Here is a 55973-nt window from a genome sequence, read left to right as displayed (position 1 = left end):
TATATGCCCTTTTGAGTCCTTGGTCGATCGGAATCCTCGATACGAGGATAAGGGCGAACTTATCCTAACCTAACCAAGTAAGGTGGCTCAAACCTAAACGGCTTCCTCGCTGAGGGCATAATCTTCCGGCTCGCCCTTGGGCACCTCGGTGCCGTCCGCCATGGTGCGATCTTCCAATTCGCCATCCGGATCCACGATGGCGATATCGAAGCCGGCCTCGCGGATGCGCCGGAGGCCTTCCTTCAGCATGCGCCGGCCCATCCGGTTGGATCCGGTGATATGGGATAGTTCCAGTACCACCGTGCCCTCGCCGAATTCGCATTCGGTGAGCTGATGCAAGATGGTCTCCGCCGCGTTGAAGTTGATAAGGCCCTGCAGGAAGATCACCGTGAGGTCGTCCTCGGTTTCCATCCTGCGCACCGGGTGCACGCCGTAGCGCTCATCCGTGGACATCAAGTGCAGCCCCATATCCTTCGAAAGCAAGGTCAAGGCATCCACTCCGCGGACGGAATTGCCCTCCTTATTAAGCCGCGGCGAGAAGGTCGCGACCCCCAATTGGCCGGGCAGGGTGCCCAGCAGGCCACCCGAAACGCCGGACTTCGCTGGGATTCCGACCTCGGCCATCCATCGCCCAGCGCCGTCGTACATGCCCGCAGAGCTCATGACAGAAAGCGTCAGGCAGCAGACATCGGCATCCAGGATCTTCTCCCCCGTCACCGGCTGCGTGCCACCATTGGCCAGGGTGGCAGACATCACGGCGAGGTCGCGCACCGTGACCTTAATCGAGCACTGCTCCACATAGGTCGACACAGCATCGTGGGCCTCGTCCTGGATGATGTCGTAATTGCGCAGCATGTGCGCCAAAGACAGGTTCCTATCGGAGACCTGCAGCTCGGAATCGCGCACCTTTTCATCAATCTTCAACTCGCGGCCCGCCAGCCGCGAAAAGTAGCTGCGCAACTGTTCTACGCGCTCGGCCGGATCCGAATCCACGCCGTTAATCAGCTGCGTTACCGCAATCGCGCCCGCATTGATCATCGGGTTCACCGGCCGGTGGTCATAGCGGTTCAGCGAAAGTTCGTTGAAGGCCTCGCCAGATGGCTCCATACCAACGATCTCACGCACCGCATCCAAGCCGAGCTCCTGCAGCGCTAGAGCATACGCAAAGGGCTTCGACACGGACTGCAAGGTAAATTCCACCTCTGCATCGCCGGCTGAATACACGTGCCCCGTCGTGGTGCAGATGGCCACGCCGAGGTAGTCCGGTTCCGCCTTGGCGAGCTCGGGAATATAGTCCGCCACCGCGCCGCTGCGGTTTCCTCGCACCTGGGTCAAAATTTCCTGCAAATAAAAAGGAATTGGAGTTTTCATCGCGACCTAGCATACGAAAAAAGCCCCCACGGCGCGCGTGGGGGTAAGGCAGGGAAAATTAGTGGCGCTCAGACAGCAAGCGCTGCAATTCCTTCAGGTCGCTCTTGCGGCGGCGCGAGCGGAACACGGAATAGGCGATCAGCCCAGCAACGGCCGCGCCGACGCCACCGAGCACCAACTGCACGTTGCGGTCCTGCAACTTTTCGGTGGCGGCGTTCTTGGCGTCATCGACGAGGTTTTGCGGCTTGCTGCGATCCGCAATTTCATCCAGGGTGCTAGCCAGCTGACGCCGGGTGCGTTCGATATCGCGTTGAATATCTTCAATATTGCGTGCCACGGAATTCTCCTCTTAGCTTAAGTTTCGCTCTTAACGAGCTTATCTTACCGTGCAGGGCCTCCCCCGCGCAGGCCGGGGAGCACGTAAAGTGGGGTCCATGACTGAAACTCGTTTGAACGTAGGAGATACTGCCCCCGCTTTTGCGCTTGCCGATGCCACCGGCAACACCATTTCCCTTTCCGATTACGCAGGCCAGCGCGTGTTGGTGTACTTCTACCCGCGCGCCAATACGCCGGGCTGCACCAAGGAAGCCTGCGATTTTCGCGATTCCTTAGCAGAGCTCAATGACCTCAATATCGCGGTGGTAGGCATCTCCCCCGATAAGCCCGAGGCGCTGGCGAAGTTCCGCGATGACCACGATCTCAACTTCCCGCTGCTTTCTGATCCGGATAAGTCCGTCATGACCGCGTATGGCGCCTTCGGGGAGAAGAAGAACTACGGCAAGGTGGTCCAGGGCGTTATCCGTTCCACTTTCCTCGTGGAGCCGGATGGCACCATCGGCCAGACCCACTACAATGTGAAGGCCACTGGACACGTCGCGCGCGTGATGAAGGGCCTCGAGTAAGCCGGTGGAGGAGATCCTCGTCCCGCGGCGTCGGCCAGCGCAGGCGCGCAGCCGGGAGCGCTTTTCTCGCATTGTGCAGGCGGCGCGCGCCGTGCTTGTCGATGTCGGCTTCGAATCCTTCACCTTCGATGAAGTCGCCCACCGCGCCGAGGTTCCCATCGGCACGCTGTATCAGTTCTTTGCCAATAAATACGTGCTCATCTGCGAGCTCGACCGGCAAGATACTGCCACCAGCCTAGCCGAAATCGAGCGCTTTTCGCGCCTCGTTCCAGCCCCGCAGTGGCCGGATGTCTTGGATGAATTCATCGACCACCTCGCGCGGATGTGGCGCGAGGACCCTTCCCGGCGCGCTGTTTGGCACGCCATCCAATCCACCCCGGCGACGCGGGCCACGGCCGCCGATACCGAGCTGCAGCTCTTGGAGCCGCTCGCCGAGATCCTTCGCCCGCTGGCCACCGAGCACAGCGATGCGCAACGCATTGAGCTGGCGCGCTTCCTTATCCACACCGTAGTTTCGCTGCTCAATTACGCCATTTCGGGCGATCCAGACAAGTTTGATTCCGTGGTCATGGAGCTAAAGCGCATGCTGATTTCGTATCTCTTCGCGGTTGCCGCGGGATAAGTTTGTAGACGTTTATACAAGTTATCCACAGGCCGGCGCTGGGCGCGATTGGCGCCGCGGTAGCGCGCGCCTAGATTTGCAGGCATGAACGCACTGCAGGCCTATGCCACCCAGATTTCCTCGGCGATGGATATCCTCGCCGAGGCCCACGGCATGCCTGAAAGCGACCTCGTTGAGCTCGGCCTACCGGATGTCGAGGCCCGCGAGCTGCTTGCCCTAGCGGAGGTTTATTTCGGCACCACTTCCTTTAGCCGCAAGCAGCGCCTTGCCGCCGCGGGCGCGCGCCACCACGATTTGGTGACGCTGAAACTCATCGAGAAGTACGCCACCCGCGCGGCCACCAAGCGCGCCGCGTGGAACCTGCGCGTAGAGCTGTGCCGGCAACACGGACCAGCCTCCGAGATTGCCCGGCTTGCTAAAAAGCGCCTGCGCGAATGGCGCCCGCGCCGCCGGCCACCGCGCGAGGGCATACAACTCCTGCGCCGCCCGGAAGGCCCGTGGACGATGCGCATTACCGCGCCCTCGTCCTTCCTCGCGGATCTCGATTCCGCCCTCGACCCCGAAAACCCGCTCGCATCCTTCCGCGAACTCATCCGCGGCGAGGGCGCTGCCACGGTGCAGACCACGACGAACGTGATTATCCCGCTCAACGCGCTGGATCAAATACTGGAAGGCGATGGCGACGAGGTCACGCTTCGGCTCACCAACGGCTCGACCATTACCGGCGCGCAGCTCGTCGAACGCACCTTCAGCGAGCACGGGCTAGCCACGCTAATCCACCCGGTGAAGGGCCCGGTCAACCTATATCGGACCTCGCGCTTTGCCTCGGAAAAGCAGCGGCTGATGGCCGCCGCCGAAAACCCCACCTGCCCGTGGCCGCCGTGCAATCACCCGGCGGATAAGTCTCAGATCCACCACCTGCAGGCCTGGAAGCACGGCGGGATGACCAACGCAGACAACCTCACGGTGTGCTGCCCGTACCACAACGGGGTGAACCAAGACGATCCCAATGCCCCTCCCCTGCGCGGCCGCCTTGCCCGGGTAAACGGCAAGGTCCGCTGGGTCCGCTAGCGCTGCCTCACCGAGGTAGCGCTACTCGGCGTGCGCAAGCAACTGCGCGCACACATCACCGGGAAAGAGCTCTCTGGCCATCCGGGCGAAGTCTTCCCGGCCCAGCGCTCCGGCCCCCTCTGGCACTCTGCCCCACAACCGGCAGCCCGTGACCGCCGGCAGCTCGTCCACGTTCAGCCGCGTCGCCAGATCCGGCCTCGCGGGCAAACTGCCGCCGATAAGCCCCATCACGTTAATCCCGCGCCGCTGCGCCTCGCGGACGGTGAGCTCGGCGGCGTTGAGGCTGCCGAGGCCGAGGGAGGTGACGATGAGGAGGTTGGTAGCGACATCGGCAAGCGTGTAGTCGTCTGCCAAACGCACCAGCAGACCGCCGGCGCCTTCCACCAGCACCACACGGCCTGGTGCGTCCAACCCTGCGATCCAGTCCCGGAGTTCCTCTTTGCTCGGCGGCGTCATGCCCGCCCGGCGCGCCGAGAGGTTCGGTGCTAGCGGTTCGGGAAAGCGCGCCATCTCCGTGACCTCGACCCCGGCCAGGTCCCGCACCGTCGCCGCGTCGCCGCTCTTGTCCGGCTCGCCGGTCTGCAGGGGCTTGGCATAGACAACCTCGCGCCCGCTCTGGGCAAAGGCACTGGCGAGCGCCGCCGTGGCCACCGTTTTTCCCACGTCGGTATTGGTGCCAGTGACAAAGATAATCATCGCCTTCCTCCTGCTACTGCAGCGCGCACCCCGCGGCAAATCTGCGCGACCTCGTCCTCGGTGCTAATAAACGGTGGCATGGTGTAGATGAGGCGGCCGAACGGGCGCAGCCACACACCCTGGTCCACCGCCGCATCCGTGGCGCCTGCCATATCGACGTCGCTCTCCATCTCCACCACGCCGATAGCGCCCAGCACCCGCACGTCCGCCACGCCCGGCTCGTCCTCTAGCCCGGAAAGCCCGGCGCGCAGCTGCTTCTCGATGCCCGCAACCTGCCCCCGCCATCTGCCCTCTAGGATCATGGAGGTCGCCTCGGCAGATACCGCGCAGGCCAGCGGGTTAGCCATAAAGGTCGGTCCGTGCATAAGCGCGCGGGGGTGCATACCCTCGGCTACCCGGGCGGTGGCAAGCGTGGCGGCCATCGTCATGAAACCACCGGTCATCGCCTTGCCCACGCACATAATATCCGGCACGACTCCCGCAGCCTGAGTGGTAAAGAGATCTCCAGTACGCCCGAAGCCGGTGGCGATTTCATCTGCAATCAGCACGATCCCGTGGCGGTCGCACATATCGCGCGCCCCGCGAACCAATTCGTGGTCGTGGAAACGCATGCCGCCGGCGCCTTGGACGACGGGCTCAATAATCAGGGCCGCAACCTCGTCGGTAATGCAGCCTTCCAGCTCGCGCAAATAGGCTGCGCGGTCCTGCTCGCTTGCCCCACGCGTGGGCGGTGCAGGGGCAAATATCTGCTGAGCTAAGGTCCCGGTCCACATTGAGTGCATGCCGCCATCAGGATCACACACGCTCATCGCGGCGAAGGTATCCCCGTGGTATCCGGACCGCCAGGTCAGCATCTTTGTGCGCTCTGCGTGGCCGATCCCCTGCTGGTATTGCAGGGCCATCTTGATTGCTACCTCCACCGAAACCGATCCCGAGTCCGCATAAAAGACCTGCGCGAAGTCGTGGCGCGTGAGCTCCATGAGATTGACCGTCAGCCGCGCCGCCGGCTCGTGCGTGAGCCCGCCGAACATCACGTGGCTCATGCGGTCGATTTGTTCCTTGGCGGCAGCGGTGAGCCGCGGGTGACTGTGCCCATGGGCGGCGGCCCACCAGGAGGACATGGCGTCGATGAGCTGGGTGCCATCGGCAAGCGTGAGGTGGACTCCCGCGGCCGACTCCACGACGCGCGTGGGCGCGCCGGGCTCGGCGTAGGGGTGCCAGATGTGGTGGGCATCGATTGTCGCTATGTCGTTAGTAGAAATATCCACCAAATTAGATCTAGCACACACTTTCAGCCGCTATAGTGCTTTTCATGAAAGTTCTTGAACGGCGTTCAATTCGCCGCGTACCCGTGGTTTTGCCGGCGGTTGCGGGCATCGAGATGTGGGAGCGCTTCAGCTTTTATGGCATGCAAGCCATCCTCGCGTACTAACCTCCGGCGGGCTCGGTATGGAGCAAACGCAGGCCACCGCGCTCGTCGGCGCGTACGGCAGCCTGCTCTATCTTTTCACGTTTGTGGCTGGCTGGGTCAGCGACCGGCTCTTGGGCGCCGAGCGCACCCTGCTTACCGGCGCCGGGCTGTTGGTGTGCGGGCACTTTGCCCTCTCGCTCGTCCCCGGCACGGCGGGGCTCATCATCGGGCTTTTGCCGCTCGCTCTCGGCTCGGGGCTGCTCAAGACCGCCGCGATTACGATTCTGGGCGCCGCTTTTCCCGCCGAGGCCGGCGCGCGCGACGGGGCCTTCCAGATTTTCTACCTCGGCATCAATGTCGGCGCGCTCTTTGGCCCCATGCTCAATGGGTGGCTGGCGGAGGAATACGGCTACCACGCCGGATTCTTCGCCGCAGCGGTGCTCATGTGCTGCGGCTGCGCCACCTACGGCGCACTGCGGAAAAAGATAAACGTTCCGTCGCGCCCACCACACCCCACCCAGGCCCCGGGTAAGGCGGGGCTGATCGCGCTGGCGGCGCTCCTGGCCGGCGTGCTGCTCATTATCACCGTTTCTCCGGCAGCGCTGACCGTGCTGCTTCTTATCGCCACGGTGGCGTCCGCGGCCGGGCTTTTTGCCAGCATGCTGCGATACCCGCAGGTCACCGCGGATGAGCGGCGCCGCATCCTGGATTTCATTCCGCTCTTCGCCTGCTCGACAGCCTACTGGACCCTGCAACCACAAATCTACGGCGTGCTTGCGGTCTATTCGGATCAGCGCCTCAACCGAACCATCGGCGGGGTCGAGATCCCACCGGCTTGGACGCAATCACTCAACCCGCTATTTATCCTGCTGCTCTCGCTGCCGTTGGCGGCGGGCATGACGCGCTGGGCCAACTCGCGGCGCGCGCTCATGGGCTGCGGCATCATCTTCGCCGGTGCAGGCATGTTCCTCCTGCTGCCCTTTGTCGGCGGCGGGGAAAATTCCACGCCGTTCCTCGTGCTAGCGGGCACCATCTTTTTGATGTCTCTCGGCGAGCTCTTCATCGGCCCAGTGGGCATGGCCGCATCCGCCGCCCACGCGCCGCGGGCCTATGCCACCCGCTTTTCCGCGCTGTACTTCCTCACCATGGCCATCGGCACCTCGCTGGCCGGTTCGATGTCGCAGCTATACGATCCCACCTCGGCATCCGCCGAAACGACCTACCTTCTCATCATGGGCGGCGTCCCCGTCATCCTGGGGCTGGTGCTCCTCCTGCGGCGCAGGTAGGCTCCTATCGCCCGGCGGACTCGTCGAGCGCGCGGTCGGCCATCAGCACGTCGCGCATGCCGCTGAATAGGTCGCCCATGCCCTGCGGATTGGACGGCATGTAGAGCACGGAGGCTTGGCCGTTATTCGAGACATCGACCATCGCATCGAGGTACTGCGATACCAGCATGAGGACCTCGGGGGATTCCTGGACCCCGGCATCGCGCAGTAGCTCGTATTGCTGGGCGATGCCCTCTACAATCTCCTTGCGCTGCTCGGCAACGCCCCTACCCTGCAGCTTCTTTGCCTCCGCGGCACCCTCGGCTTCTTTGACCACGCGAATCTTTTCCGCCTCCGCCTGGGCGATGGCCGCCTCACGCTCGCGCTGCGCCGCGTTAATGGAGTTCATGGATTCACGCACGCGGGAATCCGGGCGGATATCGGTTACCAGCGTATTGACGAAGTTCCAGCCGTATTCGGCCATATTATCCCGCAGCGAGGCCGCCACGTTCTGCGCGATGGTGTCCTTGGAGGAAAAGGACTCATCCAAGCCCATATTCGCCACCGACGAGCGCACATTATCTTGCACATAGGCCACGATCTGCTGCTCGTGGTTGGACAGCATATAAAAGGCCTCGCGCTCGCGGCCCTCTACGACCTCGTACTGCACCGCGACCGGAATTTGGACGAAGACATTATCCTTCGTCTTGGTTTCTACCATCACGTCCAGCTGGCGTACCTGCAGCGAAATCTTATCGCGCACGCGGTCGATCCAGGGCATCTTGAAGTGCAAGCCCGCGTGGGCGACCGTCTGGAATTTACCCAACCGTTCCAAGATGGCCGCCTCGCGGGTACGCACGATGTAGTACCCATCGAATACGGTGCCGAGAATCAGCAAGATGATGACGCCGATGATGATTAAGCTCAACATTTCCTCTCCCTAACTACGTGTGTGAAATTAATTTTCGCACAGGCAGAAAGGGAGCGCTAGTGGTCATCGATAAGTGCAAAGAGCTTGCCCATCACCTCCGCGCCGTTCTCGCCGATGCCATTGTGCTGGTACTCATTCGTCACCCACGGCCGCAGATCACCCAAGTGCGCGGCGGTGGCCAAGGATTCTTCCAGGGGAACGAAGATATCGTCGAGGTAGATGGCGGCGGCGGTGGTGGGGGCATCGGCAAGCGCATAAGGCGCAGTAAATTCCCGCTCCGCCAAGCCGTGCGCGCCCTCCTTGAATGCTTGCAGCGCCGGGTCCTCGTCGAACTGCCACGGGAAAATATGCTCGCCGGTCAGCCAGGTACCGGACTCGGCAAACTCCGGGAACTCCTCCCGCACGCGGTGTGCCGACCACTGCGTCGCCGCCTGCCCGCCGCTGCCGGCATAAATGGACTCGTGGATCGCCGCATAAAGCGGGGCCTCCGCAAAGCTCACGCGCTCGCCGATACCCCACAGGAAATCATCCCGCAGCACCTTCTCTCCCCGCACGGTGCGGAAGGGCTCTTCCAGGAGGTAGGCCAGGCCGTCGAAGCCGGTGCCCCGCCCCAAATCGGTGCCGATGGTGCGAAAGCGCAGCGAGGACAGCCGCTCGCCGGTGTGCAGGCGCTCGTCGGAATTATCGAGGTGGTCGATGATTTCCTCGATGCGGCGCTGCACCCAGGGGAATTCGCGGTAGAAGCGCTCCTGGCGGGCCTTGAGCTTGCTAAAAGTCGCGCGGTAGAGGTGATCTGCGCCCTGCAGCGTGGGGATACCGCCGGTGAAAAACGCGTGCTTAACCGACTCTGGTGCTTGGGACAGGTACGCGGTGATGCAAAAGCCGCCGAAGGACTGGCCGAACAGGGACCAAGTCTCCAGCCCCAGGTGCTCGCGCAGGTGCTCGGCATCGCGCACGATATTGTCTTGGCGCAGCAAGGCCAGGTGTTCGGCGCTGCGCTCTTCTGCGGGGCTCAGCCTATCGATGCGGTGCGAACGCCCCGTGCCGCGCTGGTCGAGGAGGATGACGCGGTAGCGCTCGAGCGCCTTGCCGATAAGCCCCGTCGGCTTGACCGGCCGCGGCGCCGGAAATCCCGGGCCTCCCTGCAGGTACAGCAGCGCCGGCAGGTCCTCGCCTCCTGGCGGGATGATTTCACGGGCATAGAGATCAAAAGTCCCGCGCGGATTGTCATAATCCCACGGGACTTCCAGGGTGTGTTCAATAATATCGTGGCCGAAGCGGCGGTAGTGAGTCATGCCCACCCAGGTTAGTAGACCTCCAGGCCCTTTGCGCGGAAAACGTCGCGGACTTTTTCCACGTCCTCCGGTTTCGGCGGCTTGGTATCTGCCAAGTGGTAGGTCATATCGAGCCCCTCCCACTTGTCCTTGCCCATATTGTGGAAGGGCAAGACCTCGACGCGCTCCACATTGGACTTCCACCGCGCCACGATGGAGGCGACGTTTTCGACGTTCTCGGCCGAATCCGTCAGGCCCGGCACGACGACGAAGCGAATCCACACCGGCTTGCCTATCGCGTTGAGGCGGTCACCAAAATCGAGCGTGGGCTGCAGCTGGCGCCTCGTTACGCGCTGATAGGTTTCCTCATCGCCCGACTTCACGTCCAGCAGCACCAGGTCGATATTGTCTAGATCCTCATCGCGCAGGCGCGAGCCCAAGAACCCAGAGGTATCGATAGTGGTGTGGATGCCAGCGTCGTGGACTTCCTTGAGGACGCGGCGGGTAAAGGCAATCTGGAAGAGGGGCTCACCACCGGAGATGGTTAGGCCGCCACCGGAAGCTTGGAAGATGGGCTTATAGCGCTTGATGCGTTTGACCACATCGTCTACCCGCTCCAAGGTGCCGGTCTTCATCTCCATGGTGTCCGGGTTATGGCAATACTGGCAGCGCAGGGGGCAGCCGGACATGAACATGGTCATGCGGGTGCCCGGGCCGTCGACGGCGGTTACCAGCTCCCAAGAGTGCACGAGGGCGATATCGCCGGTGCGGCGCGCCTCCATGAGCTCGGGGCGGGTAATCTCATCGAGTTCGTGGTCGGTTCCCAGGCCCGCGGCAACACCGCGAACGCGCTCGCCGGATTCCGGCGACAGGGTGACCACACCAGTAATGCCATCAGCCATGATTATGAACCCTGGTGGAAGGTGCGGGAAATGACGTCAAGCTGCTGCTCCTTGGTGAGCTTGACGAAGTTGACCGCGTAGCCAGAGACGCGAACGGTGAGGTTCGGGTACTTCTCTGGGTGCTCGACGGCATCTTCCAGCGTGGACTTGTCCAGCACGTTGATGTTGGCGTGGTACAGGCCAGAGTTCATCTTGTGCTCGTCGCGGCTGGCCTTCATGTCTGAAAGGCGTTCTGCATAGGTTGGGGTTGCCATGATGGTTCTCCTTGTCGTGATTCTTATTGTTCCATGATGAAGCCGGCATCCAGCACGCCCACCAGGTTGGTGATGCGCTCTTCTGGGGTGCGGCCCAATCCGGACGGGGTGATGGTATTGGTCAGAGAGATGCCGTCCAGGGCATCCTTGTAGTCCAGCTTGCCCACCGACAGCATGGAGGCGACCATGCCGTGGTTATCCGCGCCGTTTTCGGGGTTAGCACCCGGAGAGAAGGGGGTGCCAGCCTTGTGGCCCGACGGGAAGGAGCCTGTTGCCTTGCCGTAGACAACGTTGGAGGTAATGGTCAGCACGGACTGGGTGGGGATGGCGTTGCGGTACATCGGGATGGCCTTAATCTTTTCCATCACGGTGTGCACGATGGTGGCGGCGATATCATCGGCGCGGTCATCGTCGTTGCCGTAGAACGGGAATTCGCCTTCGGTGATGTAATCCGTAATCAGGCCGGTCTCATCCCGGACCGGGGTGACCTTGGCGTACTTGATGGCGGATAGCGAATCGGCGACGATGGAAAGTCCCGCGATGCCGCAGCCCATGGAGCGGATGATATTGGAATCATGCAGCGCCATTTCCACGGCCTCGTAGGCGTACTTATCGTGCGAGTAGTGGATGATGTTTAGCGCCTCGACGTAGGTGCCAACCACCCAGTCCAGCATCTCCTCGTACTTTTGCCAGACCTCGTCGAAGTCCAACGGGCCATCGCCTTGAATCGGCTCGTAGCCTTCGACGATTTGCTTGCCGGAGACCTCATCCCGGCCGCCGTTCATAGCATAGAGCAGGGCCTTGGCGGCATTGACGCGGGCGCCGAAGAACTGCATCTGCTTGCCCACTTCCATCGGGGACACGCAGCAGGCAATCGCGGCGTCATCGCCCCACTCGTCGCGAATCTGGCGATCAGACTCGTACTGGATGGAGGAGGTTTCAATGGAGATGTGCGCGCAGAATTCCTTGTAGCCTGCGGGCAGCTCCGGATCCCAGAAAATGGTGATATTCGGCTCCGGTGATGGCCCCAGGTTGATCAGGGTCTGCAGGAGGCGGAAGGAGGTCTTGGTGACCATGTGGCGGCCGTCGCTGCCGAAGCCGGCATCGGACCAGGTAGCCCAGTACGGGTCGCCAGAGAAAATCTGGTCATAGTCGATGGTGCGCAGGAAGCGGACGATGCGCAGCTTCAGCACGAGGGCATCGATGATTTCCTGTGCCTGCTCCTCGGTGATGATGCCAGCGGCCAAGTCGCGTTCGAAGTAGCAGTCGAAGAACGCGGACAGGCGGCCGATGGACATGGCGGCGCCGTCCTGGGATTTGATAGAAGCGAGGTAGCCAAAGTAGGTCCACTGCACGGCCTCGTGGGCGGTGCGCGCCGGCTCGGAGATATCGAAGCCGTAGGACTCGGCCATCGCCTTGAGCTTCTTCAGGGCCTTGATCTGCTCGGAGTGCTCCTCGCGGTAGCGGGCCCAGTGCTCGGAAAAGCCGGCATCGGCAATGGCATCGCGGGCTTCAATCTTTTCCTGGATGAGAAAGTCCACGCCGTACAGCGCCACGCGGCGGTAGTCGCCGATGATGCGGCCGCGGCCATAGGCATCGGGCAGGCCGGTGATGATGTGTGATGAACGGGCGGCGCGAATGCGCGGGGTGTAGATATCGAAGACCGCATCATTGTGGGTCTTGCGGTAGCGGGTGAAGATCTTCTCCACCTCGGGGTCTACCTCTTTGCCCGCCTCGCCGATGGCCTGCTTCACCATGCGCCAGCCACCGAACGGCATCATCGCGCGCTTAAGCGGCGTATCGGTTTGTAGGCCGACGATGACGTCATCGTCTTCTGAGATGTAGCCGGCCGGGAAGGCATCGATATCGGTCGGGGTGTGCGTATCGACATCGTAAATGCGCTTTTCGCGCTCAACCGACAGGTAGTCCTTTTCCAGGGTGTCCCACACGCGCAGCGTCTTATCGGTGGGGCCAGCGAGGAAGCTGGAATCGCCGTCATAAGGCGTGTAGTTGCGCTGGATGAAATCGCGGACGTTGATGCCCTCGGTCCAAGGGCCGGGCGCAAAACCTTCCCACCCTTGATACTGCTGGGGCTTAGTTGCGGTAGTCATAATTCCCTTCTTCTGGGTCAAATTTCCCGGGGCACATGCCGCCTTTTCTTCCCGCAGCATCAAGCCCCGTCACCTCTCCATTGTCGGCCCGATTCGCGAAATTAACAACCATAAACATCGCCGTGAGCACCAGTTATAAACCGGTCATCATACTTTGCTGGTAGCCCGATTTATATAAACCTCCCGTACGTTTTTGTTCGGGGGCAATCTAGCCCCGATCGTGGCTTTGCTCACGTACACTTTGGCGCCGACCTGCGTGTACCTCTACTGTTAAGGCGGTCAGCTTCGCTTCCGTAACAAGGAGGACTTCGTGGCGTCCCAGCCCAAGCACCCCGTAGACATCGTTCCCCCCGCGCCGAAACTCGCCGCCCTTGGGCTGCAGCACGTCCTCGCGTTTTATGCCGGGGCGGTCATCGTCCCGCTGCTCATCGCCAGCTCGTTGAACCTGGACGCGGAAACTACCATCCACCTCATTAATGCCGACCTTTTAACCTGCGGCATTGCGACGATCATTCAGTCGGTGGGCATCGGCAAGCATATTGGCGTGCGCCTGCCCATCGTGCAGGGCGTGACCACGACGGCGGTATCGCCCATCATCGCGATTGGCTTGGGCGCCACCGACGGCGAGGGCGGGGTAGCATCGCTGCCCACGATTTACGGCGCCATCATCGTCGCGGGCCTTTTTACCTTCTTCGCCGCGCCAGTCTTTGGCAAGGTGCTGCGCTTCTTCCCGCCGGTGGTTACCGGTTCGGTACTGCTGGTGATGGGCACCTCGCTGCTGGCGGTATCGGCCAATGACTTTGTCAATTATGCCGAGGGCGTGCCGGCCACGCGCGATTTGCTCTATGGCTTTGGCACGCTGGCGGTCATCATTATGGTGCAGCGTTTTTCCTCCGGCTTCGTGGGCACGTTGGCGGTGCTCATCGGCTTGGTCCTGGGCACGGGCGTGGCGCTCGCGCTTGGCGATGCCTCCTTTAGCGAAGTCTCCTCCTCCCCCGCCCTCGGCATTACGACGCCGTTTTATTTCGGCATGCCGCAATTTGACCTCGTGGCGATCTTCTCGCTGATTATCGTCATGATCATCACGATGGTGGAAACGACCGGCGATGTGTTTGCCACCGGTGAAATCGTCAAAAAGCGCATCCGCCGCGATGACGTGGTGCGCGCCATCCGCGCCGATGGTGTCTCCACCCTGGTAGGCGGCGTGATGAATTCCTTCCCTTATACCTGCTTCGCGCAGAACGTCGGCTTGGTGCGCCTGACCAATGTGAAATCTCGCTGGGTGGCCGTGGCCGCCGCGGGGTTCATGATCGTGCTGGGCCTGTTGCCGAAGGCCGGCGCGGTGGTTGCCGCGATTCCGTCGCCGGTGCTCGGCGGCGCATCGCTCGCGCTTTTTGCCAACGTGGCGTGGGTGGGCCTGCAGACCATTGCAAAGTCGGATCTCAGCGATGGCCGCAACTCCGTCATCGTCACCTCCGCGCTGGGCCTGGCCATGCTGGTGACCTTCAAGCCGGAGGTTGCCACTGCCTTCCCTGAGTGGGCGCAGACCTTCGTTTCTTCTGGCATGTCCATCGGCGCGATTACCGCCATCCTGCTCAACTTGTTGTTCTTCCACACCGGCAGCGCGAGCGCACAGGTCTCGCGCGCCGATGGCAAGGGCGTGAGCCTCAACGAGCTGAACGAGGCCTCGCGCGAGGAGTTTACCGCCGCGCTGCGCCCGCTCTTTAATAATGAGACCTGGCCGCTGGATCTGGCCTGGCAGTCCCGGCCGTTTAGCGATGTCAACGAGCTGCGCGCCGCCATCCAGGTTGCCGTGCTGACCGCGGATGCTGAACGCCGCGATGCGCTCATCCACGACTACCCCGCGATGGACGAGCTGCTTTTGGCCTCTGCCGATGAGGCGGCGAATATTTCCGCCGACCGCGGCTCGCTGGGGCTCAGTGATCTCGATGACGTGCAAACCGAACGAATTACCGAGCTATCTGCCGCCTACCGCGAGCGCTTTGGCATGCCCTTTGTCGCATACCTCGATACCAATGACACGGTGGAGCGTGTGATCGACGCAGGCGTGCGGCGCCTCGCCAATTCCGATGCGCAGGAATACCGCATTGCGTTAAGTGAAATCGTCGAGATCGCCAATGACCGCTTCGATATCCTGCTTGCCGATGCCAACCCCGTCCGCTCCTCCTGGGACCGCAAGTTCACCGAGGTGGACTAGCTAGCGAAAGGAAAAATCCACCTCGGCCTCTGGGTCTACGCCGGAGATAATTCCGGTGTAGAACTGCTTGGCTTGGGATTGGAGGACATCGCGATTATCCGCGATGTCCTTTTTCTTTTTGTCCTCGTTGAGGATTTTGGTGATAGTTTCCGCCGTATTGATATCCGGGGTAATCCAGCTCAGCGCGCCATTATCTTCCACCGCAGTTTCGAAGTTCGCATCCGAATGTCCGATGAAAATAAATTCCGGGATCTGCACGCGGAAGTGGTGCGGGGATTCTTCTTCCACCTGGACCTGCGATCCCTCGATGCCCAGCTTCGCGCGGTAGGAGTACTTGATGTACTGGGTGCGCCCGCTGCCTGGGACTCGCCAATTCCACAGCTTGCTAGTAGCGGATTCCTCCGAGAGCCCCTGCATCCCCAGCGAGACGAGCACCACCTGTTCCTCCCGTTCTACGGCCTTGATGACCTTGGTATTGCTCGATTCCGTCTCCACGTCCACTGGATCTTTTGCCTGCCAGACCACCACCGCGGTGGCAGCCACGGCGGCAATAAGGATGACGGCGATAAGGGTGGAAAGCAGCTTTTTCATGATGACCATCATAGGGCAGCTCTGAAGTGGGGGTACACGAAAGCGCCGCCGGCCACGAGGGCCGACGGCGCCGATTGTGCGCCCGGTGAGACTTGAACTCACACGTCATAAGACACTAGAACCTAAATCTAGCGCGTCTGCCAATTCCGCCACGGGCGCGAGCAACGTTGAATAGTGTACACGGCGGGCTGATAAACAAGAAACCAGGGGCATTCCGTATTGCGGCGGCGGATAGGTAGGCTGGGTGGGGTGAGTATGCACGAGGATCAGAAGAAACGGCGCGTGAAGGTGCGGTGGTGGCACATCGCCCTCGTCATATTTTTCGTGGTGCTTTTCCTCTTCCTCGCCTATTGGCAGTGGACGCGCTTCCGCTCCGGCTCGGGCACCTTTCAAAACTTGGGCTACGCCTTCCAGTGGCCGCTGTTTGCCGTGTTCGTGGTCTATGCCTATCGCACCACGCTGCGCTATGAAAATGAGCGCCTCGCTGCGGAAAACGAAGCCCGCGAGATGGATTCGCTGCAGGCCCAAGAAAACGCCGACGCAGAATCTAGTTCGTCCGATGGTTCTGAGGTGAGGGGCTCGGCGGAGAAAACCGCCATCGATGAGGATTTCTTGCCGCAGCGCCCGCAGCTGAATGTGGAAGAGTTTAATGCGTTGAATCAGCCTCGGCGCCGCCGCGGTTCCCCCGCAGAGGACCGCGACGAAGGCCCGACAGATAAAAGGAGAAAGTAAATAATGACAAACCAGGTACACCCAGACCGCAAGGCACGCATCCGCGGCCCGTTGAAGTTCTTTTCCATCGCCGCCACGGTGACCGGTATCTTCCTCATCATCTTGGTCATCCGCATGTTTTTCCAGTACGTCGTGGGCGCGGAGATTCCGGAGTGGGCAACCTATATCGCGATCGTGCACGGCATCGCGTACATGACCTACCTGCTCTCCATCTTGATCCTGGGCCCGCGCGCGCTGTGGCCAGCCAGCAAGCTGATTACCACCGCGCTCGCCGGCGTGGTGCCCTTCCTATCCTTCTGGATGGAGCACAAGCGCCGCAAGGAAATCGAGGAGCAATTCCAGCTCAACGCATAATTAGCCGGCCAGCTCCGCAATGAACGGGGCCAGCTGGGCTAGGGCGCGGCCGCGGTGCGAGACAGCATTCTTTTCCGCAGGCGACATTTCTGCCGCAGAACGCGACTCGCCTTCTGGTTGAAAGAGTGGGTCATAGCCAAAACCATTAGCGCCGCGCGGCTCGCGCAAAAGCTTGCCCTCCCAGCGGCCCTCAGCCACGCGCTCTGTGCCTTCGGGGGTCACGAGGGCGCACACGGAGACGAAGGCAGCGGCGCGCCGATCATCCGGCACATCCGCCATCTGCGCCAAGACCAGGTCATTATTGGCCTGGTCGTTGCCGTGTTCGCCGGACCAGCGGGCCGAGAGCACGCCGGGCATGCCGTTGAGTTCCTCGATGGCCAGCCCGGAATCATCCGCGATAGTCACCAGGCCCGTGGCGGCGGCCCCGGCGCGGGCCTTGATGAGCGCGTTATCGGCAAAGGTGCGGCCGTCTTCGACGGGCTCTGGGTAGGGTTCGACCTCGGAAAGCAGGCGTAGCTCCACGCCCTCGATGCCGGCCTCGGACAGGATGCGATCGAGCTCGGCCAGCTTCTTCGGATTGCCGGAGGCGACGAGGATTACCATCCCAGCGCCGCTTTCTGCGCCGCGATGAGCTCGCTGCAGCCCTTCTGGGCCACATCCAGCATGCCATTGAGCTGCTCGCGGCCGAAGAGGCCGTGCTCGCCGGTGCCCTGGATTTCTACAAAGTCGCCGGATTCTTGCATCACCACGTTAAGGTCTACCTCGGCGCGGGAATCTTCCTCATAGGGCAAGTCCAAGCAGATTTCGCCGTCGATGATGCCCACGGAGACCGCGGCGATGGGATCGAGCAGTGGCTCGCCGGGGACAACGCCCTCGGCCTTGAGGTGTGCGATGGCATCGGCAAGCGCGACGTAGGCGCCCGTGATGGAGGCGGTGCGGGTGCCGCCATCGGCCTGCAGGACGTCGCAATCGAGCTGGATGGTGTTCTCGCCCAGCTCCTCCAAGTCCACAGCGGCGCGCAGGGAGCGGCCGACCAGGCGGGAGATCTCGTGGGTGCGGCCCTTGACCTTGCCGCGCATGGACTCGCGCGGCATGCGGTCGTGGGTGGCGGATGGCAGCATGGCGTATTCGGCGGTCAGCCAGCCCTCGCCGGAATCGCGCTTGAAACGCGGCACCCCGAGTTCGACGGAGGCGGTGCACATCACGCGGGTATTGCCAAATTCCACCAAGACGGATCCAGCCGGGTTGGTGGTGAAATTGCGGGTAATGCGGACGCTGCGCATTTGGTCGAGCGCGCGCCCATCGGCACGAGTAAATTCAGTCATGCCCTCCAGCGTAACTTAGAACTGCATGCCCGCAGTACCCAGCACGATCTCGCCGTCGAATTCTTCCCGCGCCGCCGCCACGGTGGCCTCAGCATCGCCCCAGGGCTGGATGTGAATCAACACCAGCGTGCGAACGCCCGCTTCCCGCGCCGCGCGCCCCGCTTCCGCGCCCGACATGTGCATGCCGGGTGCCATGCCCTCGGAGGAAGCACCCCAGGTGGCCTCGCAGAGGAAGAGATCGGCGCCCCGGGCGGCATCGACAAGCGCGAGCGTATAGGACGTATCGCCGGAATAGGTAATGGTCTTGCCGGTCTTGGTGTGCTCGATGCGCAGCGCATAGGCCTCTACCGGGTGATTGACGGGGAAGGGGGTGATAAAGACGTCATCGACAAGCTGGCGCTCCCCCGCCATCCACGGGCTAAACGCCAAGGTATCGGACATATCGTCGATCCCATTTACCTCGTCGGAGGACAGTCGTCCCAGGTGCGTCGGCGTGGCGGACGGGCCGAAGCAGAAGTTGCGGGAGGCCGCCGGGGCGGTGGGATGGAAGCGGCGCCACACCATGAGGGAGGGAAAATCCGCGCAGTGATCCGCGTGCAGATGACTAAAGGCCACGTGGGCATCGCACGGATCCTGCAGTTGAGCTAGCTGGCCCAGCGTGCCCGAGCCCATATCCAGGATGATGGACGGTGCATTGTCGAAGGACACGACATAGCCGGAGGCAGGATTGTCTGCGGTGGGTACGCTACCGGAGCAGCCTAGGATGGTCAGCTTCATGGAACCAATAGTTCCATGAATCCGGACCAAATGCTGGTACCGCGCGCAAAAGGGGGAGGATTAGCCGATCTGCGGGCCCAAAAAGCGCGTGGCCAGCTGGGCAAAAACCTCAGGATCGCCGGTGGATTCGAAGGAATGGACCGGCTGGTTGCCCTCGGGGGCGAGCATGTCAGTTTCCGTGAGCAGGCGCATGACGTCCTTGGTGGTTTCCTCTGAGGAGGTCACCAGGGACACGTTTTCACCCATGGCAAGCTGGATGATGCCGGTAAGCAGCGGGTAGTGCGTGCATCCCAGCACCAAGGTATCCACGCCCTGGGCCTGCAGGGGCGCAAGGTAGCCCTCGGCGACGCCGAGGATCTGGCGGCCCGCGGTAATCCCGCGCTCAACAAAGGGCACGAAGTCCGGGCAGGCGGCGGCTACCGCCTCGACATTGGGGTTAACCGCGAAAAGGTCCTGGTACGCGCCGGATTTGATGGTGCCCTCAGTGCCGATGACGCCGATCTTGCCATTGCGCGTGGTGGACATGGCGCGGCGCACGGCCGGGTGGATGACCTCCAGGATGGGGATATCATAGCGCTCGCGGGCATCGTGCAGGAAGGCCGCGGTGGCGGTATTGCAGGCGATGACCAGCATCTTGCAGCCGCGTTCTACCAGCTCATCGGCGATATCCTGGGAAAAGGCCCGCACCTGCGAGATGGGCCGCGGGCCGTAGGGGCCGTGGGCGGTATCGCCCTTATAGATAACGGATTCTTGCGGCAGCTGCTCCATTACCGCGCGGGCCACGGTCAGCCCGCCGACGCCCGAGTCAAAGATGCCGATGGGAGACGACGCGTTGGGCATTATTTCCTCCCTGCCTTTGCGGGGTTATCGGAAGTGATGAACATGCCGGCCGCTACACCGCCCAGGGCGCCGAAGAGGTGGCCTTGCCAGCTAATGCCCTCGGCAACGGGCAGCACGCCCCAAATCAGCCCGGAATAGGAAAAGCCCAGGATGATGCCCAAGATGATCTGCAGCAGGGAGCGATTGAAGACGCCGCGCACCACGAGGTAGGCCAGCCAGCCATAGACTAGCCCGGACGCGCCGATGTGCGAGGTTCCGGCTCCGCCCAAAAACCACGTGCCAAAGCCCGCTACCACGGTGGTGATCAAGGTGACCTCCCACCACACCCGGCGTCCGGACAAGCCGATGAGGAAGCAAAACAGGGCACCCGGCAACGAGTTGGACATCAAGTGCTCCAGGCTGCCGTGCAAGAGCGGCGCCGTGATGATGCCCCACAGGCCATCCACGTCGAGCGGGCGGATGCCGTAGTTAGACAGCCCGCCGCCGAAGACAACGGCGTTGATCAGGTGGACCGACCACTCCACCGCAAGGAACCCCAGGGCCAAAGATAGGCCGGTGCTGATGCGGCCACGGCCGCGGTTGTTCGTGCTGGTCGGCGCCGGCTGATTACGTGAAGTTCCACCCATAGTCATAATGGGCAATATCTTAGCCGAGCAAGTCGCGATACGCGCGAAGCCCCAGGCCAGGGCGTGCGGCGGTGACCGCGGTGACGATGGCCTCCTCCACCACGTCGGCCGCCGCAGCGCACAGCTGGACCATGTCCACCTCGGCGGGTTCCTGCGCCGTCGACAAGGCGAAAATGGTATCTCCGTCCAGCGGCGAATGCGCGGGGCGAACGGCGCGCGCAATCCCGTCGTGGGCTGTCATGGCGAGGCGTTGGGCTTGGGCGGTGGTGACGGGGGCATCGGTAAGCACGGCGCCAATCGTCGTATTCAGCTTCGCCGCGGGGTGCGGCAGCTCGCGGTAGGCCTCCACGTTGACCGGCGTGCGGCCCGGCGCGCCGTAGAGGCGACCTGTGTGCGGGTCGATGACCTCGCCCACGGGATTGGCCACCATCGCGGCGCTGACCTCGTAATTTCCCACCTTGCGGGTGGCCAGGCCGAAGCCGCCGCGCAGCTTGCCCGCCGTGGCGCCGACGCCCGCGCCGACAGTGCCCACCGTCTCGTCGTGTCCGGCCATCGCCGCCCGCAGCGCCGCCGCGCCGTCTTCCGGCCCGGGGCGAGAGGGGCCCGCCAGCAGATCGAAAATCACCGCTGCCGGCACAATGGGCACGCGCGGGCCGGGCTTGTCCTCGCCAAAGACGGGGAAACCCACCCCGTGCGCTTCCAATTCGCGCATGACGCCATCCGCGGCGGCCAAGCCGAAGGCGGACCCGCCCGCGAGCACGATGGTGTGGACGCGCTCAACGGTATTGTGCGGTTGCAAGAGATCGGTCTCGCGCGTGCCGGGCCCGCCGCCGCGCACATCCACGCTGGCTAGCGCGCCCTTCGGGCCGCAGTAGAGCACGGTGGCACCAGTGTCCTCGCCGGAAAAATGGCCAATGCTAATGCCGTCAATCATTAATCCATCAACACTTCCAGCAGGGAATCCTGGCAATAGGCCAGCCATTCCACCAAGGTATCGCGGTCCGTCATGAGGTTTTCGTCGGTCGCGTCCCCGGCCGCGACGTATAAGCGCAGGTCATTGAGGCCGGCCACGAAGGCTTGGGCTTCCTGCTCCGAAATGGAGACCTCTACCCCGCCGGTGGGGCCGAGCGCATTGCCGATGACCTGCAGGTTCTGCAGCTTCGCCCGTGCGATGTCATTTTCGTGCAGCGAGCGCAAAAGGGATGCATCGCCGTCGTATTCCTCATCGCCGGGCTTTTGGAAGTCCGGGAACAGCCGCGCCAGGGAAGGATCTTCTGGAGCCTCGGTATGGCCGGTGGGCATGTCCAGCATTTCCGCGAGCTCGTCTTTCGGCGCGGACTGGGCGCGGCCGATGATCGCCTCAGAGACGGTGGCGGTGAGGTTGCCGATGACCTCGCGCTCCATGGGCTCGAATACCGCCGTGATTTTGGGCCCGCGCATCAGCGATTTCTTCTTTTTCCACGGTTGCATCTATCTACCCTGCCTGTTGCATCGTCGCCCACAGACCCGCGATCTGGAGCTTTTTCACGTCCGCCTCAACCTTGTCCTTTTCGCCGCTGGACACGGCGGCCTTGCCTTCCGTGTGGACCTGCATCATCAGCTCGTTGGCCCGCTTTTTGTCGTAGCCCAAAACGGTTTGGAATACGTAGGACACGTAGCTCATCAAATTGACGGGATCGTCCCAGACGATGCACATCCACGGCAGGTTCTCGCTCGCGGCCACATCAACTTCGATTCCTTCATCCAAGTCGGGCGTGGCCATGGGAGAGCTCATACGGACTTCGGGGTGTTGCGGCTTCATGCCTTATAGCCTAATCATTTTTCGCTGGCATTTTGGGCATTGGGTCTCCCCGCAGCTCACCAGGGTGGTGGCCCGGGTATGCTGAAAGCTTCTTAACCTGTGAGTAGTATCAGGCTCATGAATAACATAGCACGCTCTATCGATCGCTCCACCGCTTTGCTCACGGATAAATACGAGCTCACCATGCTGCAGGCTGCGCTTCGCGATGGCACCGCCCACCGCAACGTGACCTGCGAGGTCTTTTCCCGCCGCCTGCCCAATGAGCGTCGCTACGGCGTCGTCGCCGGCACCGACCGCGTGTTGCGCGCGGTAGAGGACTTCCGCTTCTCCCCCGAGCAGCTGGAACAGATGGATTTCCTGGATGAAGATACCCGACAATACCTGCGCGACTGGCGCTTTTCCGGGCAGATCGACGGCTACCGCGAGGGCGAGCTGTATTTTCCCAACTCACCCATCTTGACCGTGCGCGGCACCTTTGGCGAGTGCGTGGTGCTCGAAACCATCGTGCTTTCTATCCTCAACGCCGATTCCGCCGTCGCCTCTGCCGCATCCCGCATGGTCACCGCCGCCGATGGCCGCCCCATTTTGGAGATGGGCAGCCGCCGCACCCACGAGTACGCGGCCGTAACCGCCGCCCGCGCTGCCTACCTCGCCGGGTTTACCGCCACCTCCAATCTGGAGGCCGGCTTCCGCTACGGCATCCCGGTATCTGGCACCGCCGCCCACGCCTGGACCTTGGCGCACACGAACCCGGATGGCACGAGCAATGAGGAGGCGGCCTTCCGCGCGCAAATCGATACCCTGGGCATCGATACCACCCTGCTGGTGGATACCTATGACATCACCAAGGGCGTCGACACCGCCGTCAAGGTCGGTGGCCCGGAGCTTGGCGGGGTGCGCATCGATTCCGGTGACTTGGGCGCGGTGACCCGGCGCGTGCGCAAGCAGCTCGATGAGCTGGGCAATCACAATACCAATATCGTTGTTTCCTCCGATTTGGACGAGTTCGCCATTGCGGGTCTGCGCGGCGATCCCGTCGATGTCTACGGCGTGGGTACCTCCGTGGTCACCGGCTCTGGTGCCCCAACCGCGGGCATGGTCTACAAGGTCGTCGAGGTTGACGGCGTGCCGGTGGCCAAGCGCTCGTCGTCCAAGCAATCGGTGGGCGGGGCAAAGCGCGCGCTGCGCACCTACCGGTCTTCCGGCGTGGCGGTAGAAGAGGTCGTCTACCCCTTTGCCGCGGAGGCGCCGGATACGGGCCAGCTCACCACCCGCGAATTGACCATTCCCTTGATGCGCGATGGGCACATCGTAGAGGACCTGCCCGATCTTGAGGCCTCTCGCACCTACTTGGACGAGGCCCGCAAGACCCTGCCGTGGGAGGGCCTGGCGCTTTCGCGCGACGATGCCGCCGTGCCCACGCGAATGGTGGGCTTTAAGGACTAGGTCGCTAGACTGTGTGGGGTGAGTGACCCCGCAGATGAGCCCCTAAACCACGACACGGAAACGCTGCTAGGCGCGGCGGTGGATGCGCTCGGCGGCTCCCGCCGCGAGGGCCAGGTTCGCATGGCTAACGCGGTATCCAAGGCCTTAGAATCCGAGCGCCACCTCGCCGTTCAGGCGGGCACGGGTACGGGTAAATCCTTGGCCTACCTGGTTCCGGCCATCCGGCATGCGATGAACTCGGGTTCCACCGTCGTCGTCTCCACCGCCACGCTGGCGCTGCAGCGCCAGTTGGTGGAGCGCGACCTCCCGCGGCTGACGGAGGCGCTAGCCGATGTCATGGAGCGCACCCCCACCTTCGCCATCATGAAGGGCCGCAATAATTACGTATGCCTGAATAAGATCGCGGCCACCCCGGATGACCCGGAGGCTCTTATCGATGAGTCCGATATCTCCTACCGCGGCAAGGCCGTGCGCCGCATCCACGACTGGGCGCAGGAGACCGAGACCGGCGACAGGGACGATTTAGACTTCGGCGTGCCGGATTTGGTGTGGCGGGCGGTATCGGTGACCTCGAATGAGTGCTTGGGCGCCGGGCGCTGCCCGCACGGTGCGGATTGCTTCGCCGAAGAGGCCCGCAGGGCGGCTGCCGATGTCGATATCATCGTCACCAACCACGCCATGCTCGCCATCGACGCCATCTCTGAGGCCAATATTCTGCCCGAACACGATGTGGCGATCATCGACGAGGCCCACGAGCTCGATGGACGCATTACCTCCGTGTCCACCGCGGAGATTACCTCCCGCGCCATTAAGATGGCGGCGAACCGGGCTAAGTCATTGGGCAATGCCGGAAACCTGGCGGAGTTGGCGGATGAATTCGATGATCTGCTGCGCGTGCAGGAGCCCGGCCGGTGGACGGATTTAGATGAGACGTCGCAGGCACATTTGCGCGCGCTTGCCGACGAGTTCCTGCGCGTTAAATCCCTCATCTCCCGCGCCCCAGAAGGCGAGGCCAACGATGACCCCGAAAAGAACGCCGAGCGCCAAAACTTAAGCAATCACCTCACGGACTTGGCCGAGGCGATCGGGCGGATCCTGGAAGTCTTTGCCACCGATGACCCCGCTGCGCAAGACGATGTCGTGTGGCTGGAGGGCACCGATACCCTTGCCGTCGCGCCGCTGTCTATCGCGCATATGCTGCGCGAGAACCTATTTGGGGAGCAAACGGTCGTACTCACCTCGGCCACGCTGGCCCTGGGCGGGCGATTCGACGCCATGGCGGCACAATGGGGCCTGCCGTCCGGCACGTATGACACGCTCGATGCAGGAACGCCCTTTGACCCGGCGAAATCCGGCATCTTATATACCGCCAAACACCTTCCGGCGCCGGGGCGCGATGGCCTGTCCACCGAAACCTTGGAGGAAATATACGAGCTCATCATGGCCGCCGGCGGGCGCACGCTGGGGTTATTCTCCTCGCGTAGGGCGGCAGAAGAAGCCGCGGAGGCCTTGGCGCCGCGGTTGCCGTTTGACCTCTATGTGCAGGGCGAAGATGCCATCGGCACGCTGGTGGACAAGTTCTCCACGAAGGAAAACTCCTGCCTGTTTGGCACGTTAACCCTCTGGCAGGGCGTGGACGTGCCGGGGCCATCGTGCTCGCTGGTCCTCATTGACCGCATCCCCTTCCCGCGGCCCGATAACCCACTGCTGCAGGCCCGATCCCAGGCAGCCGATGCCGCCGGGCGCTCCGGGTTTATGGAGGTCTCCGCCAATCACGCGGCACTCCTCATGGCACAGGGATCCGGGCGACTTTTGCGCCACGTAACGGACCGCGGGGTCGTCGCCGTGCTGGATAACCGGCTGGAATACAAGCGCTATGGCGCATTCCTCAAGGCGTCCATGCCGCGGTTCTGGCAAACCACGAACCCGGAGACGGTGCGCGGGGCGCTTAAGCGATTGGTCGCCGCAGCGCACACACGGTAGCCGAGTCCGGGGCGATCTCGGTAAACCCAGCGTCGATGATGACCACCGCGTCCTCCTGCGCGCATGCGGTGCGAAATACCTCCGCGTCCACCTCGCGGACGGAAAGCGGGAAACCTTCTGCTGCCCAGGCGGCGGCTTCCTCTTGGCTCATGGCGGCGGCGAGCATCATCGAGCCATGGCCCACTTGGGCGGCGGCCTTGCCCGCGGTCATGGCGAGGCTGCGGTCGACGTAGATAATGGGGGCATCGGCAAGCGGAGTGCCTGGCTCATCCATCGCGAGATCAGTATGGCCGATCTGCAGCTTGCTAATGAGCGGATCCACCTCTCCCACCGCCGAGGGCGCAAAAGCACGCGCGCGGTCATCGACGGTCACGCCAGGCAGTAGCTGCACATCGCGCCACGCCTTATTGCGCGCGCGGCGGGCGATCTTGCGGATGCGGTGGCCGTACCACTGCGCGAGCGCCGCGGCGAAGGCACCGTCCTCACCGGCGCGGTCATCCAGACAGGTGGCCACCACGGCGCGAGCGGCCGCGGCGAGCACCTCGCTGCGCTCCGGCGGATCCTGCTTGGGCAGGTGGAGCGCGATCTGCATCGCTTGCACGGTGGACGGATCCGCGGGGTCCTCGTGAGAATCCCGGGCGGTACAGGCGGCAACGAGGCGTTGGTGCGCTATCTCGAACTTAGACATTGGCAATTCCCAACATCGGCAGGACGGCGTCGAGGCGGCGCGGTGTGATGCAGGCATCGGCGGCCTCGCGCAGCGCCGGCTTCGCATCAAAAGCGACGCCCAGCCCGGCGGCGGTGACCATGGCGATGTCATTGGCGCCATCGCCCACCGCGACTGTGGACTCCATCCCGATTCCGGAATCCACGGCGAATTCGCGAAGAAAGTCTTCCTTGGCCTGGCGGTCGACCACCTTCCCAATAACTTTGCCGGTCAGCTTCCCATCGCGGATTTCCAGAGTATTGGCCCGCACGTAGTCGAGCTGGAGGTCTGTGGCCAAGCCCTCGAGTACCTGAATGAAGCCACCCGAGACCACCGCGGTGCGGTGGCCCAAACGGTGGAGGGTACCTATCGCTTCCTTCGCACCGGGCGTGAGCTCGATATCGCGGGCGACCTCTTCGATGATGGAGGCATCTAGGCCCTCCAGCACCGCGACGCGCTCGCGCAGGGACTCCTCGAAGTCCAATTCACCGCGCATGGCGCGCTCGGTCACCGCGGCCACCTCTGCTTCCTTGCCCGCGTGGGCGGCGAGCATCTCGATAACCTCGCCTTCAATCAGCGTCGAATCGCAGTCGAAGCACACCAAGCGCTTGCCCCGATTGCCCAAGCTCTCGAGGGAGATATCAATGCCGCGGTCCTCGGCCACCTCCCATAGCGCCTGCCGCGACGAGTCTGCGTCTTCGAGCGCCACCGTAAGTTCCACCGCAGAAAGGGAATCCAATGCTATCCGGCGCATGCGAAACGTCTCCCCTTTCACGGTCTCCTGCACCGCGCTAATGTCCTCGGCGGTAATCTCCGCGCCGATGAGTGCGACGGCATAGCTTGGCGCAACGGACACCTCGTGCCCGAAGGGCGCCATGGCCTCCCGCACTCGTTCTTCTAGGGCAGCGTTACCGCACTGCGCGGTGAGGGCGAGGTGATTGGAGGGGGTGGCGAGGTGGACATCGGCAAGCGGGGCAGAGAAATCAGCCAATGCGGTAAAGAAAGCGGCGGCCGCCCCAGGCTCGTCCGGTCCGAAGCTAGTAATGGTCGTGGTTTCAGCTTGAGTATTCACACCGGCCATTATCCCACACACGCCAAAGCCGCCTTCCCTACCTCTGAGAGGCTGGCGAAGGCGGCTGTAGTCAGGAGTTAAAGTGCGGGCTTAGTGCTTGCCCACGTGAGCTTCCTCGCGCATGCGCTCAACCATGTGCGGGTAGTGCAGCTCGAATGCCGGACGCTCGGAGCGGATGCGTGGCAGGGAGGTGAAGTTGTGGCCCGGAGGCGGGCAGGAGGTTGCCCACTCCAGAGAGTTGCCGTAGCCCCATGGGTCATCCACGGTAACGACCTCACCGTAGCGCCAAGACTTGAAGACGTTCCAGACCAGCGGGATAACGGAAGCGCCGAGGACGAAGGAGAAGATGGTGGAAATCTGGTTGAAGACCGTGAAGCCATCAGACTCAAGGTAGTCGGCGTAGCGACGCGGCATACCCATGTTGCCGACCCAGTGCTGAATCAGGAAGGTACCGTGGAAGCCGATGAAGGTCAGCCAGAAGTGAATCTTGCCCAAGCGCTCGTCCAGCATGCGGCCGGTCATCTTCGGGAACCAGAAGTACAGGCCACCGAATGCGGAGAACACAACCGTACCGAACAGGGTGTAGTGGAAGTGCGCAATCAGGAAGTAGGACTCAGCCAAGTGGAAGTCCAGCGCCGGAGCGGCGAGCATAACACCGGTCATACCGCCGAAGAGGAAGGTAGCCATGAAGCCCATGGCCCAAATCATCGGGGTATCCCAGGTGATGTGGCCCTTCCACATGGTGCCAACCCAGTTGAAGAACTTCACACCGGTAGGCACCGCAATCAGGAACGTCATGAACGAGAAGAACGGCAGCAGGATGGCGCCGGTGACGAACAGGTGGTGTGCCCACACGGCCATGGACAGCGAGCCGATGGCCAGGATGGCGAAGACCAAGCCGATGTAGCCGAAGACCGGCTTGCGGGAGAAGACCGGGACGATCTCGGAGACAACGCCGAAGAACGGCAGCGCGAGGACGTAGACCTCAGGGTGGCCGAAGAACCAGAATAGGTGCTGCCACAGGATGGCACCGCCGTTAGCGGAATCGTAGATGTGGCCGCCTAGCTTGCGGTCATACAGCACGCCCAGAGCGGCTGCGGTCAGCAGCGGGAAGATCATCAGCACGATGGCGGAGGCGGTGAAGATACCCCAGCAGAAGACCGGCATGCGGAACATGGTCATGCCCGGTGCGCGCAGGGTCAGGATGGTGGTGATCATGTTGATGGCGGAGGCAATGGTACCGACACCGGTAGCACCCACACCGACGATCCACATATCGGCGCCGATACCGGGGGTATGGACGCCATCGGCAAGCGGCATGTACATGGTCCAGCCGAAGTCAGCCGCACCACCAGGGGTGATAAAGCCCAGCAGCATGACGACACCGCCGAGCAGGGTAACCCAGAAACCAAAGGCGTTCAGACGCGGGAAGGCCACGTCCGGCGCGCCGATCTGGAGAGGCAGGATGTAGTTACCAAAGCCCCAGACAACTGGCGTTGCAAAAAGCAGCAGCATCACGGTGCCGTGCATGGTGAACAGCTGGTTGAACTGCTCATTGGACAGGAACTGCAGACCCGGGGTGAAAAGCTCCGCACGGATCAGCAATGCCATGAAGCCACCGAGGAAGAAGAAGCTGAAGGCCATGATCAAGTACATGATGCCCAGCTGCTTATGGTCGGTGGTGGTTAAAAATACCCAAGCCTTTGAACCGGTCTTTTCCCTACCGGTTGGCTCTGGACGTGTGGGAGCGACGTAATCGTCGACCCGTGGCGCCACAGCGGTCATAGAATCCTCCTGAATAACAAAGTGTCAGCGGACTGGGTCCACCTACACCTAGGTTTACCTCGATTATATTAGGACATTTTCCCCTGTTCTTGCCAGCTTCCCTTAAAGGTCTGCCAGCTTGGGGGTATTCCCTCAATAACCACAACCGTCACATAGCCCCTGCACGTGGGGCGGGCATCATTTAAGGCCTACGTTCTCTCGCCCAGGTTGTGGTGTCGCATGTCACAGCGTGCGCCAGATACGCAGGTCAAAAACCGAAAAACGCACCCCCGCTCGTTATCAACCTTTCGGTTGAGGTTAAAGCGAGGGTGCGCGGGAAGGTTAGAAGTCCCAGTCGTCATCCGTGGTGTCCTCGGCCTTGCCGATGACATAGGACGAACCCGAACCGGAGAAGAAGTCATGGTTCTCATCGGCATTGGGCGAAAGAGAAGACAAGATGGCCGGCGAGACGCGGGTCTCATCCGCCGGGAAGAGGCCTTCAAAGCCCAAGTTATTCAGGGCCTTATTAGCGTTGTAGCGCAGGAAGCGCTTGACGTCTTCGGTCCAGCCCAGCTCGTCGTAGAGATCCTCGGTGTAGTCGATCTCGTTGTCATAGAGCTCGAAGGCCAGATCGAAGGTGTAGTCCTTCAATTCCTCTTGGCGCTTTTCATCCAGCTTCTTGTATTCCTGCTGGAATTTATAGCCAATGTAGTAGCCGTGCACGGCCTCATCGCGGATGATCAGCCGGATGATATCGGCGGTATTGGTCAGCTTTGCGCGGGAGGAGAAGTACATCGGCAGATAGAAGCCGGAGTAGAAAAGGAAGGACTCCAGCAGCGTGGAGGCCACCTTCTTCTTCAGCGGATCATCACCGTTGTAGTAAGACAAGATGATCTTTGCCTTCTTCTGCAGGTTCTCGTTCTCCTCGGACCAGCGGAAGGCGTCATTGATCATCGGGGTGGAGGCCAAGGTCATAAAGATATTGGAATAGGACTTGGCGTGCACCGATTCCATGAAGGCAATATTGGTATACACCGCCTCCTCGTGCAGGGTCTGCGAATCCGGCAGCAGGGAGATCGCGCCCACCGTGCCCTGGATGGTATCCAGCAGCGTCAGGCCGGTAAAGACCCGCATGGTGGTTTCTTTTTCTTTTTCCGTCAGCGTCTTCCAGCTGGGGAGATCATTAGAGACCGGAACCTTTTCCGGGAGCCAGAAATTACCGGTCAACCGCTCCCAGACCTCTAGGTCCTTGTCATCTGGGATATTATTCCAGTTGATGGCCTTCACTGGCTGGTCGTGACTAGAAAGGTAGTCATCGTACTCATGCGACACGCGACGTCACTCCAATACTCGAAACTGATTGATTTTTGATGTCTAGTTTACCCAATTCGGCGCGCACGAAGCCCGCCGCATAGGGCATGATTTTCGCCACCGCTTATACTGAATCAACGCTGTATAACCATGGAGGAAGAAATGACAGGCACCACTCCCCTCTTGGGACCCGTGGTGGATCAACTGGGCGCGGATATCGTCAGCGGCGACATGGCGGAAGGCACGCGGTTTCGCCTTGGGGACATCGAGAAGCGCTTTGGCATCTCCCGCACCGTGGCGCGCGAGGCCATGCGCACCCTCGAGCATCTAGGGATGGTTTCCTCTGGGCGCCGGGTGGGCCTCAAGGTGCTGCCGCGCGGTAGCTGGGCGGTCTATGATCCCGCCGTTATTTCGTGGCGGCTGGGCCACGATAGAACGCGCGTGGAACAGGTCGCGCGCCTCAACGAGCTGCGCCTTGGCATCGAACCGGTGGCGGCGCAGCTTGCCGCGCGCAATGCCAGCCCACAGCAGCGCCGCGAATTGCTGCGGCTAGCAGGAAGGCTCAGCGAGCTCGAGACCACCCCTTCCCCACGGGTGGGCGAAGAACTCGAAACCGACCTGCAATTCCATACCCTCATCCTGGAGGCCTCCGGCAACGAGATGATTGCCGCGCTGGCGCCGGCCTTGCTGGCCATCTTGAAGGGTAAGTCCGTCTTTGGTTCCCGCAAGCGGGATCCGATTCGCGGCACGACGCAGCTACATATGGATTTAGCGCGGGAGATTGATGCCGGCGAGGCCGAAGCCGCCGAGCGCACCTCCCGCGCTATCCTGGACCGCGCCCGCGCTTAGAGCATGCAGGAAACGCAGCCCTCGATCTCGGTGCCTTCCAGGGCCATCTGGCGCACGCGGATGTAGTACAAGGTCTTAATGCCCTTGCGCCAAGCGTAAATCTGCGCCTTATTCACATCGCGGGTGGTGGCGGTGTCCTTGAAGAACAGCGTCAGCGATAGCCCCTGGTCCACGTACTTGGTGGCCTCAGCGTAGGTATCAACGATCTTCTCGTAGCCAATCTCGTAGGAGTCCTTGAAGTACTCCAAGTTGTCGTTATCCATATGCGCTGCCGGGTAGTACACGCGGCCGATCTTGCCCTCCTTGCGGATTTCAATCTTGGAGGCGATCGGGTGGATGGACGAGGTGGAATTGTTGATATAGGAAATCGAGCCCGTCGGCGGCACCGCCTGCAGGTTGCGGTTGTAGAGGCCGTGCTTGGCGACGTCCTCCTTCAGCTCCGCCCAGTCCTCTGCGGTGGGGGTGTAGATCGAGGAGGCATCGAAAAGAGCCTTGACCTTCTCCGTGCGCGGCTGGAACTCCGCCGGATCGTAGGAGTCAAAGAACTCGCCGCTGGCGTAGTCGGATTCGGGGAACTCGGTGAAGGTCGTGCCGCGCTCGCGGGCGATCTTATTGGAGGCGCGCAGGGCGGCGTACATGATGGCCGCGAAGTAGGCGTTGGTGAAGTCCAAGCCCTCCTCGGAGCCGTACTCGATGTGCTCGCGACCCAAGTAACCGTGCAGGTTCATCTGGCCCAAGCCGATAGCGTGCGAGTCATCGTTGCCCTTGCGCACGGACGGAACGGAATCGATGGAGGTCTTATCCGCCACCGAGGTCAGCCCGCGAATCGCGGTCTCCACCGTTTGGGAGAAGTCCGGCGAGTCCATGGTCATGGCGATATTCAGCGAACCCAGGTTGCAGGAAATATCGTTGCCCACCTGGTCATAAGAAAGATCCGCATTGAGCTCGGAAGCGGAGTTGACCTGCAAGATCTCCGAGCACAGGTTGGACATATTAATCCGGGAGGTCTTGACCGGGTTGGCGCGGTTTACCGTATCTTCATACATGATGTACGGGTAGCCGGACTCGAACTGCAACTCCGCCACGGTTTGGAAGAAGTGGCGCGCGTTGATCTTCTTCTTCCGGATGCGCGGGTCCTCGACCATATCTTCGTAGTGCTCGGTAACGGAGATATCGCCGAAGGCCTTGCCGTAGACGCGCTCGACGTCGTACGGCGAGAACAGGTACATATCGTCGTTCTTCTTGGCCAGCTCGAAGGTGATATCCGGGATCACTACGCCCAAGGACAGCGTCTTGATGCGGATCTTTTCATCCGCGTTCTCGCGCTTGGTGTCGAGGAAGTTCATGATGTCCGGGTGGTGGGCGTTGAGGTACACCGCGCCCGCGCCCTGGCGCGCACCGAGCTGGTTAGCGTAGGAGAACGCATCCTCCAGCATCTTCATCACCGGAATGACGCCGGAAGACTGGTTCTCGATGTGCTTAATCGGCGCGCCGGATTCGCGGATATTGGACAGCAGCAGGGCCACGCCGCCGCCGCGCTTGGACAGCTGCAGCGCGGAGTTGATGGAACGGCCGATGGATTCCATATTGTCTTCGATGCGGAGCAGGAAGCAGGAAACCAATTCGCCACGCTGCTGCTTGCCGGCATTTAGGAAGGTCGGCGTGGCGGGCTGGAAGCGGCCAGTCATGATTTCATCGACGAGGCGCTCTGCCAGCTCACCATCGCCATCACCAAGGAAAAGCGCCGTCATAGAGACGCGGTCCTCAAAGCGCTCCAAGTACCGGCGGCCGTCGAAGGTTTTCAGCGTATAGCTGGTGTAGTACTTATAGGCGCCAAGGAAGGACTTGAAGCGGAACTTATAAGAGTAGGCGCGCTTGAATAGGGACTTGATGAACTCGAAGTCATAAGCCTCAATGACCGCTGGGTCATAGTACTTATTGCGCACCAGGTAATCGATCTTTTCTTCCAGGTCGTGGAAGTAGACCGTGTTCTGATTAACGTGCTGCAAGAAGAACTGATTGGCGGCCTCGCGGTCCTTATCAAATTGAATCTTGCCGTCTCCGTCGTAGAGATTCAGCATGGCGTTGAGCGCGTGGTAATCCAGCTGCTCTTCCTGCGATACTGGCTCTGCTACGGTCTTTCCCAATTGCGTACTCACAGCTGACGCGGCCTTTCTTAAAATCAGGATTCTATTAGGTGTGTCGCACCGCGGCTAGGCGGCCTCATCCAGTCCCAGCTGGGAAGCATTAGCCAGCAGGCCTTCGCGACAAATTTTTATATCTTCATCGTTGCCGAGCAATTCGAAACGATATACATAGGGCACCTTACATTTGGCGCTGATGACGTCACCAGCCTTGCCAAAATCGGCGCCGAAGTTGCTATTTCCTCCGGCGATAACCGCCCGAATAAAACTGCGGTTGTGCTCATTATTAAGGAATCTAATTACCTGCACCGGTACGGGCCGGGAGTTTTGGTGGCTAATGGAGGCTCCCCCGCCGTAGGTGGGGCACACCAAGACGAAAGGCTCGTTGACCACTAGCGGCTCATCGGTGCGGCGCAAAGGGATTCGCGCGCTAGGAAAACCTAGCTTCTGCACGAACCGGTGCGTATTTTCCGTAGTAGAGGAAAAATACACGACCAACATGACGGCACCTCCCTCCTCGGCTACTTACGCAGAGGCGGCTAGCGCGGCAAGGTTCTTGATGCGGTCAGGGCGGAAGCCGGACCAGTGCTCGCCGTTGGCTTCCACGACGGGTGCCTGGACGTAGCCCAGAGCCATAATGTAGTCACGGGCTTCATCGTCCACGGTGACATCTACCACGTTGTAATCCAGACCCGCGCGATCAAGGGCCTTCTTGGTGGCGTTGCACTGAACGCAAGCGGGCTTGGTGTAGACGGTGATAGACATAATAACTCCCTAAAATCCTTTTGCGAGATAGCTTTTGCTCGTAGAAAGCGGAGGTTCTGACCCCTTTTCGGGCCACTTCCTGCACCGCTCTGAGCGACACCAACGACACTATACTTTGGGGGAATTGACCGCAACTGACACAACATATAGTAGTTACACCCATGATATTCCCAGGAGGACCAGGGGCGAGACCCCACATGTTGACCACCCCGGCACCCAACCGTGAAACTACACGCCTGACATTCCTGCGGGTTTACCTTCTGTTCACCTAAACATGTGGCAAAGTTCACATTCCGGCGTCGAATCCCAGCAACGAAAAAATCCGCCCCGCTCCGAACGCTCGGAGGAGGCGGACTTCCTTAAGTTTCAATTAGCCCTGACGAGCCTTGAAACGGGGATCCTTCTTGTTGATCACGAAGACCTTACCGTGGCGGCGAATAACCTGGGCGCCCGGCTTCTTCTTCAGCGACCGAAGGGACTTACGGACCTTCATCGGGCGCTCCTTTCGTTATGCGCAATCTACATGCGGTTGAGTAAATAAAGCACGGACTGGGAATCCCCAGCCATGACACGAGGAATAATTTTACCTCACGCGGCCATTAAGACCAAAACACTAGGGCTTAATGGGGTGCGGATTCCCGCGAGTAGCGGGATTTCATCTCCTCGCCTACCTCATCCAGGCTACGTCCCATGGTCTCTGGTACCAAAATGCGGGTGTAGCCGATGGCGATGAGCCCCAGCACGCCAAAGACGCCAAAGGCCACTGGGCCGGTGAGCCACTCCACCAGCGGCAGGAAGTACTGGGCCACGGCCCAGTTGGTGGCCCACAGCGAGAGCCCGGCGATGCCCATGCCCAAGCCGCGCACCTGCAGGGGCACGAGCTCCGAGATGAGCAACCAGGTCGTCGGCGAGACCGCTGCTTGTTGGAAGGCAATGAACGAGGCCATAAATACCAGCGAGACCATCGCCATCGTGGTGGAATCGGCGGCGTGCGAGTACGCCACGGACAAAATAAATAGCGAAATCACATTGCCGGTCAGGCCGATAAGCAGCAAGCGCTTGCGGCCGATGCGGTCGACCACCTTGAGGCCCACCCAGCAGGCAATAACGGATACCACGCCAATGACAATCGAGGTATAGACCGAGTTGGTGGTAGAGATTCCCACCTGGCTCATCATGGTGGGCGCAAAGTAGACGATGGCATTAACGCCGGTGATCTGCTGGGTCAGGCCCATCAGCATGGCGAGCAATACCGTCACCTGCATCCAGCGATTGGCCTTCAGCGCCTTCCACTCGGAGCCGCTGGAGCGGCGCGCCGTTTCCTGGGAGGTAAGCTCCGCCAGATCCATCCCGGCGCGGCCTGCGACCTCGCGGGCCCGCGCCATTTTGTTATGCGTGGCGAGCCAGACTGGGGTCTCTGGCAAGAAGAGCATGCCGACGGCGAGGGCGGCACCCGGTACGGCTGCAAGCCCCAGCATCCATTCCCAGCTTTCCGTGGGCGCGAGGGCCGAATTTACAAGGTAGGCCAAGAGCTGGCCCACCACGATCAGCAAGGTATTCAGGGAGACCATGCGCCCGCGGACCTTGGCCGGCACCATCTCTGAGATATACATGGGCGAGACAATGGATACCGCACCGACGGCAAAGCCCAAGAAGGTACGGGCCGTGGCCAGCATGGTCACCGATCCAGCCAGCGCGCACCAGATAGAGCCCAAAACGAAAATGATGCCGCCGGCAATCAGCGTAAAGCGGCGGCCAAAACGGTCCGCGATGCGGCCTGCGGTCAACGCGCCCACCGCGGCCCCCACCAGCAGCATGGAGGTCACCCAGCCCTCTTGGTGGGCGGTCATATTAAATTCCGGGGTGATATACAGCAAAGCACCGGACATCACGCCGGTGTCGTATCCAAATAATAAACCGCCAAGGGCGGCAATTCCTGCAACTACCTTGACATAACTTTCTTTATTCACAGCACGCAATTGTGTCAGGAGACTACGATGAACGTCATGTCACCCGATGCCGAAAACTTGCAACAATCCATCATAAAACAGCTGGATGTACGCCCCTTTATCGATCCAGAAGAGGAAATTGCCCGCCGCGTGGATTTCCTCGTGGAATACTTGGAAATGACCCATGCCAAAGGCTACGTGCTAGGCATTTCCGGCGGCCAGGATTCCACCTTGGCGGGAAAACTCACCCAGCTAGCAGTAGAGCGGGTAGAAGGCGCCGAATTCTGGGCCGTGCGCCTGCCCCACGGCACGCAGGCGGATGAGGATGATGCCCAAATCGCCCTCGACTTCATCCAGCCCGATCGCCGGCTCACCGTTGATATTCAACCGGCCACCGCGGCGCTAAGCCACGAGGTCGCCCGTGCGGTGGGCCAAGATTCCTTGAACGATTTCAACCGCGGCAATGCCAAGGCGCGCTTGCGCATGACCGCGCAATATGCCATCGCCGGCGAGGTGGGCGCGCTCGTTGTGGGCACGGATCACGCCGCCGAAAACGTCACCGCGTTCTACACCAAGTGGGGCGATGGCGCGGCAGACCTACTCCCCCTGGCCGGGCTGAATAAGCGCCAAGGCGCGGCATTGCTCAAGCACCTGGGCGCGCCAGAGTCCACCTGGTCCAAGGTCCCTACCGCGGATTTGGAAGACGATAAGCCGCAGCTTCCCGATGAAGAGGCGCTCGGCGTCACCTACGCCCACATCGATGACTACTTAGAGGGCAAGGCGGTTCCCGATGCCGCCCGCGAGCGCATCGAGACCCTGTGGCACCGCGGCATCCACAAGCGCCAGATGCCGCAAGGGCCAACCGCCTAGGCCAGCGCCTCCAGCGTGGCAAGAGCCGCGCGCTCCAGCGGCCGGTTATACGCCGAGCCGTGGGTCAGCGCGTGCACGGCCAGCGGGTGCAGTTGGTGCATGGGAATCCAGGTTTCAATATCTTTCGGCGCCCCATAGCCGCGGAAGATTTCTTCTATATAGGGCGCGCCGAATAGGGCCAGCATGCCCAAATCAGTGTGCGGGTGCCCGCCGTGGGCGGCGGGATCGATCATGATGCCACCCTGGGCATCGAAAAGCAGGTTGCCCGCCCACAGGTCACCGTGGATGCGCGCGGGCGCCACGTCCCAGCTACGGGCGGCAATGGCATCGCAGGCCCGCTTGACCAGGTCCCGCTGCGCGGTGCTGATTCCGGCCGGCTCCGCAAAGGGCAGCACGCGCTGCTGGGTATAAAATTCACCCCAGTCATCGGTGGGCGTGCACTCCTGTTCAATGGTGCCGATGAAGTTTTTGCCTTCCCATCCCTCCGGCGCGCTGCCAAAAGCCGCGGCCCCGGCGCGGTGCATGCGCGCGAGCTCCGCACCAAACTTCCGCGCGGCCTCTGGGGTGGGCGCTACCTCGTCAATGCGCTTGGTTACGATTTCCTTCCCGTCCGCGCGCACGACGGTGACTACCGCATCCGTGGCTTCCGCCAGCCACCGCAATCCGGCGGCTTCGGCGCCTGCTTGATCTTCATCGCGTACTCGCTTCGAGAAAGTCTGCATACCCGCCAGCATAACGATTTTCGCTACTCCATTTTTGCTTGTCCCAGAAAACCTTTAGGATCATCGTGGCCTTAATCATCCCCTATCAGTGTGGCTTCCGTCCCTGCGGAAGCCTTGAGGTACACCATGAAAAACTTCAGTAAACTTGCCGCGATTGCCGCTTGCACTGCCGCACTCGTGGGAGGTAGCACCGTCGCTACCGCGGCCGTGCCTGGCAATACGGTCCTGACTGGCGATAGCGTCGTCGCCAACCCTAATTTCCTTGATTACGCGCAAAACCGCGCCGGTATAAAAGCAAACACCAAGGTCGGTTGCATTACCGATAACTCCATCGCCAACGAAATGACGCGGGTATCCGGTGCGCATGTGGATCAATACCAGTGCGCCGGCGCATCCTTTGGCACCGGCGGCCAGCACATCGATGACACCCTGCGCACGGCCGCCCGCAACGGGGATCTCAACCCCGAGACTAGGAATGTTGTCATCCACGCCGGCGCAAATGACACTTACCCGCACAAGGACAATATCGCGGCTTCCGAGCACTTCCTGCGCACCGGCATGCGCAGCGCCATCGATGTCGCCCACCACTTTGCGCCGAATGCGAAGGTAACCATCGTGGGCTACCCGCGGGTATCCAATAACAACTCCGCGTGCCTGACCTCTGCCACCATCCCGATTCCGGCTAGCAGGGTTGCTTCTACCGAAGAGCGCCTGCAAAACACCCTGCGCGAGGTAGCTGAGCAGAACGGCGCTTCCTTCTTGGATGCCCACCCGATATCCACGGGCCACGATAACTGCTCTCCTGACCGCTGGTGGGTCAACCTAGTAGACCCGCTGCCACCGGCGCCAGGTAACCTGCCGCTGCACCTCAACGCCAACGGCACCCACGCGCTGGGCGAGCTCATCGGCCACTCGCTGAAGTAAGAAAAAGAGTCTCGAGAAGCTATCTAGCCTCTCGAGACTCTTAATTTGTGGAGCTAACGGGATTCGAACCCGTGACCCCCACACTGCCAGTGTGGTGCGCTACCAGCTGCGCCATAGCCCCATATACGAGGTGCAACCCTGTGGGCCGCAACTCGTATGAATATACATGGCAAGTATTTAACTCACCAAATCGCCTGCTACTTGGTGGCGATGTCTACCCAGTCATTCAAGGACTCGCCGGATTCACGGTCCGGAATATCCTTGCCATCCTGGACAATGCGCGGCGAGGAAACCGAGCCGGTTGCCTTATTCAGCTTATCGTAGTTGGCCTTGGCCACCTTATTGCCCTGCTTGATATCCACGTTCTTGATGGAATCAACCACGTCATCCTCGGCGCCGAGTTCCTTGGCTTGGTCAGCGATGTCCTCGATATCCCACTTAGTGGCGATGCTCTGCTGGTTCTTCATCATGTAGTCGCGCAAATTCCAGTAGGTCTTTACGTCGCCAGACTTAGCCAGCTCTGACATGGCTGCGACGGCCTTGGTGGAGTAACCGTCCTCGTTTTCGACATCCTCGCCGTCTAGGAAGTTCAGCGTGCGCACGTGGACAATCAGCTTGCCGTCCTCAATCGCCTGCTTCATGTCCTCATCGGTGTTTTCCGCCAGATCCGCGCAGTGGGGGCAGGAGAAGTCTTCGTACAGGTCTACCTCTGGAGTATCGTCATCGGCCGCATCGGACTTCAGGGTAATCGCGTTGTCCTTATAGTCCATGGACATGTTGACGTCTTGCACCTCGATTTCATTGGCCTGCTTACCATTCCACACGATGTAGCCAATGACCACAGCGATAATGACGAGGAGGACGCCGACGCCCCAGATGAAACCATTGCCAGACTTGGCATTCGGGTCACTTACTTTGCTCATTTAAACCTTGCCTGTTGATACTTTCGGACTCTTGCAACCTACTGTGCCCACCGCTACGGGTGGAGCGCAAATTTCGTGAACGGACGTTTGATGGTCCATGCGGTAAGGGCGAGGAAGGCGGCATCGCGAAGCAGCGTCAGCCCATAGTTCATGCCAGGCTCCGCAGTAGCGTCACCGGCGCCAAAGCACCCGCAATCGATATCCAGCCCACGCAGCCATGCCTGGAGGATGCCAACCATGAAAAGCACCATGATCACGGCCGCAACCTTGGAGGATTCACGGAGGAAAATCCCCAGCAGAAGCAGCATTCCGCCCACTAGCTCCAGCGGGCCAATGAGCTGGGCCAAATACCCAGACCATTCCGGCGTGAAAATCTCATAGGCCTTGATGGATTGCATGGTATCCAGCGGGTGCGCCATCTTTTCTACGCCAGCGATGATCCACACCGCGGCCATGCCAAAGCGGGCGATAAAGCTCACCAGATCAAACGTCTTATTCACGCCGATTAGTTTAGCGTTTAACCTCCCCTTTTCAGATACATTGCCCTGTGCTTTTCCTGAGACTTCGCCCACTATGATGTAGCCCATGCCGCACTCCCTCATCATCGGTTCCGGTGCCGCGCTCGGTGCCGGCGCCCGCTATCTCTTAACCATCGCTCTCGGCGACGGAATGCTCCCGCTCCTCATCCTTAATATCGTCGGCAGCGCGCTGATGGGATATACCCGCCCAGGGCCCTTCTGGGGCACCGGATTCTTGGGCGGTTTTACCAGTTTCGCCGGTTTTGCTTTCTTCACCGCGGACTCCCACTGGAGCATCGCCCTGGCCTATGTCGCGGCCACGCTCGTGGGCTGCACCGCCGCCTACCTCGCTGGGGATAAGCTGCGATGAACCTGCTCTTCGTCCTTATCGGCGGCTTTTTCGGCGGCGCGGCGCGCTACGGCTTTACCCGCCTGCTGCCCTCGCCGTATTGCACCTTCGCATCCAATATCCTGGGTTCCTTGGTCTTCGGCCTGGCGGTGGGCTTTGCGCAGCTTGCCGATGCCCCCTTCGCCCATCCCCTCTTCGCCCTCGGCCTCGCCGGTGGCCTATCCACCTGGTCCACCATGGCGAAAGAGCTAGGGGAAATGGTCAAGCAGCGGCACTGGTGGCCGCTGTGTAAGTACCTATTTTGGACCATCGGGATCGGCGTGGTCCTAGCCTGGCGCGGGGTGATGTGGGCCGAACTTATCTATCACGGAATCTAAGTACACAATTCCCAGCTCGCCCCAAGCTACAGTGACCCCTACGATTTCTCTGCGTGCACTTCTTCCTGTACTTGGATCCGGCGGCAAAGAAGTTCCAGCCCGAAGCGCACCCATGGTTCCTGTGCTACGACGACGAGCTGAAACTTCTTAATATCAGTCAAGGCCTAAATGCCTAAGCCTTAATCCGCAATCGCCTCCAGCGGCGGCGTCTTTGCCGCGCGTTGCGATGGCCATACTGCTGCGATGACGCCCACAACCGCGGATCCCAGCAGCATGATCACCAGCATGCCCCACGGAACCTCGGCATCCCCAAGGCCTTGGTCATTAAGAATCTCGATGAAGGACCAGCCCAAGCCGAGGCCGATGAGGATGCCCATGATCGCGCCAAAGAGCGAAATCTGCACCGACTCCAGCGTGATCATCCGGCGGATTTGGCGGCGCTGCGTACCCACCGCACGCAACATGCCAATCTCCTGGCGGCGCTCGATAACACCCAAGGTCAAGGTATTGACAATGCCCAGCACGGCAATGACCACGGCGAGTGCGAGAAGACCGTAGAGAATGGCCAGCATCTGGTCGATGAAGCCAGCGGCCTGACCCGCATATTCCTTACCGGTGTTGACCTGCACCACCACGAGATCCTTGACGGCATCCTCGAGGTTCTGGCGTAGCTCTTCCTTGTCGTAGCCTTCTTTACCTAATACGCCCACCATCTGCACAGAGAATTCTCCGTCAGCGGCGACTTCTTCTGCCACGTCCTGCGAAACCACCATATTTTGAATGGTCTCGATGGGCTCAAAGGTGCCGACCAGTTTGGCTTCCGCAGTCTTGCCCGGCTTGCTGCCGGTGACCTCGTAGGTCTCCCCTACCTTCCAGCCATTTTCTTTGGCGAAGTCTTCCGTGGCGGCAAAGCCGCCTTCAATATTGGCATCGCCTTCTACCATGTTCATCGCCAGCATCGAGGTGGGGTCAGCATCCACCGTCACGGTAAACAAACCGCCAGTGCCAAAGTCCAAGGAGGCCTGACCGTCCACGGCAACCGGTGCCGAGCCAACGGTAATGACCTTATCCACACCGTCTGCCTCTGCGGCACGCTCGCCGGTTTCCTTCGGCGTCGGGAAGCTTCCGGAGCTTGGACCGGACAAGATGTAGTCCGACGTAATAGTTTGGTCCACCGTATCCGAGATGGAGGCCTTCATTGTCTGGCCCAGCATGCCGATGCTCGTGACCAATGCCACGCCCAAGGTCAGGGCAAAGGCCGTGGCGGCAGTGCGGCGCGGGTTACGCCGCGAGTTGGTAGCGGCCAGTTTGCCGATGGACCCGAAAGGCGCCCCAATTGCCTTACCCAGCGTTGGCACCAGCGGCAAAGAGAGCGCCGGTCCTGCCAAGAAGAAGCCGATAATCACCCCGACGGCGCCGAGGCCGATAAGGATGGCGCGGACGTTGGTTTCGGCATCGCTAAGCACGCCCGCAAACGCCGCAATAATGCCGCCGATCATGAGGATCGCGCCGAAAATCGTGCGGACCTTCAGCGAAGAACCGGAGGCCGACTCCGTCGTGCGCATCGCTTCAACCGGCTCCACGGCACCCGCGCGCCGCGCCGGGGCCCATGCGGAGACCACAGTGACAATCGTGCCCAAAATGATCGGGACTACCACAGCGGAAACGCTCAGGCCCAGGCCACCGCCAATGTCCATACCGTTGGCGCCCATAACCGCCTTGATCACGGCGACCAATCCCACGCCGGCAACGACACCGACGATGGATCCCAGAACGCCCACGATGACGGATTCCACCACAACAGAATTGGTGATCTGGCGGCGCGACGCGCCCAAAGCACGCAAGAGCGCGAACTCCTTGATGCGCTGGGCCACGATCATGGAGAACGTATTGGCAATAATAAACGTGCCCACCAACAAGGCGATCAGACCAAAGGCAACGAGGAAGTAGTTCACGAACTTCAATGCCTCGGTCATTGCCTCACTGGTCTGCTCTGCAAGGCGCTCACCTGACTCGGCTTTGATGTCGAATTTGTCATTCAGGTCATCGACAAGCGCATTCGCATCCACACCATCGGCGGCAGAGACCTTCAGCTGGGAGGGATCACCAAAGCGTTCTAGGTAATCCGACTCGTCCATGCGCAGTTCGATGCTATCGCCCTGCTCCACCGGCGGCTCCACGATGCCCGTAACCTTAACCTCATCCTGGCTATCCGGATGAACCACCAAAAGCTTCTGACCAACGGAGATATCGTATTTCTCCGCTGCAGAAGAATTGATCGTTACCTCATCTTTGGCCTTTGGCTCATCGCCTTCCGTGAGTTCGCTCGCGCCACCGACGGTTTTATCCGCGGAATAGTACGGCACGAGGCTCGCAGTACCGCTTTGGGTTTGGAAGGCCTCCGAGTTTTCATCGGCTACAACCACAGTCTGCGAGTCAGCGACGTTGATGTTTTTAACGTCATCATCATCAAGCAGCTGCTTGCGCAGCCCTTCATCCAGCTTCTGGTCGCTGTCATCGTTCTCACTGACCACCGCGTCTACCCCGCGGAATTGGTTATCCACCGCAGAATCAAAAGTGGCCTTCAATGAGTTAGTGAACATGAAAGAGCCAGCAATAAAGGCGGTGCCCAAAACCACCGCCAGAATTGTCAGGCCAAGGCGCAATTTATGCGCCAAAATATTGCGCACGGATACCCTGCGCATTGCGTTTCCGCGTGCCATTTAACCCTCAATCTCTGCCATTACATTGTGAATGGCCTCCATCGTTGGATCCTGCAGTTCGTTAACGAGCTTGCCATCAGCAAGGAAAACAACGCGATCGGCGTACGATGCCGCCTTAGCATCGTGCGTCACAATGACCACAGTCTGGTTATCCTGGTCCACCGCAGTGCGCAGAATATCCAATACCTCGGCCGAAGAATTGGAGTCCAAGTTACCCGTAGGCTCATCGCCAAAAATAATCTCCGGCCGCGACACTAAGGCGCGAGCACAGGCCACACGCTGCTGCTGACCACCAGACAGCTCAGCCGGGCGGTGCTCCAAGCGCTCCGCCAGCCCCAGGCGACGCGTGACTTCTTCGAACCACTGCTTATCGACGTCCTTGCCCGCAATATCGGTCGGCAGCGTGATGTTTTCCGCAGCCGTCAAGGTGGGAACCAAGTTGAAGGATTGGAAGATGAATCCCAGGCGGTCTCGGCGCAGCGCCGTAATTTCCTTGTCATTGAGGTGGGACATATCGGTATCACCGATAAACGCCGAGCCAGAGGTAGCAGAGTCCAACCCTGCCATCGTGTGCATCAACGTGGACTTGCCCGAACCCGAAGGGCCCATAATGGCCGTGAATTGGTTCTTTCCAAACTCAATGGAAACGTGATCAAGGGCGATAACGGCCGTGTCATCGCTTCCGTATTGCTTAAACAATTCAACGGCGCGTGCCGCGGCATCAGTCATAAAGCGTGTTCTCCTTGTAAATGGGAAATTACCTTTCTACATAGTAACCCGCCTGGTCGCAGTGTCCCATCATCCCATGGGCTGATTCGGGGGCCAGTTCAATTTTTGGCGGGTGGGGCGTCCTTTTCGTTTGGAAGCCAAACCTGCAGTTCAGCGCCCGTTGACGGGTCGCTCTTCATTGCTGGTGGCTCGGGGGCGATCGGCACGGTCGCCATCCAACTTGCACGCCAACGCGGATGGCACGTTGCCGCATCCGCGTCGAAACCCAATCACGACTACATGCTTTCGCTCGGCGCGCACAAGGTAGTTGACTACGGCAACCCCCATTGGCGCGAGCAGATCCTGGAGTGGATGCCCAATGGCGTCGACGCTGTCTTGGCGGTGCAACCGGGCACCTCGGCGGAAAGTTTGCCCGTCGTGAAGGACGGTGGAACATTGGTGTCGATCTCCGGAGATGCACACATCTCCGAACGTGGCATACACATAACGGGGTCCCCTATCAAATGGACGTTCTCGATGATTTGGTGCAACTCATGGAGCAGATCGCCGCAGGGGAGATTCATTTGGAGCTTGAGCAGGTTTATCCGTTTGCAGATGCCCTGGCTGCCCTGGCGAAAGTACAGACCCGGAGGGCTCGAGGCAAACTCGTGCTCAGACGAGAGTAAAGCACATGGCCGAGGAACCATGCGGATTCAAGAAGGTGCTGCCTTGCCGAATTCTCAGCCGGTCCGGGTTATTTACAACTCTCTACCCCGTATTTAATTCATGGCTTGCGGGTAAGAGGCGGACGATGTTGAGCCGGAAGGGTTGGCATGTCAGACCGCCCAAGGCACGGGCACTGCTTGGGGCTCGGGACTACAGGGGGAGCATCTTGTACGGATGCTGATGACTTCTTCGAAGACGGGACTTGCTGCCACCGGCTACGGTTTGGCAGCGGCCACAGCGACCAGTTCGGCCGCGACTCCTGTCAATCGTCGAGGTCCTGACCAGACGGCCGTCAGGGGGCGGCTGATCCCTTGACCCTCAAAGGGAACGCGCAACAGGTCCCCGCTCTCGAGCTGGCTACGAAGGGCGAGTTCGCTCAGGACAGCAGGACCCGCCCCGGAAGCAACAGCAACGCGCACCGCGGCGTTGCTGGCAAGCACCTGCATCGGCTCGACAGTGACGGCCCCAGCCAACACCTCTTGCAGCGCCTCGCGGGTACCTGAGCCAGGCTCCCTGACAACCAAGGGGGTTTCCGCCAGCTCTTGCAAACCGATCCTGCTCGTACGGTTCGCCCATTCATGGTTGGGAGCGACAACTACCAGCAACTCATCCTCTTGGACGACCCGGGCATTCAACCGCATGGGAACGTTCGGGGTCTCAACGAAACCCAGTTGAAGAATGCCCCTTTGCACTTCTTGGAGAACCTGCGCCGAATTCAGCACCTGCACCTCGATGCGGACCGGCGGCAATCGACGTTTCAACTCTGTCAGCCAGACCGGTAGCAGGGTTTCTGCGATGGTCATGCTGGCCCCCACACGAAGTTCCAACGTTTCGTTGCTGCGGCTAGACCGTGACCAATCGTTGAAGCGTTGCCCGGCATCAAGTAGTTCACGGGCTTGAACAGCCAGCAACAACCCCAGTGCCGTCGGTTCCGAACCGCGGGGGCTGCGCTCAAGCAAAGCCGTTTTCATCCCCGTCTCCAGCTCCGCGATGGCTCGGCTTGCGTTGGGCTGCGCCATCCCCACTTTCCGTGCGCCTGCCCCCACGCTGCCTTCGTCCACCACGGCAACGAAGAGTTCCAGTACTTGAAGGTTCGGCCAAGCTTCGCTCATATCAAAAGCATATACCATGATGCGAAATTGCCGTCTAGCGGGCTGACGGAGATCAGTGAAGTATGGAAGTATGTCAACGCAAATACAACAGATAGATCCCATAACAGCCCGCCGCGGCTCCTACGCACTGAAAAAATATTCCCCCGGGTTGCTTTTGTGTGCGGTCGCTGTGGCAATCGCGATGACCGTTAACGTCTTCCTTCCCGGTGTCAGCCCACTGATCGTCGCGATCGTGCTCGGCATCGCCCTGACCAACGTGGTTCGCCTACCCGAGTCCACGGCACCGGGACTGACGCTGGCTTCCAAGAAGCTGCTCCGATTGGGAATCGTCTTCCTGGGCCTGCAACTGGTGCTCTCAGACATTGTCTCCCTCGGTGCGCCCATGCTCGTGGTCATCGTGTGCATCGTGGCCGGAGGCATTTTCGGAACCATCCTGATCGGGCGGCTGATGAAGATGCGTTCCGCCCAGGTTCTGCTCATAGCATGTGGTTTCTCTATTTGCGGCGCCGCCGCTGTGGCCGGAGTCGAAGGGGTCACCGACTCAGACGAAGAGGACGTGGTCACCGCCGTGGCCTTGGTGGTCATCTTCGGCACACTCATGATTCCGGCGATTCCCTTGCTCGGCCAGCTGCTGGGCATGGAGCCTGAACTCAACGGCATGTGGGCCGGTGGCTCCATCCACGAGATCGCTCAGGTTGTCGCCGCCGGAGGAATAATCGGCGGCGGGGCGCTGGCTGTCGCCGTCATCGTCAAACTCGCCCGCGTCCTGCTGCTCGCCCCGATCGTCGCGATTTTGAGCATTCGCCAACGCCGGTCAGGAAACGTCAAACCCGATGAAAAGCGTCCTGCGATCGTCCCACTGTTCATCATTGGCTTCCTGGTCATGATCGTGCTCCGTTCCACACTGGACCTGCCCGAGGGCCTCATCCACGCAGGAAGCCTCGCGCAAACGGCTTTGTTGTCCGCCGCAATGTTTGGACTGGGATGTGGGGTGAAGATCCGCAACCTCATCCGGGTCGGAGCCCGACCCTTCATCCTGGCCGCAGCCTCAACCATTCTCGTCACAGGCATCGCACTTGCAGGCATCGAACTCGTCCACCTCTGATAGGGAACCACATCCTGCAGTCTCCGCCCAAGCTGATACCTCGTCCGCCCACCACATGACCTTTTAGGAAGGAACCTGACTTGACATTTCTCACCGGTCCAGCTCCGATTATCGTCGGCGTCGACAGCTCCGATTCTTCAAGGTGGGGGCGCCCTTTCTCTTTATTCGGTGAACGTTGCCCAGGCGGAGAAAGTGCAGGTAAAACCACACGCTAGCGAGACCTGGGGGCGTGCCTTCGCCAGCCCTTGTAAAAGCCGCCCACGAGGGGAAATGTGCGTAAGGCTACCTGTAGGCGTGCCTGGAACCGGTTACGTCCACTAGTGTGGTGTAACGCTTGCTGATGGTGGGCCCCGGAAAGTAGTGGGCGGCCACCGCCAGTTAACCTTTCGACTCAACTACCACATCTCACCGAAAGGCCTATGACGATGACCGCTGCACCGCATTCTATCGACCCGACAGCCTATCTGGATGATCTGCTCGCCCAAGCATCTCCGGATTTGATGCGCCAGATGCTGCAAGGGTTTATCAACCAGATCCTCTCCGCCCAGGCTGACACCGTCTGCGGCGCCGAATACGGAGTTGTCTCCACCGAGCGGGTCAACCACCGCAACGGGTATCGCCACCGCGACCTTGACACCCGTGTCGGCACGATCGACGTGGCGGTGCCGAAACTGCGCCACGGTGCGTTCTTCCCAGACTGGCTGTTAGAGCGCCGTACGCGTACAGAACGGGCCTTATCGACTGTGATCGCCACGTGCTACCTCAAAGGGGTTTCCACCCGCAGGATGAATGATCTGGTGGCAACACTTGGGATTTCCAGCATGTCGAAATCGCAAGTCTCACGCATGTCAGAAGAACTTGACGACATGGTCGCAGACTTCAAAAATCGCCCACTAGACCCCGGCGGGTACGCCTTTGTGTCGTGCGACGCGCTCACGATCAAAGTCCGTGAAGGCGGCCGGGTGGTCAAATGTTCAGTGCTGCTTGCCACCGGAGTCAACGCCGACGGGTACCGCGAAATGCTCGGCATGCACGTCGCCACCGCGGAATCCAACGCGTCGTGGAAAGGCTTCTTCCAGGACTTAAAAGCCCGCGGACTTACCGGGGTATTCCTTATCACCAGTGATGCCCACGAAGGCATCCAGCACGCCATTTCCGAAGTGCTGCCCAATGCGTCGTGGCAGCGGTGCCGCACCCATTTCGCGAAGAACCTCTACGAAAAGGTCCCGAAAACACAATGGCCGATGGTCTCTGCGATGTTCCAGACGATCTTCCAGCAACCTGACGCCACATCCACCTGGGCACAAGCCCGCGAAGTCGTCGACCTGCTGGAGCCGAAATTCCCTCACGTCGCGGCGTATTTGGAGGAATCACTCGATGAAGTGCTGGCGTTTACCGCAGCTCCGAAACCAGTCTGGACGAAGGTGTGGTCAAACAACCCCACAGAACGGTTAAACCGAGAGATCCGCCGGCGCACCGACGTCGTCGGCATCTTCCCAAACCGTGAATCCATCATCCGGCTTGTCGGTGCGGTCCTAGCCGAGCAACACGACGATTGGATCCAACAAAAACGCTACATGTCACTGACCGCACTCGAACACACCAAACACCTCATGCACCACCCAGAAGAACATCGTGACGACCACCACCAGCTAACCGCCTAACCAAACCCCGAACTTCATATCGAGCCGAAAGCACAAACGGCTACACCACTACACGGGACTTGACTCTGGAACCGTAAATGTCCTGCCATGTGGCAAGCGCCGTGGGGCGTATATTCACCCGCCCCCATCGCCGCATCTATGCGTTCTTCAACGCCCGATACACAGTAGGGCGAGTGACCCCAAACTCCCGTGCTAGCTCTGCCTTTGGCTCCCCCGCCAGCACGCGCCTCTTAATCTCCGCTACCTGTTGTGGGCTAAGGGCGGGTTTGCGGCCTTTGTACTTTCCTGCCTTTTTCGCCAGCGCAATCCCCTCTGCTTGGCGTTCGCGGATAATGGCCCGCTCAAACTCCGCAAACGAACCTAAAATGCCTAGCATTAAATCCGCGCGTGGATCTGTGGTGTCTTTCGCATGAAGCGTCCTGGGTTTAGTTCCGCTTCTTTTACGGCCCTGTGTTGATGGGCTGGGTGAGATAGTACTCGGTTTCTACTTCCTGTGGGGTGGCGTAGTCCAAAGCTTCATGAAGCCGCTTGGTGTTCCACCAATGCACCCACCGCAAGGTGGCCAGTTCGACTTCTCCGACCGACGTCCACGGGCCTTGGGCATGAATCAGTTCAGCCTTGTAGAGACCGTTGACTGTTTCGGCTAGCGCATTGTCGTAAGAATCGCCGACTGTTCCCACACTCGGGCGGATTCCTGACTCAGCTAGCGCGGTGGAATACTTCCACGACACGTACTGGCTGCCCCGATCGCTATGGTGAATTAACTGGTTTCCATGAATTCGCCCTGCAGTCGTTAACGCATGCTCCAAAGCCTCCATCGGCAGCGCGTCGGTGCGCATTGTCGATCGTGTAGCGACACCAACAATTTTTCGGCTGAATACATCCACGACAAATGCGGTGTAGGCGAATCCTGACAGGGTGCGAACGTAGGTAATGTCGGCAACCCACAACCTGCCTGGCGCCTGCGCACGGAAGTCTCGCTGTACAAGGTCTGGGCGATGATCCGGTGCCTTCGGGCTAATCGTTGTCACAGGGGTTCGTCCACGTCTGCGGCCGGAAACACCTGCGAGTTTCATCAGACGTGCGGTCTTGTCGCGGCCGATATGAAAGCCTTCACGGTTCATGGCGTGCCACATTTTGCGGATGCCGTAGACCGAGAAGTTCTGCGCATGCACACGCTGTATTTCTGGGATGAGCAGGCTATCGCTTAAGGTTCTTGCACTGGGAACGCGTGTGGTGGCTTTGCGGTAGCCGCGTGAGGTGATGAATCCACGATCTGCTTGTTTAAGGACTCTGCAGATGGCCCCGGGCCCCAAACTGATCTTTATACGCGTCGATGTAGGAGATCATTTGGTCGTGGGTCGGTTGAGTTCCGCTGCGAGAAAAGCCGAAGCAGTCTTAAGAATCCCGTTTGCTCGTTTCAGCTCGCGGTTTTCGCGGCACAGACGCCCCAAGCTCTTCTTCCATCGTTTCGCCGCATGAAGCGTCAGAGTCATCACGTACTGAAGCGCTGTCACGGTACCAAGCCCGCAACGTAGGGTGAGATACCCCTAGCAGCTCACCGACCTCTGTGTAGGCACGTTGCAGTGCGCAGGACTCCAGGCGGACCATTTCGATGATCTGATGGACCGCCTTCTCCTTGAACTCGACGGAATACTTTCTAGGCATAGTTCAATCCTTCCTTAGCTGAGGTAGGAACTAAACCCAGGACGCTTCACCCGGGGTGTACTACACCCTCAAAAGTGTCGAATGTGTTTTCGTCTAACACGGCATCAGACTATCCACCACACCTGACAGTAGGGGGTAAAAACCACGACACGCGCCACGCATTCCCCCAGCTCGACAGAGTACAAGCCACACATATCAACGGGGGTAAAACACCAAGTAGTCCCCGAAACATCAACCACCCACAATTATTCGGGGTGATGGCCTTTCGGGGACTACCGTATAAACACTATTTTGTTGTTTTGTTGTTTGGTGTCGGCGGTGACTTACTCTCCCACAACCTCCCGGTTGCAGTACCATCAGCGCGTACAGGCTTAGCTTCCGGGTTCGGAATGGGACCGGGCGTTTCCCTGTAGCTATTAACCACCGACAAACCTATCAGAACACTACCCACTGTGTGTGGGTGTTGTGTCAGATACTGCATAGTGGACGCGACACACACGATAATGTGTATTTTTGTTTGTTTACTCGCTTTAACCAAGTCCACCCAACATATCCAAACACTGGGTTTGGGTTGTTGTGGTGTGTTTGTTTTGGTCAATTAGTACCAGTAGCCTTCACACCTTACAGTGCTTCCAAGTCTGGCCTATCTACCCCATAGTCTTTAGGGGACCTCAAAAGAAACCTCATCTTAAAACAGGCTTCCCGCTTAGATGCTTTCAGCGGTTATCCCTTCCGTACGTAGCCAACCAGCGATACCCCTGGCGGGATAACTGGCACACTAGAGGTACGTCCGTCCCGGTCCTCTCGTACTAGGGACAGCCTTCTTCAAGTTTCAACGCGCGCGGCGGATAGAGACCGAACTGTCTCACGACGTTCTGAACCCAGCTCGCGTGCCGCTTTAATGGGCGAACAGCCCAACCCTTGGGACCTACTCCAGCCCCAGGATGCGACGAGCCGACATCGAGGTGCCAAACCATCCCGTCGATATGGACTCTTGGGGAAGATCAGCCTGTTATCCCCGGGGTACCTTTTATCCGTTGAGCGACACCACATCCACAAGTAGGTGCCGGATCACTAGTCCCGACTTTCGTCCCTGCTCGACATGTCTGTCTCACAGTCAAGCTCCCTTGTGCACTTACACTCACCACCTGATTGCCAACCAGGCTGAGGGAACCTTTGGGCGCCTCCGTTACATTTTGGGAGGCAACCGCCCCAGTTAAACTACCCACCAGGCACTGTCCCCAACCCAGATCATGGGCCAAGGTTAGATGCTCAATCCGATCAGAGTGGTATTTCAACAACGACTCCACCACCACTAGCGTGATAGCCTCAACGTCTCCCACCTATCCTACACAAACCGAACCAAACACCAATACCAAGCTATAGTGAAGGTCCCGGGGTCTTTTCGTCCTGCCGCGCGTAACGAGCATCTTTACTCGTAATGCAATTTCACCGGGCCTGTGGTCGAGACAGCAGAGAAGTCGTTACGCCATTCGTGCAGGTCGGAACTTACCCGACAAGGAATTTCGCTACCTTAGGATGGTTATAGTTACCACCGCCGTTTACTGGGGCTTAAATTCTCAGCTTCGCAACCACAAAGGTTACTAACCGGTCCTCTTAACCTTCCAGCACCGGGCAGGCGTCAGTCCATATACATCAACTTAACGTCTTCGCATGGACCTGTGTTTTTGATAAACAGTCGCTTCCCTCTATTCTCTGCGACCCCACAACACTCCAACCGCACAGGTCTTCACGTCACAGGGCCCCCCTTCTCCCGAAGTTACGGGGGCATTTTGCCGAATTCCTTAACCACAGTTCACCCGAACGCCTTAGTATCTTCAACCTGACCACCTGTGTCGGTTTAGGGTACGGGCCATACACACACTCGCTAGAGGCTTTTCTCGACAGTACAGGATCACCACCATCAACCCTTTTAGGGTCTACGCATCACGCCTCAACCACAAAGTGCGGCGGATTTACCTACCACACGGCCTACACGCTTACACCACCAATCCAATAAGTGGCGCGGCTACCTCACTGCGTCACCCCATCACTTGAACCACACATCAGGCCCCACGACATCAACACCACCAACACTCAAAAAAGTGAACAGGTAGCGTATCCGCAGTGGTTAGTATCCGTGCTTTATCATGGGCGCACATGTACGGGTACCAGAATATCAACTGGTTATCCATCGACTACGCCTGTCGGCCTCGCCTTAGGTCCCGACTCACCCTGGGAAGACGAACTTGACCCAGGAACCCTTAGTCATCCGGCGGTAAGGATTCTCACCTTACAATTCGTTACTCATGCCTGCATTCTCACTCGCACACAGTCCACGCCTCCTCACGGTAACGCTTCCACCCATGCACGACGCTCCCCTACCCAAACAACGTATGTTGCTTGCCGCGGCTTCGGCGGTGTACTTGAGCCCCACTACATTGTCGGCGCAGAACCACTCGACCAGTGAGCTATTACGCACTCTTTCAAGGATGGCTGCTTCTAAGCCAACCTCCTGGCTGTCTTCGCGATCCCACATCCTTTTCCACTTAGTACACCCTTAGGGGCCTTAACCGGCGATCTGGGCTGTTTCCCTCTCGACTATGAAGCTTATCCCCCACAGTCTCACTGCCGCACAACACAATTGATGGCATTCGGAGTTTGGCTGACATTGCTAAGATTGTAGTCCCGCTCAACCAACCAGTCGCTCTACCTCCACCAAGCTAAATGCGACGCTGCACCTAAATGCATTTCGGGGAGAACCAGCTATCACGGAGTTTGATTGGCCTTTCACCCCTACCCACAGCTCATCCCCGCAGTTTTCAACCTACGTGGGTTCGCGCCTCCACAACCTCTTACAGCTGCTTCACACTGGCCATGGGTAGATCACCCCGCTTCGGGTCCAGGACATGCCACTTATCACCCCATTAGGATTCGGTTTCCCTACGGCTACCCCACACGGGTTAACCTCGCGACATGCCGCTGACTCGCAGGCTCATTCTTCAAAAGGCACGCCATCACACACAAACAGGTGCTCTGACGGATTGTAAGCACATGGTTTCAGGAACTATTTCACTCCCCTCCCGGGGTACTTTTCACCATTCCCTCACGGTACTATCCACTATCGGTCACACTGAGTATTTAGGCTTACCGGGTGGTCCCGGCAGATTCACAACAGATTCCACGAGCCCGTTGCTACTCGGGAACCCAACAACCCCCACATCATCATCTTCAGCTACAGGACTCTCACCTACTCCGGTAGATCATTCCAAACCACTTCACCTAACAACAATGCACAGGGCGTGCCACTGGTAGATGACACAAAGCTAGGCCCCACAACACCGCACACACAACCCCTACCAGGTATCACATGCACACGGTTTAGCCTCATCCACGTTCGTTCGCCACTACTAGCAGAATCATTATTATTTTCTCCTCCTACGGGTACTGAGATGTTTCACTTCCCCGCGTAACCCCCACAACAGCTATGAATTCACTGAAGGGTAACCCCACATAACCAGGGCCAGGTTTCCCCATTCGGACATCCTCGGATCAACGCTTTATTGACAACTCCCCGAGGCTTAACGCAGCCTTACACGTCCTTCATCGGCTCAGCATGCCAAGGCATCCACCATGTGCCCTAAATAACGAACACACCAACCACCACACACAAACCACACAACACAAAGGTCACACAATCCGTATGCAGTGGCAACAAGTGAACTTGACAAAATAAACAAAAAGAAAAATCACATCACACACAAGACACCACAAGCACAAAAACAAGTGGCATCATGTGAGATGCTCGCGTCCACTATACAGTTCTCACACAACACCCCAACCAGCAACAAACACCACCACAACAGACGACGCTCATCAACCAGTCAGGCACACACAAAAGGGGATAATGCCCCAGACACCCAACAATGCACCAACGTACAATCAACACTCATTTTCGTATACATGGACACTTTTACGCATGTCACAAAGCACTGTCTCAACACTTAGACCTGCTGATTAAGGTGTATGTCCTACCCGGAATTTCCAAACATCGGTGGCAGCAGAACACTCGCCTACTCAACCACCAACCCACCATCAAACAACAGTGGGCAACCCACAACTGTGGGTCATGGCTGCAACTGCAGCCAAAATAAAAGCTCCTTAGAAAGGAGGTGATCCACCCGCACCTTCCGGTACGGGTACCTTGTTACGACTTCGTCCCAATCGCCGATCCCACCTTCGACGGCTCCCTAACACGTTTAGGCCACCGGCTTCGGGTGTTACCAACTTTCATGACGTGACGGGCGGTGTGTACAAGGCCCGGGAACGTATTCACCGCAGCATTGCTGATCTGCGATTACTAGCGACTCCGACTTCATGGGGTCGAGTTGCAGACCCCAATCCGAACTAAGGCCGGCTTTCAGCGATTCGCTCCACCTCACAGTGTCGCAGCGCGTTGTACCGACCATTGTAGCATGTGTGAAGCCCTGGACATAAGGGGCATGATGATTTGACGTCATCCCCACCTTCCTCCGAGTTAACCCCGGCAGTCTCTCATGAGTCCCCAACCAAATGCTGGCAACATAAGACAAGGGTTGCGCTCGTTGCGGGACTTAACCCAACATCTCACGACACGAGCTGACGACAACCATGCACCACCTGTACACCAACCACAAAGGGAAACTACATCTCTGCAGCGATCTGATGTATGTCAAGCCCAGGTAAGGTTCTTCGCGTTGCATCGAATTAATCCACATGCTCCGCCGCTTGTGCGGGCCCCCGTCAATTCCTTTGAGTTTTAGCCTTGCGGCCGTACTCCCCAGGCGGGGCGCTTAATGCGTTAGCTACGGCACGAAAGTCGTAGAAAGACCCTCACACCTAGCGCCCACCGTTTACGGCATGGACTACCAGGGTATCTAATCCTGTTCGCTACCCATGCTTTCGCTCCTCAGCGTCAGTAACTGCCCAGTAACCTGCCTTCGCCATCGGTGTTCCTCCTGATATCTGCGCATTTCACCGCTACACCAGGAATTCCAGTTACCCCTACAGCACTCAAGTTATGCCCGTATCGCCTGCACGCCCGGAGTTAAGCCCCAGAATTTCACAGACGACGCGACAAACCACCTACGAGCCCTTTACGCCCAGTAATTCCGGACAACGCTCGCACCCTACGTATTACCGCGGCTGCTGGCACGTAGTTAGCCGGTGCTTCTTATCTAGGTACCGTCACAAAAAGCTTCGTCCCTAGCGAAAGGAGTTTACAACCCGAAGGCCTTCATCCCCCACGCGGCGTCGCTGCATCAGGCTTGCGCCCATTGTGCAATATTCCCCACTGCTGCCTCCCGTAGGAGTCTGGGCCGTATCTCAGTCCCAATGTGGCCGTACACCCTCTCAGGCCGGCTACCCGTCGCCGCCTTGGTAGGCCATTACCCCACCAACAAGCTGATAGGCCGCGAGCTCATCCTACACCGAAAAAACTTTCCAACCACCACACTAAAGATGGCTCCTATCCGGTATTAGA

51 protein-coding genes, 2 tRNA genes, 3 rRNA genes and 3 pseudogenes are annotated in these 55973 nt (G+C 59.9%); 18 read left to right on the top strand and 41 right to left on the bottom strand.

What is annotated here, in order from left to right:
- Positions 1-93: 93 nt before the first annotated feature.
- Positions 94-1371: a glutaminase gene (locus tag HMPREF1261_RS06085; protein WP_023030316.1), complete on the bottom strand. Its 1278-nt coding sequence runs from the start codon at positions 1369-1371 to the stop codon at positions 94-96.
- Between the two features lie 58 nt (positions 1372-1429).
- Positions 1430-1708 carry a DUF3618 domain-containing protein gene (locus HMPREF1261_RS06080; RefSeq protein ID WP_005277817.1) on the bottom strand — a complete coding sequence of 93 codons (279 nt, stop codon included), beginning with the start codon at positions 1706-1708 and terminating at the stop codon, positions 1430-1432.
- 97 nt (positions 1709-1805) lie between these two features.
- Between HMPREF1261_RS06080 and bcp the strand changes: the two genes are divergently transcribed.
- The 3 genes from bcp (at position 1806) to HMPREF1261_RS06065 (ending at position 3966) form a co-directional block, all read left to right on the top strand.
- Positions 1806-2273 carry a thioredoxin-dependent thiol peroxidase gene (gene bcp, locus HMPREF1261_RS06075; protein ID WP_034658130.1) on the top strand — a complete coding sequence of 156 codons (468 nt, stop codon included), beginning with the start codon at positions 1806-1808 and terminating at the stop codon, positions 2271-2273.
- Between the two features lie 4 nt (positions 2274-2277).
- Positions 2278-2895, top strand: a complete 618-nt coding sequence (locus HMPREF1261_RS06070; protein WP_023030314.1) for a TetR/AcrR family transcriptional regulator — start codon at positions 2278-2280, stop codon at positions 2893-2895.
- An 84-nt stretch (positions 2896-2979) separates the two neighbouring features.
- On the top strand, positions 2980-3966 hold the full coding sequence (locus HMPREF1261_RS06065) for an HNH endonuclease signature motif containing protein (RefSeq protein ID WP_023030313.1): 987 nt from the start codon (positions 2980-2982) through the stop codon (positions 3964-3966).
- Positions 3967-3987: 21 nt separating this feature from the next.
- On the opposite strand, the gene bioD is transcribed toward HMPREF1261_RS06065, so the two are convergent.
- Positions 3988-4662: a dethiobiotin synthase gene (gene bioD, locus HMPREF1261_RS06060; RefSeq protein ID WP_023030312.1), complete on the bottom strand. Its 675-nt coding sequence runs from the start codon at positions 4660-4662 to the stop codon at positions 3988-3990.
- Positions 4659-5924 carry an adenosylmethionine--8-amino-7-oxononanoate transaminase gene (locus HMPREF1261_RS06055; protein WP_369707786.1) on the bottom strand — a complete coding sequence of 422 codons (1266 nt, stop codon included), beginning with the start codon at positions 5922-5924 and terminating at the stop codon, positions 4659-4661. Before HMPREF1261_RS06055 ends, bioD begins: the two co-directional genes overlap by 4 nt.
- Before the next feature lie 50 nt (positions 5925-5974).
- Between HMPREF1261_RS06055 and HMPREF1261_RS06050 the strand changes: the two are divergent.
- Positions 5975-7359: pseudogene (locus tag HMPREF1261_RS06050) on the top strand (peptide MFS transporter).
- A 4-nt stretch (positions 7360-7363) separates the two neighbouring features.
- Here HMPREF1261_RS06050 and HMPREF1261_RS06045 read toward each other — a convergent pair.
- The 5 genes from HMPREF1261_RS06045 to pflB are packed head-to-tail and all read right to left on the bottom strand — an operon-like array spanning position 7364 to position 12810.
- Positions 7364-8269: an SPFH domain-containing protein gene (locus tag HMPREF1261_RS06045; protein WP_005277794.1), complete on the bottom strand. Its 906-nt coding sequence runs from the start codon at positions 8267-8269 to the stop codon at positions 7364-7366.
- Between the two features lie 56 nt (positions 8270-8325).
- Positions 8326-9564: an alpha/beta fold hydrolase gene (locus HMPREF1261_RS06040; protein WP_034658126.1), complete on the bottom strand. Its 1239-nt coding sequence runs from the start codon at positions 9562-9564 to the stop codon at positions 8326-8328.
- A gap of 11 nt (positions 9565-9575) precedes the next feature.
- Positions 9576-10445 carry a pyruvate formate-lyase-activating protein gene (gene pflA / locus HMPREF1261_RS06035; protein ID WP_005277788.1) on the bottom strand — a complete coding sequence of 290 codons (870 nt, stop codon included), beginning with the start codon at positions 10443-10445 and terminating at the stop codon, positions 9576-9578.
- A 2-nt stretch (positions 10446-10447) separates the two neighbouring features.
- A complete protein-coding gene (gene grcA2 / locus HMPREF1261_RS13160; RefSeq protein WP_005284503.1) occupies positions 10448-10699 on the bottom strand; it encodes an autonomous glycyl radical cofactor GrcA2 in 252 nt (83 codons plus the stop codon).
- A gap of 23 nt (positions 10700-10722) precedes the next feature.
- Positions 10723-12810, bottom strand: a complete 2088-nt coding sequence (pflB, locus tag HMPREF1261_RS06025) for a formate C-acetyltransferase (RefSeq protein ID WP_005277782.1) — start codon at positions 12808-12810, stop codon at positions 10723-10725.
- A gap of 310 nt (positions 12811-13120) precedes the next feature.
- Here pflB and HMPREF1261_RS06020 point away from each other — a divergent pair, with 310 nt between their 5' ends.
- Positions 13121-15028, top strand: coding sequence for a solute carrier family 23 protein (locus HMPREF1261_RS06020; protein ID WP_023030308.1), 1908 nt, complete (start codon positions 13121-13123; stop codon positions 15026-15028).
- Here HMPREF1261_RS06020 and HMPREF1261_RS06015 read toward each other — a convergent pair whose 3' ends face one another.
- Both HMPREF1261_RS06015 and HMPREF1261_RS06010 read right to left on the bottom strand, forming a co-directional pair.
- A complete protein-coding gene (locus HMPREF1261_RS06015; protein ID WP_232207995.1) occupies positions 15029-15619 on the bottom strand; it encodes a hypothetical protein in 591 nt (196 codons plus the stop codon).
- Positions 15620-15696: 77 nt separating this feature from the next.
- A tRNA-Leu gene (locus HMPREF1261_RS06010) sits at positions 15697-15778 on the bottom strand.
- 96 nt (positions 15779-15874) lie between these two features.
- On the opposite strand from HMPREF1261_RS06010, the gene HMPREF1261_RS06005 reads away from it, so the two are divergent.
- Positions 15875-16351 carry a hypothetical protein gene (locus HMPREF1261_RS06005; protein WP_023030306.1) on the top strand — a complete coding sequence of 159 codons (477 nt, stop codon included), beginning with the start codon at positions 15875-15877 and terminating at the stop codon, positions 16349-16351.
- Between the two features lie 3 nt (positions 16352-16354).
- Positions 16355-16705: a DUF3817 domain-containing protein gene (locus HMPREF1261_RS06000; protein WP_023030305.1), complete on the top strand. Its 351-nt coding sequence runs from the start codon at positions 16355-16357 to the stop codon at positions 16703-16705.
- Here the strand turns inward: HMPREF1261_RS06000 and rdgB are convergent, their stop codons facing one another.
- From rdgB to clpS, 8 genes are read right to left on the bottom strand one after another with little or no spacing between them, the layout of a single operon-like run.
- Positions 16706-17308 carry an RdgB/HAM1 family non-canonical purine NTP pyrophosphatase gene (gene rdgB / locus HMPREF1261_RS05995; RefSeq protein ID WP_023030304.1) on the bottom strand — a complete coding sequence of 201 codons (603 nt, stop codon included), beginning with the start codon at positions 17306-17308 and terminating at the stop codon, positions 16706-16708. It abuts the gene before it with no gap.
- Positions 17302-18030: a ribonuclease PH gene (gene rph, locus HMPREF1261_RS05990; RefSeq protein ID WP_005284520.1), complete on the bottom strand. Its 729-nt coding sequence runs from the start codon at positions 18028-18030 to the stop codon at positions 17302-17304. Before rph ends, rdgB begins: the two co-directional genes overlap by 7 nt.
- Positions 18031-18045: 15 nt before the next feature.
- The gene (locus HMPREF1261_RS05985) at positions 18046-18807 is read right to left on the bottom strand and encodes an MBL fold metallo-hydrolase (RefSeq protein WP_023030303.1); all 762 of its coding nucleotides are present in this window, start codon (positions 18805-18807) and stop codon (positions 18046-18048) included.
- A 60-nt stretch (positions 18808-18867) separates the two neighbouring features.
- Entirely contained in the window at positions 18868-19647 is a 780-nt protein-coding gene (murI, locus tag HMPREF1261_RS05980) for a glutamate racemase (protein ID WP_023030302.1), read from the bottom strand.
- Entirely contained in the window at positions 19647-20279 is a 633-nt protein-coding gene (locus HMPREF1261_RS05975) for a rhomboid family intramembrane serine protease (protein WP_005284530.1), read from the bottom strand. Before HMPREF1261_RS05975 ends, murI begins: the two co-directional genes overlap by 1 nt.
- Positions 20280-20292: 13 nt before the next feature.
- Positions 20293-21207 carry a P1 family peptidase gene (locus HMPREF1261_RS05970; protein WP_023030300.1) on the bottom strand — a complete coding sequence of 305 codons (915 nt, stop codon included), beginning with the start codon at positions 21205-21207 and terminating at the stop codon, positions 20293-20295.
- Positions 21207-21743, bottom strand: coding sequence for a DUF2017 domain-containing protein (locus HMPREF1261_RS05965; RefSeq protein WP_005277760.1), 537 nt, complete (start codon positions 21741-21743; stop codon positions 21207-21209). Before HMPREF1261_RS05965 ends, HMPREF1261_RS05970 begins: the two co-directional genes overlap by 1 nt.
- 4 nt (positions 21744-21747) lie before the next feature.
- Positions 21748-22074, bottom strand: coding sequence for an ATP-dependent Clp protease adapter ClpS (gene clpS, locus HMPREF1261_RS05960; protein ID WP_005277757.1), 327 nt, complete (start codon positions 22072-22074; stop codon positions 21748-21750).
- A gap of 117 nt (positions 22075-22191) precedes the next feature.
- Here clpS and HMPREF1261_RS05955 point away from each other — a divergent pair, with 117 nt between their 5' ends.
- Both HMPREF1261_RS05955 and HMPREF1261_RS05950 read left to right on the top strand, forming a co-directional pair.
- Positions 22192-23520, top strand: coding sequence for a nicotinate phosphoribosyltransferase (locus HMPREF1261_RS05955; RefSeq protein WP_023030299.1), 1329 nt, complete (start codon positions 22192-22194; stop codon positions 23518-23520).
- A gap of 18 nt (positions 23521-23538) precedes the next feature.
- Complete coding sequence (locus HMPREF1261_RS05950; protein ID WP_005284541.1) at positions 23539-25503, top strand: ATP-dependent DNA helicase; 1965 nt, start codon at positions 23539-23541, stop codon at positions 25501-25503.
- On the opposite strand, the gene HMPREF1261_RS05945 is transcribed toward HMPREF1261_RS05950, so the two are convergent.
- From HMPREF1261_RS05945 to nrdF, 4 genes are all read right to left on the bottom strand, one after another.
- On the bottom strand, positions 25469-26191 hold the full coding sequence (locus HMPREF1261_RS05945; protein ID WP_023030298.1) for a peptidyl-tRNA hydrolase: 723 nt from the start codon (positions 26189-26191) through the stop codon (positions 25469-25471). The two genes, HMPREF1261_RS05950 and HMPREF1261_RS05945, sit on opposite strands and share 35 nt — an antisense overlap.
- Entirely contained in the window at positions 26184-27290 is a 1107-nt protein-coding gene (gene serB, locus HMPREF1261_RS05940; RefSeq protein WP_034658123.1) for a phosphoserine phosphatase SerB, read from the bottom strand. The genes HMPREF1261_RS05945 and serB overlap by 8 nt, the downstream gene beginning before the upstream one ends.
- An 81-nt stretch (positions 27291-27371) precedes the next feature.
- Complete coding sequence (gene ctaD, locus HMPREF1261_RS05935) at positions 27372-29066, bottom strand: cytochrome c oxidase subunit I (protein WP_005277744.1); 1695 nt, start codon at positions 29064-29066, stop codon at positions 27372-27374.
- Between the two features lie 321 nt (positions 29067-29387).
- Positions 29388-30377: a class 1b ribonucleoside-diphosphate reductase subunit beta gene (gene nrdF / locus HMPREF1261_RS05930; protein ID WP_005277742.1), complete on the bottom strand. Its 990-nt coding sequence runs from the start codon at positions 30375-30377 to the stop codon at positions 29388-29390.
- Positions 30378-30518: 141 nt separating this feature from the next.
- On the opposite strand from nrdF, the gene HMPREF1261_RS05925 reads away from it, so the two are divergent.
- Positions 30519-31205 carry a FadR/GntR family transcriptional regulator gene (locus tag HMPREF1261_RS05925; RefSeq protein ID WP_023030296.1) on the top strand — a complete coding sequence of 229 codons (687 nt, stop codon included), beginning with the start codon at positions 30519-30521 and terminating at the stop codon, positions 31203-31205.
- Here the strand turns inward: HMPREF1261_RS05925 and nrdE are convergent.
- The 5 genes from nrdE to HMPREF1261_RS05900 form a co-directional block, all read right to left on the bottom strand.
- Positions 31202-33364, bottom strand: a complete 2163-nt coding sequence (gene nrdE / locus HMPREF1261_RS05920) for a class 1b ribonucleoside-diphosphate reductase subunit alpha (protein ID WP_023030295.1) — start codon at positions 33362-33364, stop codon at positions 31202-31204. The genes HMPREF1261_RS05925 and nrdE overlap by 4 nt on opposite strands.
- A 54-nt stretch (positions 33365-33418) precedes the next feature.
- Entirely contained in the window at positions 33419-33850 is a 432-nt protein-coding gene (nrdI, locus tag HMPREF1261_RS05915) for a class Ib ribonucleoside-diphosphate reductase assembly flavoprotein NrdI (protein ID WP_005277734.1), read from the bottom strand.
- A 24-nt stretch (positions 33851-33874) separates the two neighbouring features.
- Positions 33875-34114, bottom strand: coding sequence for a glutaredoxin-like protein NrdH (gene nrdH, locus HMPREF1261_RS05910; protein ID WP_005284554.1), 240 nt, complete (start codon positions 34112-34114; stop codon positions 33875-33877).
- A 370-nt stretch (positions 34115-34484) separates the two neighbouring features.
- Positions 34485-34607, bottom strand: a complete 123-nt coding sequence (ykgO, locus tag HMPREF1261_RS05905) for a type B 50S ribosomal protein L36 (RefSeq protein ID WP_003847162.1) — start codon at positions 34605-34607, stop codon at positions 34485-34487.
- A 127-nt stretch (positions 34608-34734) separates the two neighbouring features.
- Positions 34735-36084 carry a sugar porter family MFS transporter gene (locus HMPREF1261_RS05900; protein WP_005284557.1) on the bottom strand — a complete coding sequence of 450 codons (1350 nt, stop codon included), beginning with the start codon at positions 36082-36084 and terminating at the stop codon, positions 34735-34737.
- Between the two features lie 27 nt (positions 36085-36111).
- Between HMPREF1261_RS05900 and nadE the strand changes: the two genes are divergently transcribed.
- Complete coding sequence (gene nadE, locus HMPREF1261_RS05895) at positions 36112-36933, top strand: ammonia-dependent NAD(+) synthetase (protein WP_023030294.1); 822 nt, start codon at positions 36112-36114, stop codon at positions 36931-36933.
- Here the strand turns inward: nadE and HMPREF1261_RS05890 are convergent.
- A complete protein-coding gene (locus HMPREF1261_RS05890; RefSeq protein WP_023030293.1) occupies positions 36930-37667 on the bottom strand; it encodes a fructosamine kinase family protein in 738 nt (245 codons plus the stop codon). The genes nadE and HMPREF1261_RS05890 overlap by 4 nt on opposite strands.
- Positions 37668-37781: 114 nt before the next feature.
- Between HMPREF1261_RS05890 and HMPREF1261_RS05885 the strand changes: the two genes are divergently transcribed.
- A complete protein-coding gene (locus tag HMPREF1261_RS05885) occupies positions 37782-38579 on the top strand; it encodes a GDSL-type esterase/lipase family protein (protein ID WP_023016962.1) in 798 nt (265 codons plus the stop codon).
- Between the two features lie 48 nt (positions 38580-38627).
- Here the strand turns inward: HMPREF1261_RS05885 and HMPREF1261_RS05880 are convergent.
- The 3 genes from HMPREF1261_RS05880 to HMPREF1261_RS05870 form a co-directional block, all read right to left on the bottom strand.
- Positions 38628-38700, bottom strand: a tRNA-Ala gene (locus tag HMPREF1261_RS05880).
- A gap of 76 nt (positions 38701-38776) precedes the next feature.
- Positions 38777-39502, bottom strand: a complete 726-nt coding sequence (locus tag HMPREF1261_RS05875) for a thioredoxin domain-containing protein (protein WP_023029188.1) — start codon at positions 39500-39502, stop codon at positions 38777-38779.
- 53 nt (positions 39503-39555) lie between these two features.
- The gene (locus HMPREF1261_RS05870) at positions 39556-40002 is read right to left on the bottom strand and encodes a MauE/DoxX family redox-associated membrane protein (protein ID WP_156906126.1); all 447 of its coding nucleotides are present in this window, start codon (positions 40000-40002) and stop codon (positions 39556-39558) included.
- An 85-nt stretch (positions 40003-40087) separates the two neighbouring features.
- On the opposite strand from HMPREF1261_RS05870, the gene HMPREF1261_RS05865 reads away from it, so the two are divergent.
- Positions 40088-40390 (top strand): fluoride efflux transporter family protein, encoded by a 303-nt coding sequence (locus tag HMPREF1261_RS05865; protein WP_023029190.1) that lies wholly within the window; start codon positions 40088-40090, stop codon positions 40388-40390.
- A complete protein-coding gene (locus tag HMPREF1261_RS05860; RefSeq protein ID WP_023029191.1) occupies positions 40387-40746 on the top strand; it encodes a CrcB family protein in 360 nt (119 codons plus the stop codon). The genes HMPREF1261_RS05865 and HMPREF1261_RS05860 overlap by 4 nt, the downstream gene beginning before the upstream one ends.
- Positions 40747-40784: 38 nt before the next feature.
- Here the strand turns inward: HMPREF1261_RS05860 and HMPREF1261_RS13155 are convergent, their stop codons facing one another.
- Genes HMPREF1261_RS13155 through HMPREF1261_RS05850 form a run of 3 tightly spaced genes read right to left on the bottom strand, consistent with a single transcriptional unit; the run spans position 40785 to position 44198 of the window.
- Positions 40785-40907 (bottom strand): hypothetical protein, encoded by a 123-nt coding sequence (locus HMPREF1261_RS13155; RefSeq protein ID WP_255342622.1) that lies wholly within the window; start codon positions 40905-40907, stop codon positions 40785-40787.
- An 18-nt stretch (positions 40908-40925) separates the two neighbouring features.
- Positions 40926-43469, bottom strand: coding sequence for an ABC transporter permease (locus tag HMPREF1261_RS05855; RefSeq protein WP_034658117.1), 2544 nt, complete (start codon positions 43467-43469; stop codon positions 40926-40928).
- On the bottom strand, positions 43470-44198 hold the full coding sequence (locus tag HMPREF1261_RS05850) for an ABC transporter ATP-binding protein (RefSeq protein ID WP_005277682.1): 729 nt from the start codon (positions 44196-44198) through the stop codon (positions 43470-43472).
- Here HMPREF1261_RS05850 and HMPREF1261_RS13020 point away from each other — a divergent pair.
- Positions 44118-44639 (top strand): annotated as a pseudogene (locus HMPREF1261_RS13020) (zinc-binding dehydrogenase); the annotation flags it as partial. The gene HMPREF1261_RS05850 and the pseudogene HMPREF1261_RS13020 sit on opposite strands and share 81 nt — an antisense overlap.
- Positions 44640-44701: 62 nt before the next feature.
- Positions 44702-44863: a zinc-binding dehydrogenase gene (locus tag HMPREF1261_RS13015; protein ID WP_023023751.1), complete on the top strand. Its 162-nt coding sequence runs from the start codon at positions 44702-44704 to the stop codon at positions 44861-44863.
- A gap of 255 nt (positions 44864-45118) precedes the next feature.
- Here the strand turns inward: HMPREF1261_RS13015 and HMPREF1261_RS05840 are convergent, their stop codons facing one another.
- A complete protein-coding gene (locus HMPREF1261_RS05840; RefSeq protein ID WP_034654218.1) occupies positions 45119-46015 on the bottom strand; it encodes a LysR family transcriptional regulator in 897 nt (298 codons plus the stop codon).
- A gap of 70 nt (positions 46016-46085) precedes the next feature.
- On the opposite strand from HMPREF1261_RS05840, the gene HMPREF1261_RS05835 reads away from it, so the two are divergent.
- Together HMPREF1261_RS05835 and HMPREF1261_RS05830 are read left to right on the top strand one after the other, a co-directional pair.
- Positions 46086-47120 (top strand): YeiH family protein, encoded by a 1035-nt coding sequence (locus HMPREF1261_RS05835; RefSeq protein WP_005284587.1) that lies wholly within the window; start codon positions 46086-46088, stop codon positions 47118-47120.
- Positions 47121-47545: 425 nt separating this feature from the next.
- Entirely contained in the window at positions 47546-48784 is a 1239-nt protein-coding gene (locus tag HMPREF1261_RS05830; protein ID WP_023029897.1) for an IS256-like element IS3506 family transposase, read from the top strand.
- A 136-nt stretch (positions 48785-48920) separates the two neighbouring features.
- On the opposite strand, the gene HMPREF1261_RS05825 is transcribed toward HMPREF1261_RS05830, so the two are convergent.
- The 5 genes and pseudogenes from HMPREF1261_RS05825 to HMPREF1261_RS05800 all read right to left on the bottom strand — a co-directional run.
- Complete coding sequence (locus HMPREF1261_RS05825) at positions 48921-49256, bottom strand: recombinase family protein (RefSeq protein WP_255342446.1); 336 nt, start codon at positions 49254-49256, stop codon at positions 48921-48923.
- A pseudogene (locus HMPREF1261_RS05820) lies at positions 49225-50452 on the bottom strand (IS3 family transposase). The gene HMPREF1261_RS05825 and the pseudogene HMPREF1261_RS05820 overlap by 32 nt, the downstream one beginning before the upstream one ends.
- Before the next feature lie 310 nt (positions 50453-50762).
- Positions 50763-50880: ribosomal RNA gene (gene rrf / locus HMPREF1261_RS05810) — 5S ribosomal RNA — on the bottom strand.
- A 151-nt stretch (positions 50881-51031) separates the two neighbouring features.
- Positions 51032-54107: ribosomal RNA gene (locus tag HMPREF1261_RS05805) — 23S ribosomal RNA — on the bottom strand.
- A gap of 510 nt (positions 54108-54617) precedes the next feature.
- A 16S ribosomal RNA gene (locus tag HMPREF1261_RS05800) occupies positions 54618-55973 on the bottom strand; the annotation flags it as partial.

The sequence above is a fragment of the Corynebacterium sp. KPL1818 genome (genome assembly GCF_000478135.1).
Taxonomy (GTDB): domain Bacteria; phylum Actinomycetota; class Actinomycetes; order Mycobacteriales; family Mycobacteriaceae; genus Corynebacterium; species Corynebacterium accolens.
This window is presented reverse-complemented; position numbering and strand designations above follow the sequence as displayed.

What these genes read in the sequence shown, in the direction of transcription:
- HMPREF1261_RS06085 (WP_023030316.1), bottom strand. Translation starts at nt 1,371, where the DNA reads ATGAAAACTCCAATTCCTTTTTATTTGCAGGAAATTTTGACCCAGGTG.
- bcp (WP_034658130.1), top strand. Translation starts at nt 1,806, where the DNA reads ATGACTGAAACTCGTTTGAACGTAGGAGATACTGCCCCCGCTTTTGCG.
- HMPREF1261_RS06065 (WP_023030313.1), top strand. Translation starts at nt 2,980, where the DNA reads ATGAACGCACTGCAGGCCTATGCCACCCAGATTTCCTCGGCGATGGAT.
- bioD (WP_023030312.1), bottom strand. Translation starts at nt 4,662, where the DNA reads ATGATTATCTTTGTCACTGGCACCAATACCGACGTGGGAAAAACGGTG.
- HMPREF1261_RS06045 (WP_005277794.1), bottom strand. Translation starts at nt 8,269, where the DNA reads ATGTTGAGCTTAATCATCATCGGCGTCATCATCTTGCTGATTCTCGGC.
- HMPREF1261_RS06040 (WP_034658126.1), bottom strand. Translation starts at nt 9,564, where the DNA reads ATGACTCACTACCGCCGCTTCGGCCACGATATTATTGAACACACCCTG.
- pflA (WP_005277788.1), bottom strand. Translation starts at nt 10,445, where the DNA reads ATGGCTGATGGCATTACTGGTGTGGTCACCCTGTCGCCGGAATCCGGC.
- grcA2 (WP_005284503.1), bottom strand. Translation starts at nt 10,699, where the DNA reads ATGGCAACCCCAACCTATGCAGAACGCCTTTCAGACATGAAGGCCAGC.
- pflB (WP_005277782.1), bottom strand. Translation starts at nt 12,810, where the DNA reads ATGACTACCGCAACTAAGCCCCAGCAGTATCAAGGGTGGGAAGGTTTT.
- HMPREF1261_RS06015 (WP_232207995.1), bottom strand. Translation starts at nt 15,619, where the DNA reads ATGAAAAAGCTGCTTTCCACCCTTATCGCCGTCATCCTTATTGCCGCC.
- HMPREF1261_RS06005 (WP_023030306.1), top strand. Translation starts at nt 15,875, where the DNA reads ATGCACGAGGATCAGAAGAAACGGCGCGTGAAGGTGCGGTGGTGGCAC.
- HMPREF1261_RS06000 (WP_023030305.1), top strand. Translation starts at nt 16,355, where the DNA reads ATGACAAACCAGGTACACCCAGACCGCAAGGCACGCATCCGCGGCCCG.
- rdgB (WP_023030304.1), bottom strand. Translation starts at nt 17,308, where the DNA reads ATGGTAATCCTCGTCGCCTCCGGCAATCCGAAGAAGCTGGCCGAGCTC.
- rph (WP_005284520.1), bottom strand. Translation starts at nt 18,030, where the DNA reads ATGACTGAATTTACTCGTGCCGATGGGCGCGCGCTCGACCAAATGCGC.
- HMPREF1261_RS05985 (WP_023030303.1), bottom strand. Translation starts at nt 18,807, where the DNA reads ATGAAGCTGACCATCCTAGGCTGCTCCGGTAGCGTACCCACCGCAGAC.
- murI (WP_023030302.1), bottom strand. Translation starts at nt 19,647, where the DNA reads ATGCCCAACGCGTCGTCTCCCATCGGCATCTTTGACTCGGGCGTCGGC.
- HMPREF1261_RS05975 (WP_005284530.1), bottom strand. Translation starts at nt 20,279, where the DNA reads ATGACTATGGGTGGAACTTCACGTAATCAGCCGGCGCCGACCAGCACG.
- HMPREF1261_RS05970 (WP_023030300.1), bottom strand. Translation starts at nt 21,207, where the DNA reads ATGATTGACGGCATTAGCATTGGCCATTTTTCCGGCGAGGACACTGGT.
- HMPREF1261_RS05965 (WP_005277760.1), bottom strand. Translation starts at nt 21,743, where the DNA reads ATGCAACCGTGGAAAAAGAAGAAATCGCTGATGCGCGGGCCCAAAATC.
- clpS (WP_005277757.1), bottom strand. Translation starts at nt 22,074, where the DNA reads ATGAAGCCGCAACACCCCGAAGTCCGTATGAGCTCTCCCATGGCCACG.
- HMPREF1261_RS05955 (WP_023030299.1), top strand. Translation starts at nt 22,192, where the DNA reads ATGAATAACATAGCACGCTCTATCGATCGCTCCACCGCTTTGCTCACG.
- HMPREF1261_RS05945 (WP_023030298.1), bottom strand. Translation starts at nt 26,191, where the DNA reads ATGTCTAAGTTCGAGATAGCGCACCAACGCCTCGTTGCCGCCTGTACC.
- serB (WP_034658123.1), bottom strand. Translation starts at nt 27,290, where the DNA reads ATGGCCGGTGTGAATACTCAAGCTGAAACCACGACCATTACTAGCTTC.
- ctaD (WP_005277744.1), bottom strand. Translation starts at nt 29,066, where the DNA reads ATGACCGCTGTGGCGCCACGGGTCGACGATTACGTCGCTCCCACACGT.
- HMPREF1261_RS05925 (WP_023030296.1), top strand. Translation starts at nt 30,519, where the DNA reads ATGACAGGCACCACTCCCCTCTTGGGACCCGTGGTGGATCAACTGGGC.
- nrdI (WP_005277734.1), bottom strand. Translation starts at nt 33,850, where the DNA reads ATGTTGGTCGTGTATTTTTCCTCTACTACGGAAAATACGCACCGGTTC.
- nrdH (WP_005284554.1), bottom strand. Translation starts at nt 34,114, where the DNA reads ATGTCTATCACCGTCTACACCAAGCCCGCTTGCGTTCAGTGCAACGCC.
- ykgO (WP_003847162.1), bottom strand. Translation starts at nt 34,607, where the DNA reads ATGAAGGTCCGTAAGTCCCTTCGGTCGCTGAAGAAGAAGCCGGGCGCC.
- nadE (WP_023030294.1), top strand. Translation starts at nt 36,112, where the DNA reads ATGAACGTCATGTCACCCGATGCCGAAAACTTGCAACAATCCATCATA.
- HMPREF1261_RS05890 (WP_023030293.1), bottom strand. Translation starts at nt 37,667, where the DNA reads ATGCTGGCGGGTATGCAGACTTTCTCGAAGCGAGTACGCGATGAAGAT.
- HMPREF1261_RS05885 (WP_023016962.1), top strand. Translation starts at nt 37,782, where the DNA reads ATGAAAAACTTCAGTAAACTTGCCGCGATTGCCGCTTGCACTGCCGCA.
- HMPREF1261_RS05875 (WP_023029188.1), bottom strand. Translation starts at nt 39,502, where the DNA reads ATGAGCAAAGTAAGTGACCCGAATGCCAAGTCTGGCAATGGTTTCATC.
- HMPREF1261_RS05865 (WP_023029190.1), top strand. Translation starts at nt 40,088, where the DNA reads ATGCCGCACTCCCTCATCATCGGTTCCGGTGCCGCGCTCGGTGCCGGC.
- HMPREF1261_RS05860 (WP_023029191.1), top strand. Translation starts at nt 40,387, where the DNA reads ATGAACCTGCTCTTCGTCCTTATCGGCGGCTTTTTCGGCGGCGCGGCG.
- HMPREF1261_RS05855 (WP_034658117.1), bottom strand. Translation starts at nt 43,469, where the DNA reads ATGGCACGCGGAAACGCAATGCGCAGGGTATCCGTGCGCAATATTTTG.
- HMPREF1261_RS05850 (WP_005277682.1), bottom strand. Translation starts at nt 44,198, where the DNA reads ATGACTGATGCCGCGGCACGCGCCGTTGAATTGTTTAAGCAATACGGA.
- HMPREF1261_RS13015 (WP_023023751.1), top strand. Translation starts at nt 44,702, where the DNA reads ATGGACGTTCTCGATGATTTGGTGCAACTCATGGAGCAGATCGCCGCA.
- HMPREF1261_RS05840 (WP_034654218.1), bottom strand. Translation starts at nt 46,015, where the DNA reads ATGAGCGAAGCTTGGCCGAACCTTCAAGTACTGGAACTCTTCGTTGCC.
- HMPREF1261_RS05835 (WP_005284587.1), top strand. Translation starts at nt 46,086, where the DNA reads ATGTCAACGCAAATACAACAGATAGATCCCATAACAGCCCGCCGCGGC.
- HMPREF1261_RS05830 (WP_023029897.1), top strand. Translation starts at nt 47,546, where the DNA reads ATGACCGCTGCACCGCATTCTATCGACCCGACAGCCTATCTGGATGAT.